The following is a 57,671-nucleotide window of genomic DNA, read 5'->3' on the forward strand; positions in this document are numbered from 1 at the left end:
CACGAAATCAGCAAACTGCATTTCAACAACTGCTTTCATACCTGCAATTGATAGCCCCATACCAGCTTCAACAATTGCCGATTCGCAGATGGGCGTATTTCGAACGCGATCACGACCAAATTGTTCGACAAAGCCTTCTGTTATTTTGAAAACACCACCATATTCGGCTATATCCTGTCCCATAATAACCAAATCAGGATGTTGCTCCATAGATTGTTTTAAACCTTCCGAAATAGCATCAATCAAACGAAGTTCTACCGTTTTAGAATCCGTATTAATATCCTGATATTGAAATGGTTTATAGACATCATGTAACTCATTACTTTCATTTGGAATAATGGGTTCTTCATCAAAAGCCATTTGAAGATGTTCATTAATTTCATGAACAATATCTTCTTTTAGAGCGACTTCAACAGGTTCGGTCAATATCCCTGAATCTCTTAAAAATGCTTGATAATTTTCAACAGGGTCTTTTTTTGCCCAAGCATCCATAAGTTCTTGTGGTACATATTTTGTACCACTAGCCTCTTCGTGACCTCGCATTCTAAATGTTTTGAATTCCAATAAAACAGGTCTCGGATTATTTCGGATACTTTCAGCAATTTCGTTTACTTTAGTGTATACTTCAACAATATTGTTGCCATCAATAATATGAGATTCCATACCATAGCCCAATCCTCTATCAGCAATATTTTCACAGCGATACTGCTCGGAAGTTGGTGTTGATAGTCCATAGCCATTGTTTTCAACACAAAACATAACAGGCAGCTCCCAAACTGATGCCACATTTAATGCCTCATGGAAATCCCCTTCGCTAGTACCTCCTTCACCTGTAAACACAGCAGTTACTTGATTTTTGTTCTTTAGCTTGCTAGCCAATGCAATACCATCGGCAACACCCATTTGAGGACCTAAATGGGAAATCATCCCCACGATTTTAAACTCCTGAGTGCCAAAATGAAATGACCTATCACGCCCTTTTGTAAATCCATTGGACTTACCCTGCCATTGACTAAACAAGCGATATAAAGGAATTTCACGTGTCGTGAATACGCCTAAATTTCTATGCATCGGTAAAATATACTCATCAGTGTGCATGGCCATAGTGACACCAACCGCAATGGCTTCTTGACCAATTCCAGAAAACCATTTCGAGATTTTACCTTGTCTAAGAAGAATTAACATCTTTTCTTCAATCAACCTGGGCTTCAACATATTTTTGTATAATTCCAGTAGTTTGTTGTTATCCAGGTTCGAAATTTGGTAATCCATATTGTTTAGTGTAGACACGTTTGAGATCATAAAATTTGTTTGTCAAATATAGTATAATTTGATATTTGGTATTAAAAATGAATGAATAATTAAGTGTTCTAAACTTTGTAATGTTTTCGTACATTTGTAATACATTCCTTTAAAATTTTATATAATGAATAGTATACCCAGTGTAAATTTGAACGATTTCATATCAGGTGATCCTGTTAGAAAACAAAAGTTTGTTGACGAAATTGGCAAGGCCTACGAAGAAATTGGTTTTGTTGCTCTCAAAGGGCATTTTTTAGACGATGCATTAGTCGACAAATTATATGATGAGGTCAAAAATTTCTTTGCTTTACCGTTGGAAACAAAGCAAAAATATGAGATTCCTGGTATTGGTGGTCAACGCGGTTACATTTCATTTGGAAAAGAAAGTGCCAAAGGTAAAAAGGAAGGCGATTTAAAAGAATTTTGGCATTTTGGACAATATGTTGAGGATAATCCTAAATTAGAAAAAGAATACCCGAAAAATGTTGAGGTTGAAGAGTTACCTGAATTCAATAGAATTGGTAAAGAAACCTATCGCATGTTGGAGAAAACAGCAAAATATGTTTTAAGGGCATTGGCATTGCACTTGGGACTGGAAGAAACTTATTTTGACAACTACATTCACAATGGTAATAGTATTTTAAGACCTATACACTATCCTCCTATTTTGGAAGAGCCTAAAAATGCGGTTCGTGCTGCTGCGCATGGCGATATTAACTTAATCACCTTGTTGATGGGCGCACAAGGTCGCGGACTTCAAGTACAAAACCATAACGGTGAATGGTTAGACGCCATTGCAGAGCCTGATGAGTTGATGATAAATGTTGGTGATATGTTATCACGCCACACTAATAATAAATTAAAATCCACCATTCACAGGGTTATCAATCCGCCAAGGGAACTTTGGGGGACATCTAGATATTCCATTCCATTTTTTATGCACCCAATTAGTGACATGAAATTAAATGTACTAGAAAGCTGTGTCGATGCGGACAACCCAAAACAATTTGAGGATATAACCGCAGGTGAATTCCTCAATGAGCGTCTGATTGAATTAGGCCTTATCAAAAAGTAAATTGATGGATTTACAAGATCAATTAAAAAATCTGTTTCCCGATCATGTATCTGAAAATGATGATTCCAATGATAAGGAAGGGTCTAATATTTGGCTACAGGACGATCCCATCATTTGTAAATATGAAAAGCGTAAGGGTAAACCCATAACCATATTAGAAGGTTATACGGGGGCTACTGAAGATTTTAAGCAATTGGCAAAAGAACTAAAAACAACCTTAAGTGTTGGTGGTAGCTTTAAGGACGATAAGATTATTATACAAGGTGATTATCGGGATAAAATTATGGAAATCTTAAAAGATAAAGGCTTTGCGGTCAAACGTGTAGGCGGCTAAATGGAAAATACCATACTCCATATTACCAATGGCGGAAGCCTAACGGACTATCTAAAAGAATTGGATTTTAAAGGTCATATTCTAACTTGGCATGAAATGCTCTGCGAAGGAAGTACTACATCACAAATAGATACAACAACTTTTCTAAACTTAAGAAAGGCTTTTTTGAGCACGTATTATGATATTGAAATTGATGAGTATCAATTTCACAATGAATTATCAGTTTTAGATGATGTATCTTCTTTTTCCAAAATTGTCCTCTGGTTTGAGTACGATTTATTCTGTCACATCAATCTTTTGGCCGTTATCAGTCTACTCAAAGAAAAAGCTATTTCATTACCAATATATTTAGTGTGCAGTGGCCATATTGAAGGCGAACGTAACTTAAAAGGATTAAGTGAATTGAATCAAAAGCAACTTTTTGACCACTTTGATTCCAAAATTCTTTTGACTGAAGAAGATATCGATTTAGCCATAACTATTTGGCGAATCTACTGTGGTAAAGACCATAATTTATTGAAACCTTATGTCACAAAAAAATCATCTTTCAAATACTTAAACAATTGTATTAAAGCTCATTTTGGAAGATTTCCGGATATTAAAAGTGGTTTATCAATTTTAGAAAAAAACATCTTAAGCATAATCAAGGATAACGACATTAATTCCAGACATCATTTATTAGGTTATATTTTAAACTATCAAGGTTATTACGGATATGGTGATACTCAAATTAATAGATTGATAGATAATTTAGTTATTTTCTTTAATGAAACTGAAACTGGGATTACCTTAAACAGAAAGGGTCACGAAGCACTTTTAAGTTCCCATAATTTTGCTCTAGAAATCAATAACAATATATCCTATGGAGGAATAAACCGATTGGATTACTATTATAGTGAAGAAAGAAAAATACTCGTAAAAAACCCAGTACCATGCCCATTAAAGAATCTGAACTTATACTAAATCCAGACGGTAGTGTTTACCACTTAAATTTAAAGCCTGAACACCTAGCAGATAAAATCATATTTGTTGGCGATCAGGATAGGGTTGAACGTATTACAAAACATTTTGATTCTATTGAATTCACCATTCAAAAACGGGAATTTAAAACCCAAACGGGATATTATAAAGGCAACCATATTACGGTTATATCAACTGGTATTGGCCCGGACAATATTGATATTGTTATGAATGAATTGGATGCTCTAGCCAACATTGATTTAAAAACACGTTTGCCAAAAGCTCAACATAAGTCCCTGCAGATAGTGAGAGTTGGAACTTCAGGATCCTTACAGAAGGATATTCCTATTGATTCATTTCTTTGTAGCTCACATGGTTTAGATTTAAATGGCATGCTCTATGCCTATAAACTGGATGGTATTGGAAATCCAAAAATGGAGGACGCCTTCATCGCACACACCAATTGGCACAGTCATAAATCCAGACCGCTTGTTATTGAAAACAGTAAACGATTGGAAGAGCAATTTAAAGGATCCAACATGCATTTAGGTATGACAGCAACAGCTGGTGGGTTTTACGGACCTCAAGGACGTGTTTTAAGACTCCAACTTCAAGATGACCAATTGAATTCTAAAATAGATTCTTTTGAATTTCAAGGCATTCGAGTTACCAATCTTGAAATGGAAACCTCGGCTATTTATGGTCTATCCAAGCTATTGGGGCATGAGGCTTTATCATTAAATGCCATAATTGCCAATAGAGCTACTGGGGAGTTTAGTGCCAATCCAAAGCAAATAGTTAATGAATTAATAATTTATGCTCTAGATAAAATTGCAGGCCGATGAAGACAGTTAAAATAGGTGGTGTTCCAGAACATTTTAATTTACCCTGGTATTTAACTTTAAAAAATGGTGAATATAAAGCCGAAGATATTAATCTTCGTTGGCATGACTATTATGATGGTACTGGTGCCATGTGTAAAGGTTTACGCAATGGAGATATTGATATAGCTGTCATTCTTACAGAAGGCATTATAAAAGATATCATTGAAGGGAACCCCTCAAAAATTGTTCAAACCTTTGTCCAATCGCCTTTAATCTGGGGGATTCATGTGGGACATGAATCAAAATACAACACAATAGATGACTTAAAAGGTACTAAAGCTGCTATTAGTCGTTATGGTTCTGGCTCCCATCTCATGGCTTATATTAATGCTGAAAACAATCAATGGGATTTAGAAAAAGACTTGCATTTTGAAGTCATCAAAAATTTAAATGGCGCTATTGAAGGTTTGACCAATGGTATTGCCGATTACTTCATGTGGGAAAAATTTACGACTAAGCCCATTGTTGATGAAGGCGTATTCAGACGTGTTGGGGAATGTCCATCACCCTGGCCCTGCTTTGTCATTGCAGTAAGTGATCAGTTTATTGAAAATAGTGAATCAGATTTGAAAACTATTTTGGATATCATCAATAATACCACCAAAGATTTTAAAGCAATTCCGAGTATTGATAAAACCATTGCCAACAGGTATGAACAACAATTAGAGGATGTCCAAGAATGGTTATCTATAACCGAATGGTCTCAAAAAGCACTATCTGAATCTATTGTCAGCAAGATTCAAAAAGAGTTACTGGCCTTGCAGATTATACCTAAAACAGTGGACTACCCATCTTTAGTTCACAGGGTATTATAAAACAGTATTTGGCACAAAAACACTTTGTATAAATTCTGAAAATGCTAATAATCATCATGTTAAATTCAACATATTGTATGAGAAATGTTAAAAATTATTTAATTTTTAACACAAAAAGTTTATATTTGTTTTTATAGAGTGTTTAACAAACCCAAATTGCTTATGCTATTAACAATATCTCTAGTACTTTCCGTTTTAATTGCCATCAACTTTTTATTACTTATATTTAGTTGTAACAAAACAACAAAACGTACTAAAGCTGTTGATAAAGCGCCAACTTTCATAGTTACCAAAAACACTACCAAGCCACAGACTTCAACCCAGCTTGCTCCAACAGGGAGTTAGTTTTACTAAAGTGTTTATTTCCAAACCAATATCCTCTATTCGCACTTAATGGTGATGGATGCCCTGATTGTAAAATGTGATGCTTACTGGCATCAATTAATTTAGATTTTCTTTTGGCATAACCTCCCCAAAGTAAAAACACGACATTACTTTTATGATCATTGATGGTTTTAATTACAGAATCGGTGAATGTTTCCCAACCTTTGTTTTGATGGCTACCCGCTTGATGGGCTCTGACCGTCAAGGTTGCATTTAACAATAAAACACCTTGATCGGCCCAACGCTCCAAATTGCCACTTTTGGGATAATTGATATGTAGGTCCTGTTCAATTTCTTTAAATATATTGATCAATGATGGTGGATGCGGAATACCATCGGCAACACTGAAACACAAACCATTGGCCTGGTTTGGACCATGATACGGGTCTTGACCAATGATGACAACTTTTAAATCATTAAAATGACAATGATTAAAGGCATTGAATATTTTTTTACCGGGAGGATAACAGGTGTGTTCGTGATATTCCTTTTTAACAAAATTTACCAAATCAAAAAAATAAGGTTTATCAAATTCTTTTTCCAGATAAGGCTTCCAGCTTGCGTGTATATCGACCTGCATTTTTTTTTAGCGATTGTTTAGAGACTTCTAAATTAATACTATCTTTAGTTTTATTAAAATGTACATCTTTGAAAAAATTAAAATTCCCTTCAGCTCAAACTATCTTATTAATAATTGCTGGACTTGTTGCCATTTTAACCTTTTTTGTGCCTGCAGGCAAATTTGATACACTACTCTACGACAGTGCCTCCAATACCTTTGTCAGGACTGGTGAAGGCTCCACAGAAAGTTTACCAGCAAACCAAGAAACCTTAGAAAGTCTAAATGTCATTATACCTATAGAGAAATTTACTAGCGGTGACATTTACAAAGCCATTAACATCCCGAATACCTATAAAACTTTGGAGGCAAAACCACAAGGCTTGGTTGCCTTTTTAAAATCACCCATTAAAGGGATAATTGATGCTGCTGATATTATATTTTTGGTTTTGATCATTGGAGGCCTTATAGGAATTATGAATCATTCTGGAGCCTTTGATGCTGGTATTGCTTGGTTGGCCAAAACACTTCACGGACGTGAATTCATACTCATTATTTTAGTGACTGTTTTGGTTGCGGCTGGGGGAACCACCTTTGGGTTTGCTGAAGAAACTATAGCCTTCTTCCCCATTTTAATCCCAGTGTTTTTAGCTGCTAAATACGATGCCTTGGTTGCCATTGCTTGTATTTTTATAGGGTCGTCTATTGGAACTATGTGCTCGACCATTAATCCGTTTAGCACTATTATTGCCTCTGATGCCGCAGGAATTAATTGGACAACAGGATTAACTGGACGCGCTGTTATGTTAGGAATGACATTACTAATCAGTATTATTTATTTGTTACGTTATGCTAATCAAGTTAAAAAAGACCCTTCAAAATCCATTGTTTTTAGTCAGAAATCAGAAATTGAAAGTTTGTTCCATCAGGAATCGGTTAAGGTTACGGGATTTAATTGGCGTTTACGTTTAGCTTTATTAGTATTTTCCGCTTGTTTTATTGTGATGATTATTGGTGTTTCACTTTTGGGCTGGTGGTTTTTAGAAATGACGACTACATTTTTAGTTGGTGCTATTATTATTGGATTCATAACTCAAATCCATGAAGCTAAATTCATTGAAATATTTGTTAAAGGCGCTGGTGACTTACTGGGAGTCGCACTAATTATTGGCATCGCGCGAGGCGTTACTGTAATCATGTCCGATGGACTCATTAGTGATACCATGCTATTTTATGCCAGCGATGTGACTTCAGGAATGAACAAAGGCTTATTTGCCAGTGTCATGACTGCCACCTATGCTGGTCTCTCCTTTTTCATACCTAGTTCATCCGGTATGGCTGTATTAACCATGCCTATTATGGCACCATTGGCCGATACCGTTGGTGTGGGTCGAGAAATTGTTGTTAATGCCTATCAATACGGTATGGGGCTGTTATATTTTATCAGTCCAACAGGATTGATATTACCATCTTTGGCTATCGCTAAAATTGGTTATGATAAATGGCTCAAGTTCGTTATGCCTTTGTTTGTCATTTTGGTTATTTTCACCCTGGCGGTTATGACCCTATCTGTTTATCTGTAAGCTATATTAAAATAAGGTTATTTGTCCTTTGTCATCCAATCCGGCAGGTGGCTCTTCGCTGTCATTTGATTCAGATTTAGTTGATGTTTCTGGTTTGGATTCCTCTGTAGTTTCATCTGAAACATCTGTTTCATCAACCACTTCAATCTCTTCCGCTGGCACTTCTTCTGGAGCCTCATAAGGTAATGGATCCAATAAACTGACTTGATTGATTTTATCTTTTGTCAATTGATTACCTAATGCGCCAATACCTTTTATAGCTATAAACTCTTCTAAATTCACCTCCATATTGTCCTTGCGGTCCTTGCCACGCTCTTTAGTGAACTCAACTTCTGCCATAGGTCGCCAATCGGTTGAAACAATCTCGAGTTGCGAATTGGGATGATCTGAAATAAAGCTTTCTTCCTTACTTTCGTTTTCTACCAAGAAACGTTTTACAAAATAACGTTCCTTTTCGCCATCATAGTAAATGGCAGAAATAGGCTTTTTAGGAATCCATTTTTCCATGACTATCATATCTTCATCAAAATGGGTTGTCACTTCTGGAATAATGGTTTTAACTAAACCAGACTGTCTGATAATTAAAATGCGGTCCTCACCTCTAAATTCACCAACCAGTTCCCCTCTACCATCTACATTCAAGCGTTGAACGGTATCATCAAACCAAATCTTTCTAGGTTTTAAGGTAGAAACGCCTTTTTCCTTTAATTCAATTTTCTTAACGGCATATTTAGTGACCAAATTACCTTTGGATGCTCGCCCTTTTATTAAGATTTCAGCAAAGTCAATATCCCATTTCAATTTTTTAATACTACCAACCTGTCTTAAGAAAATAGTCACCACTTCGGCTTCTCCATTTGGATTGGCAGAAAAATACCATACCACTGAATTCTTATTGCCATTGGTCAAGTCGTACTCACGGTCTCGTGTAATGGAAGTCACAGCAAAACGTTTCACATAGGTTGGACCACCTTTACCGTCACGATACATCATATTGTAAATGGTACGTTTGTCTTTTTTCTTGAAAACGGCTACATGAATAATATCCTTACCAATGAAGGTTTTACTATCTACTTTGGTTACCATCATGATACCTTCTCTCGTAAATACAATGATATCATCAATATCACTACAATCACAGACGTATTCATCCTTACGAAGCGAAGTACCCACAAAGCCCTCTTCCCTATTGACATAGAGCTTGGTGTTTCTAATAACCACTTTGGTAGCATCTACATCGTCAAAAGTGCGGATTTCGGTCTTACGTTCTTTGCCGGCACCATATTCTTTTTTAAGACGCTCAAAATAAGCAATAGCATAATCAATCAAATTGGCTAAATGATGTTTCACTTCCGCTATTTGATCTTCTAGAGCATCAATCTTTTGCTGGGCTTTATCTATATCAAACTTTGAAATACGCTTGATTCGGATTTCTGTTAAACGCACAATATCCTCTTCGGTTATGGCACGTTTTAAATGTTTGATATGTGGCTGCAATCCTTTATCGATAGCTTGGATAACACCTTCCCAAGTTTCTTCTTCTTCAATATCTCGGTAAATTCTATTTTCAATGAAAATGCGCTCTAAAGATGCAAAATGCCATTGTTCTTCAAACTCACCTAATTTAATCTCCAGCTCACTCTTTAAAAGCTGAACGGTATTATCAGTGGAGCGACGCAGCATTTCGGAAACACCAATAAATAATGGTTTGTTGTCTTCAATCACACAGCCCAATGGTGAAATGGATGTTTCACAATTGGTAAATGCATACAAAGCATCAATAGTCTTATCAGGAGAAATACCAGACGGTAAATGCACCAAAATCTCTACATCGGCAGCCGTGTTGTCTTCAATTTTCTTGATTTTTATTTTGCCCTTATCATTTGCTTTTAGAATCGAATCAATTAAAGACGACGTATTGGTAGCAAACGGAATTTCGGTAATGACTAATGTATTCTTATCGAGCTGTGAAATCTTGGCGCGAATGCGAACACGACCACCACGCATACCATCTTTATAATCTGTAAAATCAGCAATACCCGCAGTTGGAAAATCGGGAACCAGTTTAAATCGCTTGCCTTGTAAATGCTTAACTGAAGCGTCAATTAGTTCAATGAAGTTGTGTGGTAATATTTTAGTTGATAAACCTACTGCAATACCCTCACCTCCTTGTGCAAGGAGCAATGGAAACATGACAGGTAAATTTACGGGTTCTTTGCGTCTGCCGTCATAAGATGCTTGCCATTCGGTTATTTTCGGATTGTAAACAACGTCTAAAGCAAACTTGGATAGTCTGGCTTCAATATAACGCGAAGCAGCAGCACTATCACCTGTCAATATATTTCCCCAGTTACCTTGGGTATCAATCAGTAAATCTTTTTGGCCAATCTGAACCATGGCATCGGCAATACTGGCATCACCATGTGGATGGTATTGCATGGTATGACCCACAATGTTTGCCACCTTGTTGTAACGACCATCATCCAAGTCTTTCATAGAATGCATAATCCGGCGTTGGACGGGTTTAAATCCGTCTTCAATGGCAGGTACTGCACGTTCTAAAATAACATATGATGCATAATCTAGAAACCAATCTTTGTACATACCAGTAACTCTGGTAATGGTTTCGTTATTGTCTTCCTGTTCATTTAACAAATCGTCGTTCTCTTCGCTCATTAACTATTTGCTCTTTTATTTAATTTAACCATTTTGCTCAATGACTGCTTCATGTATTTACGCTTTTTCTTTGCCACCAAAGTGATGTTAAAGCGGTATCTCTTTATAGTTTCATGACCTTCCCATTTAATCAATAGTACCAACTCCTTATAGATGAAAAAGTTGTACATCTTAAAGCCAACTAACTCTGTTTTATCACATTCCAACTTATGCTCACGATAGTTGAATCGTTCTGATAACAATAAGCCTTTGTTGATGACAATCAATTTGGCACCATCACTATCATACTCAAAATATTTGGCAACCCGATGTACTATAAAAAATAACACGCCAAAAATACCAACAACTACCAAGAAGAGAATTAGTGGATTAACCTCCATTCCCGTGATGGCATTGAATACAAATATGGATGTGATAGCCAAGACTATCATAATAAAATATACGCCAATAATAACGCCTTTTACTTTTTCGTTATTGGTTCTCATGAAGCTTCGTCTACTAAATCCAGTTCAACTTTGAGGTTATTGATAATAAACTCTTGCCTGTCAGGCGTATTCTTACCCATGTAGAATTCCAAAAGCTCTTCAATAGACATATCATCATCCAACATCACAGGATCCAAGCGAATATCCTCGCCTATAAAATGCTTAAACTCATCGGGTGATATTTCACCCAATCCTTTAAATCGGGTGATTTCTGGTTTGGGTTTTAACTCTTCTATGGCATTGATACGCTCTTCATCCGAATAGCAGTAAATGGTTTTCTTTTTGTTTCGAACCCTGAATAAAGGCGTTTGCAAAATATACAAATGGCCTTCTTTTATGAGTTCTGGGAAAAATTGCAAGAAGAAGGTAATCAAAAGCAAACGAATGTGCATACCATCTACATCAGCATCTGTGGCGATTACCACATTGTTGTAGCGTAAATCTTCTAACGATTCCTCAATGTTTAATGCGGCCTGCAATAAATTGAACTCTTCATTTTCATACACAATTTTCTTGCTCAACCCGTAACAGTTTAAAGGCTTTCCTTTTAAACTAAATACCGCTTGTGTGTTCACATCACGAGACTTGGTGATACTACCAGAAGCCGAATCACCCTCGGTGATGAACAAGGTCGTTTCCAGATTGCGCTCGTTTTTGGTATCACCAAAATGTACCCGACAATCACGTAATTTTTTATTGTGAAGACTTGCCTTCTTGGCCCTGTCTTTTGCTAGCTTTCTAATACCTGATAACTCTTTACGCTCCCGTTCTGCCTGTAATATTTTTCGCTGAATCTTTTCAGCAGCATCTGGGTTTTTGTGTAGATAGTTATCGAGGTGTGTTTTTAAAAAATCATTCACATAAGTCCGTACGGTTGGCAAATCGCCACCCATGTCGGTGGAGCCTAACTTGGTTTTAGTCTGACTTTCAAAAACGGGTTCCATGACTTTAATGGAAACGGCTGCAACCACAGATTTACGAACATCAGATGCATCGTAATTCTTTCCGTAGAATTCTCGTATGGTTTTTACTAAAGCTTCACGAAAAGCAGCTAAATGCGTACCGCCTTGTGTGGTATTCTGACCGTTTACAAAGGAATGATACTCTTCAGAATACTGTGTTTTACTATGCGTAATGGCCACTTCAATATCATCTCCTTTTAAGTGAATAATCGGATACAGCAAATCAGAATCCTTGATGTTTTCACTCAATAAATCTTTTAGGCCGTTTTCACTGTAATACTTTTCACCATTGAACACGATGGTCAAACCCGGATTCAAATACACATAGTTCTTGAGCATTTTAACGACATACTCATTACGGTATTTGTAATTTTTAAAGATGGTATCGTCTGGTACGAAAGACACCTTGGTTCCCTTTCTACGTGAGGTATCATCCAACAACTCTTCATTGGTGAGGTTTCCTTGTTCAAATTCGGCTGAAGCTGATTTGTTGTCTCTTGTCGATTCTACTCGGAAATAACTAGATAAGGCATTCACCGCTTTGGTACCAACACCATTAAGTCCAACCGACTTTTTAAAAGCCTTACTGTCGTACTTACCACCGGTGTTCATTTTAGACACCACATCTACCACTTTTCCCAAAGGAATACCACGACCATAATCGCGAACGGTGACTTTGTTGCCATGTACCGAAATCTCAATGGTCTTCCCTGCTCCCATCACGTATTCGTCAATGGAGTTATCCAGAACCTCTTTTAGAAGTATGTAAATACCATCATCGGCCGAAGAACCATCACCCAGTTTCCCGATGTACATACCGGGACGCATGCGGATGTGTTCCTTCCAGTCGAGTGAGCGTATATTTTCTTCAGTATATTTGGTTTCTTGGGCCATTGTGATGCGGATTTTTTTGAGACGTTGCTAATATACATTTTCACATTAAAAAATGAAACCGCAATACCGTAAAGTAATTAACAAAAAAAAGCCAATATTGTTGAGAACATTGGCTTTTTGAGTCGTATTTTTTTGATTGTTACACGTTAAACAGAAAATGCATGACATCGCCATCTTTTACGATGTAATTTTTTCCTTCTACACGCATTTTACCAGCTTCTTTTACTTTGCTTTCGCTACCGTATTGCACGTAATCATTATAGGCAATAACTTCGGCACGGATAAAGCCTTTTTCAAAATCGGAGTGGATAACACCTGCAGCTTGTGGTGCCGTGGCTCCCACATCAACCGTCCAAGCACGAACTTCCTTCACACCTGCCGTAAAATAGGTTTGCTGATTCAATAGTTTATAGGCACCACGAATCAGTTTGGCTGAACCTGGTTCATCTAATCCAATATCCGCCAAAAACATCTGGCGCTCTTCGTAGTCGTCCAATTCATTAATATCGGCTTCGGTACCAACGGCCAACACCAATACTTCGGCTTGTTCGTCCTTAACGGCTTCGCGAACGGTTTCTACATAGCTGTTGCCAGACACTGCCGAACCTTCATCTACATTACACACATACATAACGGGCTTATCGGTAATGAACTGTGCTGGTTTTACAAAGTCTCTATCATCATCTTCTGAAAACTCCAACGAACGAACCGATTTCCCAGCTTCTAAACCGGCTTTTATTTGTAACAACAACGCTTCTTCCTTCTGGGCATCTTTATTACCTGTTTTGGCAGCGCGTTTTACCTTGTCTAATTTCTTGTCTACGGTTTCCAAATCCTTTAACTGGAGTTCCATGTCAATGGTTTCCTTGTCGCGTATGGGGTTTACGCTACCATCTACATGCACAATATTGTCGTTATCAAAGCAACGCAACACATGTAGAATGGCATCGGTTTCGCGGATGTTTGCCAAGAACTGATTGCCTAGCCCCTCGCCTTTACTGGCACCTTTTACCAAACCGGCAATATCAACAATCTCTACGGTTGCAGGGATTACACGCTCTGGTTTGACCAGTTCTTCCAGTTTTTGAAGTCTGGGGTCTGGCACGTTTACCACCCCAATATTGGGCTCAATGGTACAAAACGGAAAGTTGGCACTTTGCGCTTTAGCATTGCTTAAACAATTGAACAATGTGGACTTTCCCACGTTTGGTAACCCGACAATACCTGCTTTCATATCTATTTCCCGTGAAAACGGGAATCTTTTTAATTAAACATCATTTCCCGATAAATAACGGGAATTTTTAGAGACCTTTCGACTACCGCTCAAGGTGACAAGTAAACGACTATATCATGCGTTTAACAGGGTGCAAATATAATTATAGTTACCGTTAGTGGAAACAAAAAGTTTAGTTTTTAAGTGAAGACCGAAGAATGATGACGGATGACGGGAAACTGTTGATTTGGTTATTTTGAAATGTGTAAATTATTACTTGATTTTTTTTTAATTATATTTAATGTTAATTATCTAACCACCATTAATATTAAAAACATGAGCTACTTGAAAACATTACAAACGAAACCTTTACTGCTGACCCTAGTTTTATTTTTATCATTTGGATTTATGATTGAAGTAAATGCCCAAGACAAGGTAATCATGCTAAACGGCGAAGAAAAAATTGGTAAAATTTTAGGTCTAGACGATAGCACCATAAAATTTGTTCATAGTGGAGAAGATTTAGAATATACATTAAAGAAATCAGAGATTGAAAAAATAATCTTTTCTAGCGGCAGAACAGAGGTTGTTAATCAAAAGGTAGCACCAGTAGACCCTTTAAAGACAGCGGCAGATAAACGTAACAAAATTGCCGTGATGCCATTTACTGTAAACACCAATGATGCTGACGTGGATCCAACCAGTATGGGTAAACAAATGCAAAATGATTGTGTATTTATTTTAAGAGATGTAAAGGCTGGAATGTATACCATTCAAGACCCAATGACTACAGATGCGTTATTAAGTCAGCATGGCATTTCACTAGATCAAGTAAGAACTATTCCTCCTGCTGATATGGCAAACATGCTTGGTGTGGAATATGTGCTTTATGGCACTTGTGATTTACAAAATAAAGGCGCACATTCTTATGGAAGTAGTGTTAACTCTTACAATGAAAAGCAAAAACGTGATAATAGAGATAAAAAAACAAAAGGGACCGAGGTGACTTCAACCAGTTCCACCACTACTATAGAATATGATACACATATTACCTTAAGTGTCTTTAATGACCAAGGTAGTAACGTGTATTCAGAAAAAAGAAACCCTTTTGGAAGTGGCACTGATGCTTACTCTGTAGGAGTGAAATATTTATTGAAGCGCAGTCCGTTTGGAACAAAGCATTAACTGAATCATTTAATCACGTAAAGCATTTTGGGTGCGTCAATGTGGCGCTTCAGATATCAGACAGATGACGGGTGATTTATTGATTTGTTTATTTGTTGAAGACGGGAGACAGTTTGTTTACTTATCGAGTTAGAGATTGCTTCATTACATTCGCAATGACGTTTTAGAGCAGATGCTGAAATTGAATTAATTTTTGTTTGCCTGTTTTAGAATAAAATCTTTCATCAGTATCAAGACTTCTGGTGCAATGGTTACTTCTATATGTTCCGATTCCTCGGGTAATCCTGTTTTTGCTGGTTGTAGATTGTGGTTGATATTGGGAATGAGTTTAGAGGTAACCTGGGTATTTCCGGCATCTTTTAGAATTTGGTCTATGGCAGCCACATTAGGAGCGCCAGGAACATTTAGGTCTAGGCTACCGCCAATTGATAGTACTGGGCATGTAACTTGCTTTAGGTAATCTTCTGGCGTTGGTCCTTCCCAAAACTTTTTAAATGATGGCCTGCCGTAATATTCAATGTATTCAATCATTATTTCTTCGTCTAGGTTCTCCCCTTCCAGTCCGTTTAACCACGAGAGATCCTTACGGTTTCGGTAGGCCACATTATAAATGGAATCATCTAGGGCTTGTCCTAATTCCATATTCAAGGCCAAAGAAATTAACGTATCATTTACTTTAGCTTCCCGAATTATTTGCTTTTCGGAATATCCTCTTGCCTTTGCTATACTGCTAGAATACAAGCTATCAGCAACTGGATAGGGTAATCCTACTGCTGCAAGAAGAATTAGATAATCCAACTTGTATTTAGAAGCCATGATTGGTACTACGGACCCTCCCTCACTATGTCCTGCAGGTCCAATAATATTAAAATCAATGTCCTTCCTATTTTTTAGGTACTGGATTGCACTCCATCCGTCCGAAGCAAAATCATCATAAGTAGCTTCATCAAAATTGCCTCCAGACTCTGCGGAACCACGTTTATCATAGCGCAATACAGCAATGCCATGTCTACCAAAATAATCGGCCATGGCCAGAAATGATTTATGTCCGTAGGTAGTATTATCACGATCATGCCTTCCATATCCATGAATGAGCACAACAGCTGGATAAGATTTGGATTTGGTGTCTGGATATGTTAGTGTGCCTTTTAGTATGATACTATCTTCAACATTTTTAAATTCAATGTCTTCACTTTTATAGGGAATTGGTGACTTTAGCGGTGTATTTCGATAATAGGTGGCTGTATCAGGTATATCTTTTTTTGATTTATCGATACAACTTCCTAATAGCATTAAAGCCATTAGAAATAGTATATTTTTCATAGAGTATTGTTTTAGATGTATTGCATACACACCATATTGTTTATACCTCTAAAGTTAGTTAAAATATTGGAACCCAGTCTGATTTAGTGATTAAGGCAAGTGTTAGTTAATTTTGGTTAACATTCAGTTCTTTGTCGATTGACTTTATTAAATCATTAATCTTTTCTCTAATGTCATTCTGGCGTGCTTCTACATCCCAATAAAATTGGTTTTTAAGACTACGCAGAAAATACATAAACTCTTTATCGGTTTTAAGTTCATCATAGTTATTAGGGATCATTTCTAGCTTTAAATCGTCAAAATTTTTGGTAGTTCGATATTTTTCATAGTTTCCATTCCACAATGCATTGAATCGTGTATTAAAGATGGTTGAGTTCGCATCTTCAATTCTTTTAACGTAGATTCTGGTTGACTCGTCCAATACATTGCTGGACCAAGAATAATAGCTGATTAGTTTATCTCTCAATTCATCATTGGAAATGAGGTTTAAGTCGTTTGATTTTAAGGCTTCAAATACTTCTGTATTTATTTTAGGCGTCCAGGTTTGTGTAATTCTTCCAAAATGGTATTTCAAGGAATCTTGATAGGGTAAATCTTGTTCAATATGATTTATCAAAAAAGAAATGGATTCTTTAGTAAGCGCGTATTTATCAAACCTAAAATTATTAAAATCCATATCTGCCATTAGGCTCTGCTTGAAGTTTTTTAGAAACTTGACTTCTTCTACTTTTAGTTTTTCCTTTTCATTCCAATTATTAATCTGAAGTGCAATTAAAATCCCTATAACCACTAAAATGATTTCGCCAATGGCATATTTTAGGTACTTGCCTGTTTTGTTTTCTGAAAGTAAGTTTTGTCTAATATGTCTAAAGAATTTTATCATGGTTAGTGGTTGTGCTTTCGTTATTTTTTAGAGGTCAGACAGATACATAGTCAATAGTTTTAGTAATTCCGCATTTTTTTCTTGTAAAACTTTTAGTTCATTATTTACACCAAAGGCGTAATTAGCCATAACGCTATTCCTTAACTCATCATTTTTTAAAGCATTTACTATGTCTGGTTCAATTGCATTTTTTAATGACTCTTTATCAAATACATTGGGAATTTTGAATGCCAATTTTCTCAACTCGAACCTGTTACGTTCATAGTATGCTTGGTCACCATTTATAAACTCTTGGTAAGTATTATACAGTTCAATAATTTTCTTTCTAATATCTTGTTTTTCAATCAAACTAACTCCACCAGCACTCCTCATTTCGTCAATTGTGGCAGTATTTGGCACGAATCCAACAGGCATTCCCCATTGGATTGCAAAGAAGTAAGCAATAGAATCTTTGGAAAACTGATATCCATCAAAATACTCGTACAATTTTTCTTTTCTTCGAACTTGCTCATTTGACATTGTTTTGAGATCACTCACAGCGATAGAGTCTGATTTAAGATCATTTATAAGTCCTGCCAAATAGTGTTTTTCTAACTTTCTGTCATTTCTATCATTATTCCAGTTATTAATCTGTAGCGCAATTAGAATACCAATAACGACCAGAATGATTTCTCCAATGGCATATTTTAGGTATTTGCCTGTTTTGTTTTCTGAAAGTAAATTTTGTCTAATCTTTCTAAAGAATTTTATCATTTTGTTTGTCATTTCGACATGAGGAAACGAAGTGACGATTGAGAAATCTCATAATGAGATGTCTCGACTCCGCTCGACATGACAGTTTTTGTATTTTTAAAGAGTTTTATCATGTGTTAATTATGGTTAACTTTCAGTTCATCGTTAATTCTTTTAATGACTGCGTCTATTTTTTCAATGGTTTTTACCTCTTCATTCACTTTTAAGCTTCTGGTGAATAGTATGACTTGTAGGGTTTTCAGGAGGTCGTTGTCATTTAAAAACTGCTCATAGTTTTTTACTTTTAATTTGTAGACCATGATGGTGTCTGTATGCTTAAAGCCCAAGTGCATGGTGTCGGTAGTATCGGCAAATAGATATTTGTCCTGAAATGGATATAGGCTCTTTCTAAAATCGAAATTGGTATCTTTCATTTCTAGTTCATTTTCCAAGCGTTTGAGATCCAGTTGAAATAGATTGGTGATGGCAATGCGCAGACTATCATTTGACAAAGTGTTTAACCCCATGTTTTTAAGGTTTTCAAAAGCACTTGTTTTGGGGATGATTTGAAAGTCGTCACTGGATTCTGTAAATAGATTATATATAGTTTGAGAATATGGTTTTTTGTCGTGAATAGCAAATATCAATTCTTGATTGACTTTTATTACTTTTTTATGCTTTGCAATGGTTTCTTCAATATCACTTTTGGTTTGTAGTAAGTCGTTTTTAAGCTCGTTGTAAATTTGTGCTTCTCTGACTTTTACTTTTCGGTTTTCGTTCCAGTTGTTGATTTGTAGTGCAATTAAAATCCCTATAACAACAAGTACAATTTCGCCAATGGCATATTTTAGGTATTTACCCATTTGATTTTGGTTTATTAGTGAGCGACGTATATGACGGAAGAATTTTATCATGGGTTGGATGTGCTTTCGTTATTTCTTAATTCTTTCGTCTAGCATTGGAAGAATATGCTGAATCTGTTTTGCAGCATACTGTAATTGTTCTAATGTGCTTTCTTCGTTTTTGATATTTACTTTGAGCATAGTAAGAAAATATTGATCGGACTTGAGGTGTTCATAATCTGTGGGCACACCTTGTTTGCTCCAACTATAGTCGCGAAAATAGCTGCGAACATAGGGGAGGAATACCTTAATGAATTCAAAGTCGTCGTCTGCGGTATCATCAAGTATCTTTTTTATAGAATTGGTATAGTAGCTTATTAATGCATTTCGTAGTTTTTGATTTTTTAACCGCTCTAATCCGAATTTTTTCATCAATTGATAACCATTGTCAACAAGTACTATGCGTCTGGCTAGCATGACTCTTCCAAGGTGATAGTTAATGGAGTCATATGGAATATTATTATTTTCTAGTTCATGGATAACTCTATATTGGATATTGATATCCTCCACCTTTTTAATACGGGTTTCACGAATGCTTAAACTATCGCTAATTAGATTACTACGTATCTCTGCGAGTGTTTTCACTACTTCAAAGTCAACTTTCCTTTCTTCATTCCAGTTATTAATCTGGAGCGCAATCAAAATACCAATAACCACCAAAATGATTTCTCCAATGGCATATTTTAGGTATTTTCCTGTTTTGTTTTCACTCATAAGGTTGTAGCGTATGTGTCTGAAAAACTTAATCATATTAACAGTGTTTGTCAGGTCGAGCGGAGTCGAGACCTATTTTGCTATTTAAATTTTTAGAATGTGTTTCATTTCGGCATTGTGCTAATAATTGTAATAAATCGTACTCTTTATTTGCTAAAGCCAATTTCTTTTTTGCGCTCCATTTTTTAATTTTCTTTTCAAAAAAGATAGCCTGCTCAGCATCATTGAACTCTTGATTAAAAATGAGCTTTAAAGGCCTCCTTTTATATGTAAAGCATGTTTTGTTTAAGCCCTTGTTGTGTTCTTCCATTCGTCTTGATAAATTATTGGTGACTCCTGTGTATGTTAACCCATCAGAACAAAGCAGTATATAAACATAGTATAATTTCATTGTATAGTTTTTTTATTGAGGTCTCGACTCCGCTCGACCTGACATTCCCCGACTCCGATCGACCTGACAGTTTTTGTATTTCTAGAGAATTTTATCATGGGTTGGTTGGTTATAATAAGACACAGGATGTAGTGCTTTGGTTATTATTTATTTTAGATTTAATTCCTTCTTTATTTGTTGTTGTAATTCCATATTTTCATTTATCCCTATCTGGTACATCCTATTCATGTATTTATAAAATAATATTGCTTGAGTAAGCGCTTCATGAAAATAAACATTATTCTGTAAATCCTGTATGTTATGAGGCTCTCCAAAAAGTTGGCCATCTTTATAAGTTGTTTTAATATTCAAATAAACTTGACTTTCATGTAATTCTCTAATTATTTCATAATCTGTTCTCAAATCTTCAGTAACATAGTAATATTTAAAATCATACAATTCTGAAATAGCAATCCTAAGCGAGTCGTTTTTTATGATATCAACACCTCTTGTTTTTAGGTTTTCATAAGCAACAGTTATGGGTTCAAAATTTCCTCTACCGTTTAATGTTCCGTAAAATAATTTTAATGAATCTGTTATTGATGTTTTCTGCATTAAATGATCTATAACTTCTTTATTTGCTTTTTCCTTATTTAGGTTAAAACTAATTTTTGAATTTAGGTTTACGACATCCTTTTTAAGATTTACTAAAATTTCTTTAAGAATACTTGTTTCTAGCTTGCTCTCTATTCTTTGGTTATTCCAGTTGTTAATCTGGAGCGCAATTAGAATACCAATAACCACCAGAATGATTTCTCCAATGGCGTATTTAAAATATTTGCTGGTTTTATTTTCCATGAGGAGTGATTTACGTATGTGTCTGAAAAACTTAATCATTATTCAACTGGATGCATATTAGATATTTTCTCTTTCAATATTTGAGTAGCTTCAATTAACATCTTACATTTAAGTAAATTGATTTCTTGAGTGGTTTTCATTTCATTAAGGCCAACTTGAAAGTCTTGATATTTTTCCGAAGTGTTATCAAAATACCAAGGATAATTGTTGATATTAAAATTTATTGAGTCCATTTTATAATCTAGGCGTAATTTTAAAAACCCTTTTTCCATCCTGTATGAGGCTGCTTCTGAAACAGCTGCATTACCAGAATTATAATTATCTTCTCTTTCACATAGTTTATAATAGTCTATGATGGCGGTTATTAAACTATCTGAACCTAAAGAATATAACTTACCTGTATTTATTAGCTCTTCATAGGTACTATTGTTTAAAGATAATTTTGACCCGCCTGCATCAAGATTGGCAGATAAAATATAAGCCAAATGATCTTCTTTCAAACCTTTGTATGTTAATTTTAAAAGGGAGTCACAATTGGTAACAGCGGTTTCAAGACTTACCCAACCATTTGAGCCATTATTAATTAATAAATTTAACCGCTTGGTGTTTTGGTCTAACTCAATCATTAGTTTTTTTAGATAAACTTGATTGTCATTTTTTAGCTGATGTGCCTTATTCCAATTATTAATCTGTAATGCTATTAAAATTCCAATTACGACAAGAATAATTTCTCCGACGGCATATTTTAGGTATTTGCTGGTTTTATTCTCCATGAGGAGTGATTTACGGATGTTTCTAAAGAATTTAATCATATTTCACGCATTTTAATTTTGAGCTTTCCGCAAGTGGCTATCTTTAAATAAGTATAAGTTATCCGCTAACGCGGGTGCCTCCATCGAACGTCTACTAGACGCTCGGTTTTGCATGGCAAAACTACATTGCGGCAATATCATGGGTTGGTTGGTCTTACGTTATTGACAATTTTTGGCTTGTAACAATTTTAGAGGTTCTTGCATTTCAGTTTTTAAATTTGCTAAATGTTGTTTTTGCCTAACAAGCATGGCTACAAAAAAAACCAGATTGTCTTGAAACTTTAAAAATAATGGGTTATCAGGCTCATTGTTCCAGTTGTTTTTTGGCAATAGGTCTAAATGTTCTTTGTCAAGAGTTTTATTGAGATAATCTATATCTTGAAAGCCAAAATTTGTTGCTGAATCAAACTCACTCATTCTGCTAATAATTTCATTCCTGTTCTCTTGCAGTAGATTTAAAATATTATTCAAAAAGGTACTATGCCGAATCAGTCTGTTTTTTAGTTCTAAATCTGTTAACAGCTTTAATTGGCCAGAGGATGTAATCTCTTCAAAAGCAATATTGCTGGGTACAAAAACGTCTTGTCTTAAGGCCAAAACAAATTTATTGAGTATGTCACTCCTCTTGTTTGGTATGGTGTTTAAATCTAATAGCAGCTCTTTACATAGCTTTATTTTATGAGTTGTGAGCTCCGTGGTTTCATCAATTAATTTTTCATTGAGTTCAAAATCGTCTAAAATTCTACAGTAATAGTCTGCTTCTGTAATCCTATTTTTTCGGTTTTCGTTCCAGTTGTTTATTTGTAATGCAATTAGAATTCCTATAACGACTAATAGAATCTCGCCTATAGCGTATTTAAAGTATTTGCCCATTTGGTTTTGGTTAATTAGTGATCGACGTATATGACGGAAGAATTTTATCATGGGATGGTTGTTTATGTTTTGGTTATTCTTCTAATTGGCCTTCTATCATTATTTTTAATTCTGACAAAGTAGTTTTGATTTGTTTTAATCGGGAATTAAACTCCTGATACTTTTGACGTTCTAAATCAAAAACCCATAGAAAATCTTGATTATTCAGGATATCGTCGACTTTTAAATCAAAATGTATATGTTTTCTTCCATCTTCATGGACCACTCGTTTTAATTTCAAAAATTTATGTTGCAATTCAGAAATTTCAGATTTGTTTTGATTGTAAAAATCATTTGAAAAAAACGTGTAGATTGGTAATTCAGCAGTGTAAGCGTTATTAATTGCTGTTCGTAAAGAATCGTTACTAATTATATCTAAACCATTTGATTTTAGAGCTTCAAAGGGTCCGCTATCAAATCTCATAAAAACGTCTTGTCCTAATTTTGTATAAAAATCTAGAAAAAGAGAATCTGGAATTATTCCTTTATCAAAAATATAATTCTGTAAGCTATCTAATCCACTTTTTTTTCTTTCAAGTCTTGGAATTAGAAAATCTTCATATGCCTTAAGATCACTATTAATTGAATTACGAAGCTCTTTTAAAATCAATTGCTCTTTTTTATTTGCTTTTCTACCCTCATTCCAATTATTTATTTGTAAAGCAATCAAAATCCCTATAACAACAAGCACAATTTCGCCAATGGCATACTTTAGATATTTGCCTGTTTTGCCTTCTGATAGTAAATTTTGTCTAATCTTTCTAAAGAATTTTATCATAGGTTGGTTGGTTATGCTTTTTAATTTTGACTTTCATTTAGTTCAGTCTTTATCAATTGAATAATAGATACTATTTCGTTGTGAAGATTTTTTCTATACCCTAATGCTTCATTCGTCAGAACAGCTTTAATTCCCATTAAGTTACGTACTTTTGGTTGTGCCATAATTTGGATATAGTCATTTTGGGTACCTAATGAAATATTATAATCAGGCATTTTAAATTTTAAAAGTTGAAGGAAATTAACATTTTCCACGCATATTTCATCAATCCTGATTTGATGAACATTCATCCTATCTTGTATTAGCTTATCTAAATTATAAATATTAGCCTCTAAAATGCTTAATCGGTCTCGAATAGAATCGTTTTGAACAATGGCTATTTTTCCTGCATTTTTTAAATCGGAATACGTATTAATTACAGGGATTTTTATTTCAAAGTCCCAAAACGCCTTGTTAAAATATTCTATCGTTCTACCATTATTATTTAAGATTGTTTTTATGGAATCATTATGTAATACCGTTTGGATAACATCAAGATAATTTTGCTCACTATTAATGTATTGAGATGAATACGCTTTTGCAGAATTTAAATCTTCAAGTAATACATTCAGAATTTCTTTTTCAACTTTTTTAGTTTGTCTAGTCTCATTCCAATTATTAATCTGAAGGGCAATGAGAATACCGATAACCACCAGAATAATCTCACCAATAGCGTATTTTAGGTACTTGCCTGTTTTACCCTCTGATAGTAAATTTTGTCTAATCTTTCTAAAGAATTTTATCATAGGTTGGTTGGTTAACTGTTAATGGTGTGGATTTGTTTATTTGTTCATAATGAGATTGTTGTCAAGGTGAGATATGATTTGTTTGAAACTGAATAGCCTTTATAAAATTATATTTTAAAATGGAAGACCAGTTATTTCAAGATTTAAATCTCTTGATAATTTTTCACGCAAGTGCCTATCTAACCTATGATCTTCTTTAATGATAGAGGCAATTTTTGTATAATTTGAAAATATCTTGTAATAGTTAAAACGCTCAATTTGAAGAGCATCATTAATTTTAGAAACACCTTTTCTAAACTCAAATTCTTTATCATCTATTTTTGACCATGCCACATCAAATTCTACATTTTCAAGAGACAAAACAAAATCTGGATTTAATATAGTGTCCATACAATATTTAACGAATTCTTCCAATTCTAATTCTTTAATATCAAAATTATTCTTAAAACTAATATTATCAATAAACTGATCTGCGAAAAACTCAACTAAAATTTCATTCTGCTTAAATATAACATCCTCAAAACTATTATCTTGAATTACATTTTTACCAACAGCTACTAGCATTTCATTCATTCTCTTTGATATATTTTTTAATTCAGATACTGAATCCAATAGCTTTTCATCCTCTTTTAAATCTTGTAAATTTTTAAGATACAGATACAACATGCCCGCTATTTGATTACCTAAATACCCCTCGATATCCTCTACTTTTTCAAAGGTTTTGATAGCCATTCCTTTTATTGAGCTTATAAACCTAAAAACATTAATATCATCAACATGTGCGAATTTAAAGTTATGCTCATTATCAAAAAATCCTTTGTTTTTATTATAAGTATGAAATTCAGCGTAAACATTTTTTTCAATAAAAATAAAAACAGGAATATTTAGCTTTTGAGCCGTTTCAAATTCTTTTCTGGTAATTGATATATACTCTTTATTATATGCTTCCTTTTTTTCTTCAATATTATCTCCGGATATTATTGAGCCATATCTTCCACCAATTATTAAAACCATCATATGACACAATTTAACCTCATTATAACATGATATATCTAAAGGTTTATTGTGTTCAAATACAACATTGTCACTTTCAAATAATACTGGTTCGAAATAGTAATTTTCAATAAATCTTTCTAATCTTTCTCTTACGTGTTTCAAGTCAAAATATGTTGAACTTAAAAATATTCTTGGTTTCATTAATTTTTGTATTTAAAATTAACTTAAGTTAAACTTAATTAACTAGACTAAAATACTCTAAATCAATTATAAATAGAGACAAAGTTATAAACACTTGTAAACAAAAAACCTCAAGCTTACACTTGAGGTCATTATTAATTATTCATTATTAATTTTTCATTAAGAATCAGGATGCATAAAGCGTTGTTTGCCCAATAGGGTTTCTTCACTTTCTACATGGTCGTCGTCTGGTACACAGCAGTCTACTGGGCACACAGCAGCACATTGTGGTTCTTCGTGGAATCCTTTACACTCGGTACACTTATCTGGGACAATGTAGTAAATCTCATCACTAATAGGCTCCTGGGCTTCGTCGGCATCTACCGCCTTGCCATTTGGCAATACCACACTTCCTATTAGACTGGTGCCATCTTTATAACGCCAATCGTCTGCACCTTCATAAATAGCCGTGTTTGGGCATTCCGGCTCACATGCGCCACAGTTAATACATTCGTCTGTTATTATAATTGCCATAGTAATTTTTCGTTTTAGTTTGCGTACTTTTGCGAGTGCAAAAATAAAGCCAAAACCATTCATAACCAAATGAACTATGGATTTACCAAAAAGAATTGATGCATTCGTAAAATTAGGTGATTTTTTAGGGCAATTTAGTAATCCTAATTTCACCAAAAATGAGGATGTGTTATATAATGATCTCTTTTTTGATGGCTTTAAACACCAAATAAAACTGGCTGAAGAACACAACGGCTGGTTTAATACGAACAACATCGCATTTGCGTTTAACAGTTGGGCCAATGCGCTGACTGAAAGCAATCTAAACCAATGGCTTTCAAAGTATGACTTGAATACTGTGGAGCCAAAAATTGTCGCTATAATTATGGCTGGAAATATTCCGTTGGTTGGTTTCCACGATTTTTTATCGGTGTTGATTTCGGGCCATCAGGTGTTGGTAAAGCAATCGTCTAACGATCAGCAGCTTCTACCCTTTTTGGCCAAATATCTGGAATATGTAGAACCCGAATTTAAAGGTCGTATTCAATTTACTAAAGACAAATTGGAAAACTTTGATGCCGTAATTGCTACTGGCAGTGATAACACGGCACGCTATTTTGAATACTACTTTAGAGGGAAACCATCCATTATTAGAAAAAATCGAAATTCGGTTGCCATTCTAACGGGTAATGAGACTACTGAAGATTTTGAGAAACTATCTGAAGACATATTTCGATATTATGGTTTGGGTTGTCGAAACGTGTCCAAATTATTTGTTCCCAAAGATTATAATTTTGATGGCTTTTTTCAAGGTATGTACAAATGGCACCCTATAATCGAGCAAACCAAGTACGCCAACAATTACGACTATAATAAAGCCGTGTATTTAATGAGCGAGTTTGATATGCTGGAAAATGGCTTTTTGATGATTAAGGAAGATGTCAGCTACGCCTCGCCTATAGCCACGGTTTTCTACGAATACTACGACGGTATAGACCAGTTACAACAAAAACTGAAAGCTGATTCACACCACATTCAATGTGTGGTTGCCAAAGATGTTTTGCCAACCGAAATACCTTTTGGGGAAACCCAAAATCCGCAGCTATGGGATTATGCGGATGGTGTGGATACTATTGCATTTTTGTTAAAAATATAGTTGATAAATTATCAATTTATTAACGCCTATTTTATAAGAATTTAGCACCTTTGTGCATATTAAAAAACTCACCATGAAAAGACATAATTTTAGTGCAGGACCATGCATTTTACCTAAAGAAGTGATGTTAAAAGCTTCGGAAGCCATATTGGATTTTGACAACGGACTATCCTTGATAGAAATCTCACACAGAAGTAAACCTTTTGTGGATGTTATGGAAAATGCACGAGCCTTGGCACTGGAATTATTAGGATTGGAAGGAAAAGGCTATAAGGCCTTGTTTTTACAAGGTGGTGCCAGCACCCAGTTTTTAATGGTAGCCTTAAATATGTTGGAAAAACGAGCAGGTTATCTAAATACAGGAACTTGGAGTGATAAAGCCATTAAGGAAGCGCGTATTTATGATGATATTTATGAGGTAGCGTCTTCTAAAGATGCTAATTACAATTATATCCCGAAAGGATATGATATTCCTACAGATTACGATTATTTTCACTGTACCTCAAACAACACCATTTTTGGAACACAAATGAAGAGTTTTCCAGAGTGTGAAATTCCGATGGTATGCGATATGAGTAGCGATATTTTTTCTCGTGAATTGGACTTCACCAAATTTGACATTATTTATGCTGGTGCCCAAAAAAATATGGGTCCTGCAGGAACAACCTTGGTAGTGGTTCGTGAAGATGTATTAGGGAAAGTTTCCCGAAAGATTCCATCGATGATGGATTACAAGGTTCACATTAGCAAGAGCAGTATGTTCAATACACCACCTGTATTTGCGGTTTATGTATCGATGTTGACCTTGGAATGGCTTAAAAATTTAGGTGGTATTGCAGCCATTGAAAAAGAGAATGATAAAAAAGCCCAATTGATTTATTCTGAAATTGATTTAAACCCATTATTTAAAGGCTTTGCAACCAAGGAAGATCGTTCAACCATGAACGCCACTTTTACGTTAGCAAATGAAGATTTAAAAGAAACCTTTGAAACCATGTTGAAAGAAGCAGGTATTAATGGCTTAAATGGTCACCGCAGTGTAGGTGGTTATAGAGCATCTATGTACAATGCCTTGCCATTGGAAAGTGTGGGTGTATTGGTAGATGTGATGAGTGAATTGGAGCGTAAAGCATAACAAAACGATAATTTATAAAAATCAAGTTTTAATGAAAGTATTAGCAAACGACGGCATTTCAAAAAGTGGTATTGAAGCATTAGAAGCAGGCGGATTTGAAGTATTAACCACTACGGTTGCACAAGAACAATTAATCAACTTTATCAATGAGAATAGAATCTCCGTATTATTGGTGCGTAGTGCTACCAAAGTACGTCAAGATATCATAGATAACTGCGACTCTTTAAAAATCATTGGCCGTGGTGGTGTTGGCATGGACAATATTGATGTTGAATATGCTCGCAGTAAAGGCATACATGTTATTAACACACCAGCAGCTTCATCACAATCGGTTGCCGAGTTAGTTTTTGCTCACTTGTTCGGTGGCGCACGCTTTTTGCACGATTCCAACAGAAACATGCCTTTAGATGGTGATACCCAGTTCAAATCCCTGAAAAAGAACTATGCTAAAGGCGTAGAACTTCGTGGCAAAACATTAGGTATCATTGGTTTTGGTCGAATTGGTCGTGAAGTAGCCAAAATAGCATTAGGTATTGGTATGAAAGTGATTGCTACCGATAAATTTGTTGGCAAAGCCGATATTAAAGTGGAATTCTACAATGGTCAATATATCAATGTGGAAATTGAAACCGAACCCATGAAAGAGGTTATCAAGCATTCGGATTTTATCACGTTGCATGTTCCAGCTCAAGAAGATTATGTTATTGGTGAAAAGCAATTTAGTATGATGAAAGATGGCGTAGGTATCATTAATGCCGCACGTGGTGGTGTCATAGATGAAGTGGCCTTAATAAAAGCTATAGAATCAGGCAAAGTATCGTTTGCAGGCTTGGATACTTTTGAAGAAGAGCCCAAACCAGCCATTCAAGTATTAATGAACGGACGTATTTCCTTAACACCTCATATTGGAGCTGCCACCAATGAAGCCCAAGATCGCATTGGTACTGAGTTGGCTTCACAAATTATTAGCCTGTTAAAAGTTCAAGAAGCTTAATAAACTTGTTGCTATTGAAAATTATAATGTTAGTGACTTTTTTTATTAACTTGTGTCTTATTGAATAGTTACAAACCGTAGCAACTTAACTGTAAAAATTATATCATGTCAGGAATTTTAGATTTATTAAATAGTGACCTTGGAAAAACCATCATTAGCGGTGTTTCGGGTCAAACCAATCAGCCTACCAACAAAACTGCTGATGTATTGACTATGGCCTTGCCAGTATTAATGGCCGCCATGAAACGTAACGCCTCTACCCCTCAAGGTGCTGAAGGTTTAATGGGTGCATTAAACAATAAGCATGATGGTAGTATTTTGGACAATCTGGGAGGTTTGTTCAGTGGCGGTGTTGATGACTCTGTCATGACAGATGGTGATAAAATATTAGGGCATGTTTTAGGTTCTAAAAAACAAGGCGTTGAAAAAATAATTGGTGATAAAGCTGGTGTTGATACTAGTTCCGTAGCTCAAATACTGCAAGTAGCTGCGCCTATTCTAATGGGTGTTTTAGGAAAGCAAAGTCGTCAAAACAACGTAAGTTCAGCCAATGATTTATCAGGTCTTTTAGGTGGATTATTAGGTGGTAATGATGCCAGACAAGAACAGAGTTTTTTGGAACAAATATTGGACGCAGATGGTGATGGTAGTATTGTGGATGATGTTGCTGGCATGGTGTTAGGTGGTGCCAAAAAGAAAGGTGGACTAGGAGGCCTTTTGGGAGGTCTTTTCGGAAAATAAGCATTTGATGTTTTTTATCATAGAGCCAAACCGTTTCTGGTTTGGCTTTTTTGTTAAATATATTTTATCATATTCAGAAAATGAGATTTTTTCGTAACTTGAGTAAAAGTTGCGTTATGAAAAATCTCATTATTATTTTCTGCATAATTATTGCCATTGCAAGTTGCAAAAGCAAAGATGTATCTATAAATGCCCAAGAGGATATTTCACATGCTTCCGAAAAACAAGATACCATTCGCATTGCCAATGATTCGATTGAATATGAGGTAATTATTATAGAAGCTGGTTTTGATTCTTGGATGCTACGTCGAGCCAGACCGAGATCATATTACTCTAAAACGTTTTTAGAGGCCAGAAACATTCAGTATGTTACCGAGTGGAATAGACGCGTTGTATCCTCTGGTTTCGATAGAAATTTGTATCTCATGCAAATTAATTATGAGCAAGGTATTGACTATGGCTTTGAAGTAAATTACATACTTTATCATTATTTTGTATTCTTTGAAGAAAAGTATAAACAAAATTTAACAGTCCATAATCCTAGATTTTAGGTTATCTTTGCATGCAAAATTGAACGATGGAGAAATTCAAAGCGCGTTGGCAAATAACCAAGAATTGGCAACTACTCTTTCCGCTTTTAGGTATTTTAATTTTAGCTTATAGTTCCTATAAAATAGCTTTAGCGTTTACGAAAGAATGGCATTTAGTCATAACCATTGGGCTTTCCATTATTGTTTATTTTTTATTGTTACGATTAACCCTTTTCATTTTTAAAAAGTTGGAACACAAATGGGTGGTAGCTAATCGTTGGGAAATGATACGCATATTTATTGTTTTTGCTTTTACTGGAACATCTTCATTGTATGTTGGCAGACCCATTATGACGATGATTGGAATTACTAAAGAAAACTTAAATCCTTTTATTTACTGGGTTTTATTTATTATTATTGGGCTCATTTTCTACCAAATCCTACTGGTATTTTTTGGTTGGGTATTTGGACAGTTTCAGTTTTTTTGGGAATTTGAAAAGAAGATGTTACGAAGAATGGGATTTAAACGCTTTTTAGATTAATGCTCAAGGACAAGCCGCATAAAATCATTATCACACTATCACTTCTATTGGTTGTGAGTCTGCTAGTGCCTTCCGCTGTCAAATTTGCTCATGCCTTTGAAAACCATAAGCATGAAGTGTGTACCAATAAATCATCGGTTCACATTCATACATTAGATCTGGACTGTGAATTTTATAAGTTTAAGATTGCCAATCAATTCGTACACAAATTTAAAAATGTTGATTTCATCAATATTGAAGATAATCATGGTATTACGGAATCTCAGTACCAATTTATCAGTGAATATCAACGCTTACAATTTTCCCTTCGCGGCCCACCATTTAATAGTTAAACACAAGTTTAGATTACATTTTTAACTATTAATCATTTTACATGAAAACCATATTATATTTATGTTTTTTGTCCAGTGTTGGTATGGCATTTGGGCAAAACACTATTCAAGGCACCGTAACAGACGCCGAAACCGGAGACAGTTTGTCTTACGTGAACCTATACATACCACACTTAGAAAAAGGAACTACCACCAATGATTCGGGTAATTTTACTCTTGAAGGCATACCTTCAGGTTCTCATACCCTAGTTTGTTCATTTATTGGTTATGAAACAAAATCCATTAATGTCAATATACCGATCACGGAATCGTTAAGTATTGCTTTAACACCCTCTGCTATTGAAATGGAAGCCGTAATAATATCAACCCCGTTTCACAAGCTTCAAAGCGATAACGTTATGAAAGTAGAGCACAAAACGATTAGTGAATTACGTTCATCCGGATCTGTAACCCTTGCCGATGGTATTACTAATATTGCTGGTGTGAATGCTGTGAGTACTGGTTTGAGTATTAGTAAGCCTGTGATACGAGGTTTAAGCTCGAACAGAGTATTGGTTTATACGCAAGGTGTTCGTTTAGAAAATCAACAATTTGGCAGCGAGCATGGTTTGGGTTTGAGCGATGCTGGTGTTGAAAGCGTCGAAGTTATTAAAGGGCCTGCTTCGCTGCTTTACGGTAGTGATGCTCTTGGCGGTGTATTATACATCAATCCAGAACGATTTGCGGATGCCAATGACCAATCTGGTAGTGTCAACCTCAATTACTTCTCGAACACAGAAGGTTACAATACCAGTTTAGGTTATAAATCATCAGGTAATGCCTTCAAATTTTTATTCCGTGGGAGTTTAGCAGCTCATTCAGATTATAATACCGCTGATTATCGTGTAACCAACACACGTTTCCAAGAGCAGGATTTTAAAGCAGGATTGGGCTATCAATCGACCAAGTTCAAAACTGAATTCCGCTATAATGTCAACCATTCGAAATTGGGAATTCCAGAAGAAATTGGTTTGCAATCAACTGATAAAAGCCCTCTGCTACCCTATCAAGATATTACAAACCATGTTTTCAGTTCCAAATCCAAAGTGTTTTTTAACAACTCAAAACTTGAAATAAATTTAGGATACATTTATAACAGCAGACAAGAATTTGAGGATGAGCACGAACACGAAGCGCATGATGAACATGAAGGTGAAGAAGAAGCGGATCATCATGAGGAGCACGAAGAACATGTAGCTGAAGAAGCTGCCTTGAACATGAAACTCAAAACGGCCAATTATGATGTTAAGTATCACTTACCTATTATGGGGAAATTTGAGACTATTGTGGGCGTGCAAGGTATGCACCAAACTAACACCAACTATGGTGAAGAGGAACTAATACCTAATGCTACAACTAACGATTTAGGCATCTTTGCCATGTCGCATATTCATTTTGAAAATTTTGATGTGCAATTGGGTGCACGTTATGATAACAGATGGTTAAACATCGATGGTGGAGAAAATTTGAATTTTAATAGTTTCAATGGGGCTTTAGGATTTAAAACAAGCTTGTTTGATCATATTATAGCGCGATTAAACCTTGCTTCAGGGTTTAGAGCACCTAATTTAGCTGAACTGACTTCGGATGGTGTGCATCATGGTACCAATCGCTATGAAATTGGTAATAGTAATTTGACCTATGAACAAAACTATCAAACCGACTTGGCTTTAGAATATAAAAGTGAACATATTGAATTCTTTGTCAATGGATTCTATAATCTGGTCAATGATTATATCTATTTAGAGCCAGACGGAACTGAAATAGATGGTGAAGCTGTATTTAATTATGTACAAAATGACGCCTATCTTTATGGTGGTGAAATTGGATTCCACTTACATCCACACCCTTTAGATTGGTTACATTTTGAAAGTAGTTTTGAATCGGTTACCGGGAAACTTAAAGCTGGTAATTATCTTCCGCTTATTCCTGCCAATAGTATTAATAATACGATTCGAGTAGAATTTGATTCTAAAAAATTAAAGCAAACGTATGCTTTTGTGAAGTTACAATCGACTTTTAGTCAAAATAATGTGGGCACATTTGAAACAGCTACAGGAAGTTACAATTTATTGAGTGCTGGATTTGGAAGCACCGTAAGTTTATTCAAAAATGATTTATCAATTTCCATAGCTGGTACGAATTTAACCGATAAGAATTATATCAGTCATCTATCAAGATTAAAACCTGATGGTATCTTCAACATGGGTAGAAATATCAGTATTGGATTTACTTATAATCTCTAATAAAAAATCCCTTTCAAACTGAAAGGGATTTTTTTTAATCGTTTATTTCAACTGGAATAACTTTCTTTTCTTTACTGAAAACGTAGGTATACAACCACATGATGGTAAATGTTGGAACAATATCTAGACCAGGAATAATTTCTTCAATAAAAGATATGGCTCCAGCCACTTTACCTCTATTTCCTGAATACATTTTGGCCATGAGATAAGCCGACAAGGGTGCCCAAATAATATCTATAATGGTTATAAAACCAATAGCATCAAATAAAATACTCAATGCTAGTTTTTTGTTTTTGCTTAAGTTATCTAAATCCATTGTCGTGTTTTTGATTAATTAGCAGCAAGAAACATACCAAAGATAAAATCACGAAAATTTGTCGCTTATCAACTTCAAGAATTCATTGCGGGTTTCTATTTTCTCAAACTGTCCTCTAAAACCCGATGTAGTTGTTACCGAGTTTTGTTTTTGCACGCCTCGCATCATCATACACATGTGGGCAGCTTCAATAACTACGGCCACACCTTGTGGCTTTAGAGTATCATTGATGCAATCCAAAATTTGCTCTGTCAATCGCTCCTGAACCTGTAATCGTCTTGCAAAAATATCTACAACTCTGGGGATTTTACTCAATCCAACAATGTGTCCATTGGGTATATAGGCTATGTGTGCCTTCCCAAAAAATGGCAGAATATGATGTTCGCATAAGGAATATAATTCTATATCCTTAACAATTACCATTTCGTTATACGATTCTTTAAACATGGCACTCTTTAAAATAGCAGCCGCATCTTGATGGTAACCTTGAGTTAAAAATTGCATGGCTTTAGATGCGCGTTCGGGTGTTTTTAAAAGCCCATCTCGTGTGACATCTTCACCTAAATCCTCGATAATCTTTTTGTAACGATTTTTAACATCATCTGTTACCTGCATATTGTATTCTTCAAATTTCCTGTATGGCATATTTGGCATTTTTGCTAAATGTAGTAAAATTATTGGTCATTTATTTTATAAAAACCTTAACAAAATTAACCTGTTTTTAACTTTTAGTTGGGAAATTAAACTGCTAAAGCCTACTAGATTTGTTGCGTATTCTGTAACAATAGGATTTTTCTGTTGTCTTTATACCATCAATCAAGAACGAGACCAATCATTTTATGAAAAAAACAGTATTCCTTCTAGTGGCTATGTTGTGCGTTTTCACAATGTTTTCACAAGAAAAGAAAAGCTTAAATATTAAGCGCATAAGCGACCCGCCCAAAATAGATGGCGTTTTAGATGATGCTGCATGGCAAGGTGTTGAAGAAGCCAAAGACTTTGTGCAATTTCGCCCGGAAATGGGTATAAAGGAAACACCAGAAACACGTACCGTTGTAAAGATTACCTATGATGATGATGCCATTTACGTTGGCGCCTATTTGTATGATGACCCTTCGAAAATCATGCGACAATTTACCAGTCGCGATAATTTTGGCCAATCTGATTTCTTTGGTTTTATTTTAAACCCTAACAATGATGGTCAAAACAATACCGAGTTTTTTGTTTTTAGTTCTGGAACACAAGCCGATGCCTTGGAGTCGCCTAGTATTGGTGAGGATTTTGGATGGAATGCCGTTTGGGATAGTGCCGTAAAAATAGTAGATGATGGTTGGATTGTTGAAATGAAGTTACCATATAGAACATTGCGCTTTTCCAATCAGGAAGTGCAAACTTGGGGTATGAATATCCATAGGCATTTTAGGCGAGACCGTTCGCAATATACCTGGAGTCCTGTGGATGTTTCCAAAGGAAATATAGGTATTTATAATGGTGAGTTAAACGGAATTGAAAATATTAATCCACCTACCCGATTAACATTTTATCCTTTTGTTTCAGGTATCGTGAACTCGTATGATGGCGAAACCGAAACCCAATTTAATGCGGGAATGGATGTGAAATATGGCATCACCGAAAACTTTACATTAGATGCTACCTTAATCCCTGATTTTAGTCAGGCTGGCTTTGACAACGTTGTTTTGAATTTAGGTCCTTTTGAGCAAACGTTTTCGGAGCAACGACAATTTTTTACAGAAGGGGTTGACTTGTTTACCAAAGGAAATTTATTTTTTTCAAGACGTGTTGGAAGTAGCCCAACAGGCGATGGTGATATAACAAGTGACGAAGAGTTTTTGGAATATCCTGATGCTGTGAAGGTTTTAAATGCCATAAAGGTATCCGGAAGAACTAAAAAAGGATTTGGTGCTGGTATTTTTAATGCCATTACCGAAAAAACAAGTACCAAGATTAGAAACACGAATACCGGAGAAATACGTAGTGCTGTTGTTGAACCTTTTACTAATTACAATATTTTGGTTGTCGATCAACAGTTTAACCAAAATTCCTCTGTAGGTATTATCAATACTAATGTTACCAGAAATGGTCATTTTAGAGATGCTAACGTTACTGGTGTTTTGGCTGATTTAACAACCAAAAAGAACACTTATAGTTTAGGTATTGAAGCTAAAATGAGTAATGTCAATAAAGAAACAGGCACTGAAACAGGCTATAGCTACGAAATAGAGTTTAGCAAGGTATATGGCAATTTACAATACTGGATTGGCCATGAATATGCTGATGACACCTATGATATCAATGATTTAGGACTGTTATTCCGAAATAATTTTAGCAATTTTGGAGGTAATATTAGATATCGAACTTTTGAACCTACTGGAAAATTTAACAATTATACCGTTGAGGCTTGGTACGAATATAGACGTTTAGCGAATCCGAGCACCTACACTGGCAATAGTTTTGGCTTTGGTGCTTGGGGAAATTTAAAATCTTTACACAGTTTTGGTGGTAATGTTAATTTTCAACCTGGCAAACAATACGATTATTTTGAACCACGTGTAGATGGACGTTATTTTATTTTTGAAAATAGATTCAATGGAAACTTTTGGATTTCTTCAAATTATAATAAAAAATTTGCCATTGATGCCAATATTGGTGGAGCAACCTTCTTTGAAGATAACCGAAACACCGATAATATTTGGTATAGTGTGAGTCCAAGATTTCGATTTAATGATAAAATATTAATCGTTTACTCTTTCAGTGTCGATGATATTAGAAAAGATAGAGGTTATGCCAATATGATGGGTGATGATATTGTTTTTGGACAACGTGATCGGTACACTATGGTCAACACCTTATCAGGTAGCTATAGTTTTAATCCATTTCATACTGTGGGTTTAACATTTAGGAATTATTGGAGTACGGTAGATTACGAAGATCATATTTTTCTGCTTCAAGAGAATGGTCGTTTGTTGGAAACGCAAACGAGTTTTGAGGACGCAGGTTTATCAGACCCAAATATTAATTTTAGTACTTGGAATCTAGATTTAAGCTATTCATGGCAATTTGCTCCTGGAAGTTTTGTAACAGCACTATACAGAAATCAATTATTCAATAATGATAATGAATCGCAAGCGAGTTACATAGATAGTTTAGATCGATTATTCAAACAACCCATCTCAAATACCTTTTCATTGAAAGTGCAGTATTTTATTGACTATAACAATGTTAAAAAAATCTTCCGTAAGAAATCAGATTCCTAATTGTAAGACCAATTATAAAGTATTACATTGCTTGTTTATTATTTGAGAATGATAACAGCAAGAAATATACATAAGTACTATTCCGATTTACACGTTTTAAAGGGTGTTGATTTAGATATTAAGGCAGGTGAAATTGTATCGATTGTTGGGGCTTCAGGTGCCGGAAAAACCACGTTATTACAAATTTTGGGGACACTGGATAAACCTGAATATGATAACCAAACAACGTTTTCTTTAAACAATGTTGATATCAGATCCTTAAATGAAAAAGCGTTGGCCAAATTCCGAAATGAACAAATAGGTTTTATATTCCAATTTCATCAATTATTACCTGAATTTACGGCTTTAGAAAATGTCTGTATTCCAGCTTTTATCAAAAAAACCAGAAAAGAAGCGGCTGAAAAACGCGCTAAAGAACTCTTGGATTTTCTGGGATTAAAAGACCGATACGAGCATAAACCTAATGAGCTTTCAGGTGGCGAGCAACAACGAGTAGCTGTTGCTAGAGCGTTGATTAATAATCCAAAAATCATTTTTGCCGATGAACCTTCAGGAAATTTAGATAGTGAGTCAGCTGAAAATCTCCACAATCTCTTTTTTAAACTTCGTGATGAATACGGTCAAACATTCGTAATTGTCACACATAATGAAGATTTAGCCAATATGGCTGATAGAAAATTGACTATGGTCGATGGTAAGATTCTAAATTAAATAGTACATTTAGTTCATGCTATTTATTTTACTTTCCTGGATTTATATACTAGCCATTTCTATCATTGTTGGTGTTAGTACAGCAAAAGCTTTTGGTATAACAAAATCGCATCCTGTTGTTACTATTATTTCAGGCTTTTTTACGATTACTTTAATCACATCAATTTGGGCAATTGGTTGGTCTGTCAATTGGCAATTTCATATTTTTTTATTTCTTATTTGTATCGCATTATTTTTTGCAAACAAATCATTTATAGTTGATTACATTAAAATATCTACAATTCAGTTTAAGTCCCTTAAAATGTTTAGCAAAGTGTTTTTCGGGATTATTTCCTTGCTTATTTTAGCACAATGTGCCTCTCCTCCTTTTATTATTGACAACGAATCTTACTATATCCAAACCATTAAATGGCTCAACGAATATGGCTTTGTAAAAGGATTGGTCAATCTACACTTATTTTTAGGGCAAACATCTGGGTGGCATATCCTTCAAAGTGCTTTTAATTTTAGTTTTTTATATGATCGTTTCAATGATTTGAGTGGCCTGATACTATTATTGGGTAATTACTATGCTATTACGCATTTGAATGACTTTTCGTTTAAAAACAAACTAAAGATAGTCGATGGTATCGTTGCCTTATTTCCTGTGTTGAACGTGTTCTTTTTTCAATTTATCAGTGCGCCTTCGCCTGATATGGCAATCTATGTATTGACACTGGTTATCACGCATCAATTTTTAAAATGTTATGTTGAATTTAATAGGAATATATTTCTTTCTATTGTTGTAATGACACTCTTTGCTATTTTCATAAAACCTTCCGTCCTACTTTTTGTTTTGCTCCCTGTGTTGCTTTACAAACGTTACTATATTTATACACGAAACCAAACAAAATTGGTACTAGGAATTTCGACTTTGTTGATTTTGGTGATAGTGATTAAAAATTCCATCATTACGGGGAATCCCCTGTTCCCGTTAACTATTCCGAGTCTGTTTGATTTTTCTTGGCAATTACCAAATGATATTGCATCATATTTTTCTATTTACGGTAAGGCTTATGGCTATCATATGTCTCCAGAAGCATTTGAAGCAGCTTCATGGGGCCTCAAACTTAAAAACTGGTTGCTTGCTCCAGGATTACATGGTATTTTTAATTCAGGCATGATATTACTTTTTATCATGATGCCTTTTGTAATTTACAAGTTTTATAACAAAAAAGCCTATTGGATTTTCTATGTTATAGGAATGCTACAGATGCTATTATTATTTGTGATATCGCCACAGTATCGCTTCTTCTTTCCATTTATGATGATTTTTGGTTTCATGATTTTAAAACTTTTGATAGTCAACGATAAAATCTTGAAAGTCATTTTGGTATTTACCACTATTGTGGCTGCCATACCGTTATTTTTTTCCATTAATAACCAGCAGCTGACTAATAATAAACATCATGTTGTCAACAGTCAATTTTCAACTCAATATCTAATTCAACCGTATGGGTTGAGTAAATATCCAAGAGATTATAATATCATCCAGGAAGGTAATACCCAATTCCATACACCATCACAAATGAATTTCTTTTGGGGAACTGGCAACATGCCTCTACCTGCTATTAACCAAGAGCAGTTGGATTATTTTAAAAACTATTTTGACGTTATTCCGCAGCAATTCTCGGAAAATCTGAAAAATGGGTTTTATTCTGAACGTATTTTTGAAAAATAGTGGCCCTTTTCACGCAACCTTTTCTGTTTTTTAGCATCTATAGAATAAAATCTCATTATGATTAAGAGAGTTGTTAAAGTATTTTCCTTTTTTGCCCTATTTCAACTAGTGATTTATTCTTGCTGCGAACAAGTATATAACGTTTATTATGAGCAAACGACTTTGACCGCAATAGATTCAAATGATTTTGATGCGTCGAGCGTCACAACAGAAAATTTATTGCTAAATCTCAACTTTGAATATAAGTATATTCAAATTGCCGATATGTTAGATTTGAATCACATGGTGGATAATACCTATGCGACCACCTGTGCCGAAGACTATTTTTTTAGAGATTCTGTTATCAATATAACAATAACTGCCAATGAGAATGTTCTTGATATTGAATCAGGCAACCCAATTAATGATAAATTATTCTTTATAAACCCAAACACTCTGGAAAGTCAGTCTTTAAATGAACTCGTTAACTATCTAAATAATCATTTCGATGGTTATTATTATCAAACAATCGATTTGGCCTTCAATGAATCCCTACCAAGTGAGCTGTCTTTGGAATTTCACATTAAAATTGATTTAGAAGGTGGCAGAAGCTTGGAAAGTACTACTGAAATCATTACTATTGAGTAATTAACTCATTCTATCTTGCATCATTCAATAAAGCGTAAAGAACTTAAAGATTTCCTGGACTCTAAAGTCCTACAATACAATAATCCCAAGTTCCTTGATTCCGATCCAATACAAGTGCCGCATCAATTTTCAAAAAAAGAGGATATTGAAATAGCCGCTTTTTTAACAGCGACCATAGCCTGGGGCAATCGCAAAAGCATTATCAACAATGCACATCGCATGATGGATTTATTGGAGCAATCACCTTATGATTTTGTAATAAATCATCAAGAATCCGACTTACAGAAATTGGAAGGTTTTGTACATCGTACTTTTAATGGTTTGGACCTCATGACATTCATTACAGCATTGCAAAACATCTATAAAAATCATGATGGTCTGGAGCGAGTTTTCGAGAAGCACGCCGAATCTGATAGTTTGCAAAATGCCATTCACCATTTTAAACAAGTGTTTTTTGACATCGATCATTTACCAAGAACCCAAAAACATATTTCAGATCCTTTAAAAAATTCAGCTGCTAAACGTATCAATATGTTTTTACGTTGGATGGTGAGACCTGATAATACTGGTGTAGACTTTGGTATTTGGAAGAGCCTTTCGCCTTCCCAACTATCGTGTCCATTGGATGTGCATTCCGGGAATGTAGCTCGGAAATTAGGTCTTTTAACGCGTAAACAAAATGATGCCAAAGCCTTACAGGAATTGGACACCAATTTGCGTAATCTAGATCCAAACGATCCGGTGAAATATGATTTTGCATTATTTGGTTTGGGTGTTTTTAAGAAGTTCTAAAAAAGTATTGTAACTTTATTTTCTAATCTAAACGATCAAAATTATGAGTCGCTTACTATGTGCAATGTGCTGTCTGTTATTTTCAATTGCTTTTTCCCAAAACCGTGAAATAGTTGTAGATACTACCATAACTTCCAATCATTCGGTAACTGTAAATGGAAAAAGTATTCCATATCAAGCAACTGCTGGAACCCAACCTGTTTGGAATGATAAAGGCGAACCGATAGCAACTTTATTTTATACCTATTATAAGAAATCCAATAGTCAGGCGAAAGATAGACCGATTGTATTTTCTTTTAATGGCGGACCTGGCTCGGCCTCTGTATGGATGCATATAGCCTATACTGGTCCTGTGCTTTTAAATATTGATGATGAGGGTTACCCTGTTCAACCCTATGGTATCAAGGACAATCCTTATTCTATAATTGACGTAGCCGATATTGTATTTGTGGATCCAGTTAATACAGGCTATTCGCGCATGTTACCAGATAAAGAAGGAAAAATGCCTGAAAAAGATGTATTCTATGGTATTAATGCCGACATTAAATATCTCGCCGAATGGATGAACACTTTTGTTTCGAGAAACAACCGCTGGGAATCACCCAAATACATTATTGGCGAAAGTTATGGAGGTACGCGCGTTATGGGCTTGGCCAATGAATTGCAGAACACCCAATTTATGTATTTAAATGGGGTAATCATGGTATCACCTGCCGATTACAAGGTTTTGTATAGTGGTAATCCTATTTCAGAAGCACTACACCTACCCTATTATACTGCGACTGCATGGCATCATAAACAATTGTCATCCGAACTTCAGAATAAAGATTTATTGGATATTCTACCAGAAGTTGAAAACTATGCCATCAATACCTTATTACCTGTCATTTCCAAAGGCGGATTTGCAACAGCTGAAGAAAAACAAGCTGTTGCTAAAAAAATGGCCTATTATTCAGGCTTGAGCGAAACAGTGATTTTAAGAAGCAATTTAAGGGTTCCAACCAATTTCTTTTGGAAAGAATTATTACGTGACCAAGGTTATACTGTTGGAAGATTGGATTCCCGCTATTTAGGACTTGATAAAGATGATGCAAGTGATAGTCCAGACTTTAATGCTGAATTATCGTCTTGGTTGCACAGCTTCACACCTCCAATCAACTATTACATCAGAGAGCATTTACAATTTAAAACAGATGTCACCTATAATATGCTGGCCGATGTAAGTCCTTGGGACAGGCGAAACGATAATACCAGGGAAGGTTTACGATTGGCAATGGCACAAAATCCATATTTAAAAGTGTTGTTTCAATCGGGTTACTATGATGGTGCCACTACTTACTTTAATGCCAAATATACCATGTGGCAGATAGATCCTAGTGGTAAAATGAAAGATCGTTTTACTTTTAAAGGCTATAAAAGTGGACACATGATGTATTTACGGAATGAAGACCTTATTCAAGCTAATAATGATTTGCGGGAGTTTATCAAAAATTCCATGGCAAATGGCAAAGCAGCGAAGTATTAAAACAAAAAAAAGCCTGACTATTAAGTCAGGCTTTTAACTTTTATATCTTGAATTTTTAGCCTTTTAACCATGCTTTACGCAAAGCTATTTGTTCTGGTGTAGCATCAGCTTTTGGCATGAGACCCTTACCATTAGTATAAGCTTGGGTCAGTTTTGTTTTAATAACAATTTCTTCTCCGTCTCTATCTAATACGACTTCTATGTCGGTTCCAGGCTGCCATGCAAATACTTTTTGAAACACCTGATTGGCTGTTTGCATAGTTACTTCAGTGCCATCAATAGATTTTACGACATCCTTTGGTTTTACACCTTGCTCATTCCAGAAACTATTCCCAGTTACAGCATCATTAAAGTATATAACTCCACGTTCTTGATCTGGAGCTACAATTAGACCACCACCTGCTTGAATATAATTAGTGGTAACTTTACCTTCTGAAATTTCAAGCCCTACTTTATTGAAAAACTCGTTATAATCAATTGGAGTATCACCAATAACATGCGTATCAAAGAAACCTCTTAATGACGGATAGGTCATAGCAACAATTTCATCAATGATTTTGTCATCTTCAAAAGGTTTATTCTTACCATACTTCATCGATAATTCTTTCATTAGTGAAAGAATACCTCTATTTCCATTACTACCTTCGCGAATTAAAATATCCACGCACATACCAATGAGCGCACCCTTTTGGTAAACATTGTAATATTGACTGGCATATGGTTCATCTAATACATTTTCACTCATTTCAGTGAAACTCATGGCATCGTTCATACCTGAAGCTGTTTTTATTTTACCCATAATAGTATTGTAAAACTCATCTTCAGTGACCAAACCTTGATCTACTTGGAATAAGGTTGCAAAATATTCGGTAACCCCTTCATACATCCATAAATGCTTTGAGAATGTTGGCGCATTATAATCAAAATAATGAACGTCTTCAGAATGTACACTCAATGGTGTTACAATATGGAAAAACTCGTGTGAAACCACGTCAACCATACTTTTATCCAATGCAGCAGCAGGCATTGCCTCTGGCATTACAACAACTGTAGATGTATGGTGCTCTAATGCTCCAAATCCTTTTGGAGATTCTGCAGTGCCTTCAGATAGATACACATAAATATCATAACGTGGGGTACTATTAATATCACCTAAATAGGTCTTTTGGGCTTGCATCATGGTTTCCATGGCATTTCGCATGGAAGTTGCCGAATGTGTTCCATTAGGAGAATACACACTCAATACAATTTTAATATCACCAACCTGAAACTCTTCAACATCCAAATTTCCGTACATCATGGGGTTATCGGTAATGTCAAAATAACGTGGTGCAAAATAACTGGTAGTCATTGACTTTCCGTCAGCACTGGTTGTAGAATTTACTTGTTCTAATGCAGAAGTGCGCTTGAAAGTTGCATCGGCAGTTACATCCAATTTATATTGGCTGTTCTTTAAGGAATCAAAATAACCAATGAACCCATGTAAATTCAATACGTAGTTATCAGGCTCGATGTTTGTTCCTGCTGGTGAAAAAGGTTGCTCGCCTCCTATACCTCCTGTTGACTCAATGTCAAACGTATCATTGACATAATAAGTAATATAAGAAAGCTTGGTAGCATTACTAATAGTCCAAGTGTTAATGTCTACCTTGTTTACTGGCAATTCGTTTCCATCATAATCAATGGCTTTGAAATCATCTACATATTTTCCAAAATCACTTACGGAGTAGGTTCCTTGAACAACTTTAGGAAGTCTGTACGTCACAGTTTCTTCAGTAAATCTACCTGGATTAATAATTACTGGAGCTTTATCATCAGTAACTTTTGTTAAATCAATAGAAGTCTCTATTGGGTTGCTGGTTGCTAAATCATTTTTTGTTGCGGTCTTCGATGACGACCCACAAGCAACAAGCAGGGCACTAAAACCAAGAATGGCTACTAATTTTTTCATTATTTAAGATATTAAGTTTTTAAGTTGACGCCCAAAATTACAATGTGTTACAGATATAAACCTTAACTTTTTGTTAAAATGAGTTATTCCTATATTCGTGACATGCAAAATGAACTGATTAGCATTTTAACACCTTTTAAAAATACGGCTGAATTTCTGCAAGCTTGTTTAGACTCTATTATTAATCAAACATATGAAAACTGGGAATTGCTAATCGTTAACGACCATTCTACGGATGAAAGTAATCAAATAGTACTTAATTATGCTAAATCAGATTCTCGAATTAAGTTATTCCAAAATAATGGTACAGGTATTATTGAATCGCTCCGATTAGCTTTTAAAAATAGTCAGGGAACTTACATCACTAGAATGGACAGCGATGATATCATGACTCCAAACAAACTAGAGATTCTTATTGGAAATTTGAAAAAATATGGACAAGGTCATGTGGCCGTTGGTAAAGTTAAATATTTTAGTGACGTTGGTATTAGTGATGGTTATTCAAAGTATGAGAAATGGATTAATGGATTAACTGAAAAAGGCATTAATTATTCAGAAATTTATAAAGAATGCGTTATTCCCTCACCATGTTGGATGATTCATCGAAATGATTTGATTTTATGTAATGCCTTTAACCCCAATTTTTATCCAGAAGATTACGATCTCACCTTTCGGTTTTATAAGTATGATATGATTTGTATTCCGTGTCACAACATTCTTCACCATTGGCGAGATTATAGTACGCGTACATCACGAACCCATGAACATTATGCCCAAAATTATTTTTTGGAAATCAAATTAAAATATTTTTTGGAGTTAGACTATGATTCCAACAGATCATTGGTAATTTGGGGAGCAGGTTTTAAAGGAAAAACCATTGCCAAATTACTGGTTGACAATAACGTGCCTTTCCACTGGATATGTGATAATCCCAAGAAAATAGGTAAACATATTTATAATCAGGAAATGCTGCCCTTTTCAGTTTTAAAAACCATTAAAAATCCTCAAAGTATCATAACGGTTGCCAATGAACAAGCTCAAAAGGAAATCAGAAAATATTTTGAGTCATTGAATTTACACCCGGTAAAAGACTATTTCTTTTTCTGCTAATTTTGTAATTTGTTGTTAAAAGGTTTCCTATTTTCGCGTAAACACTATTTTTGTAAGAAACAATTTAAAAGGAATGCAGTTTAAACATCCCGAAATTCTTTACGCCTTATTTCTGCTTATCATTCCTATTATTGTTCATTTATTCCAGTTGCGTCGTTTCCAAAAAGAGGCATTCACGAATGTGGCATTTTTGAAACAAGTAATCATTCAAACTCGAAAAAGCTCGCAATTAAAAAAATGGCTGACACTTATTACAAGAATGCTGTTGTTAGCCTGCATCATTATCGCATTCGCTCAACCATTCACCTCCAACAACACAACCTTTAACACCAAACCAGAAACGGTTATTTATCTGGATAATTCCTTTAGTTTACAAGCCAAAGGCGAACAGGGCGAGTTATTAAAACGAGCTATTCAGGAGATCATAGATGAAGTTAATCCTGACGAGAAATTATCGATTTTAACCAATGATGCTGTTTTTAAAAATACGACCATAAAAACTATACAGAACGATTTATTGCAACTGGATTATTCTGCCAATCAATTGCCTTACGATGCAGCTATCTTAAAAAGCAAAAACTTGTTTCAAAAAGATTCCAATCTTAAAAATGTGGTTTTTATTTCTGATTTCCAGCAAAAAGAGGAACCGTTTACTTTGGAAGCAGATTCTAGCTATCAATTTAATTTGGTAGCATTAAAGCCTGTCAGCCTCACCAACATTAGTATTGATAGTGCCTATATTGAAAAGCCTACGGCCAGCACGACCCTGTTAAAAGTTCGTTTATCAAATAGTGGAAACCCTATTGATAATATTTCTGTGTCACTTTATGATGGTGAAAAATTATTGGCAAAAACAGCGACAGCAATCAGTGGTGAAGCCATAACCGAATTCAGTTTGTCTGACCAAGAAATATCTAATGGCAAAATTATTATTGATGATACCAGTCTGCAATTTGATAACATCTTATATTTCAATCTAAATAAGCCTCCAAAAACAAATGTATTAACTGTTGGAGAAAATGATAATTATCTGAACCGCTTGTATGCATCAAATGAATTTAATTATGTCAGTTCAACACTCTCGCAACTCAATTACAGTATTATTGATAATCAAAATGTTATCATATTGAATGAAATCGAACGTTTTCCCAGTTCTTTGGTTAATTCTCTCAATAACTTTATTTCAAATGGTGGCTATGTGATCGTCATACCTTCTGAAAATTCAGATTTGAGCACTTACAACGATTTTTTAACAAGCTATTCCTTGACTTTTAACCCTAAAATAGACTCGGAAAAACGAGTAACTCAAATTCAGTATGCTCATCCAATCTATCTAAATGTTTTTGATAGACAGGTTTCCAATTTTCAATATCCAAAGGTATCTGCATACTACCCTATAGCTTCTATTGGTAATTCTAAACCCTTACAGTTTGAGGATTCTAAACCCTTTCTAATCCAGAACAAACAATTATTTGTGTTTACAGCACCGCTTAACACCAATAATTCGAGTTTTTCCAACTCACCATTAATTGTACCCACATTTTATAATATAGCTAGACAAAGTTTAAAAACACCTGAATTATACTATACTATTGGGAGAGAAAACACCTTTGACATTACTGTGAATATGCAACAGGATGATATTTTGAGCATTCAAAATAACCAAGCCAGCATTATTCCCAAACAACAATATTTTAACAACAAAGTAACAGTAACAACTGATGAATCGCCTGATATGGCTGGTAATTTTGATATTCTAAAAAAATCGGAATCCATATCGAAAGTAAGCTTTAACTATAATAGAGATGAAAGCAGTATGGCCTACCAAGATCTTTCCAATCTACAAAATATAACCATCAGCAATTCAGCTGCCGATATGATAAAAACGCTAAAAAGTAACTCAAAAGTTAATGAGCTATGGAAATGGTTTATTATTTTTGCACTGGCTTTCTTGCTTATTGAAATGCTCATCTTAAAATATTTTAAATGAATGTACTTCTGAAATCTGTCACCATAATTGATTCCAAAAGCGATTTTCATAATCAAACAGTAGATATTTTAATTGAAAAGGGCATTATTTCCAACATCTCAAAGCGCATTACCAATCCTAATGATTATAAAGAGGTCCGCATTGAAAATCTACATGTTTCTCAAGGTTGGTTTGACAGTAGTGTTAGTTTTGGGGAACCTGGTTTTGAAGAACGCGAAACCATTCTGAATGGTTTAAAAACAGCTGCTTCATCCGGATTTACAGCTGTAGCACTTAATGCCAATAGCAATCCAATAATTGATAGTTTTGCCGATATTTCATTAGTGTTGTCCAAAGGACAAAATCAAGTAACCACTTTAGTTCCATTAGGGTCATTAACCCAAGGAGCTAAAGGTGAACAATTAGCCGAACTGTTCGATATGAAAAATGCAGGCGCTTTAGGATTTTATGATTACCAAAGACCTATTGAAGATCCCAACCTTATGAAGATTGCGTTGCAATATGCCAGTAACTTTAATGGTTTGGTTTTCTCTTTCCCTCAAGAACCAAAAATTTCAGGTTCCGGTGTGATGAATGAAAATCACACAAGTACTTTATTAGGATTAAAAGGAAATCCAAATCTTTCTGAAGAATTACAGATTTCCAGAGACTTATTCTTATTAGAATATACTGAAGGAAAACTACATATTCCAACGATATCAACAGCTAAATCGGTTGAACTGATTAGACAGGCCAAAAATAAAAAATTGGATGTAAGCTGTAGTGTGGCCATTCACAATCTATTCTTCACTGATGAAGTACTTGAATCTTTTGATACGCGATTTAAAGTGAATCCACCTTTGAGGACACGAGAAGATATTGATGCTTTAATTTCTGGGCTTAAAGACGGTACCATAGATATGGTGACTTCTGATCATAACCCTATAGATATTGAACATAAGAAAGTGGAATTTGACTATGCGGCATACGGAACTATTGGATTGGAGTCAGCTTTTGGCGCATTAAACACGTTATTCTCAACTAAAAAGACGATTGATTTATTAACCAAAGGACGTGATCGGTTCGGCTTAGATTCCAAACCAGTTGCCATTGGTCATAAAGCTGATTTAAGTCTATTTACTCCTGATAGTACCTATGAATTTGGTTTAAACAACATCAAATCTACTTCCAAAAATGCTATTTTTATGAAAGCCATACTTAAGGGTAAGGTATGTGGTGCCATTGCAAACAATAAAATTGTTTTAAACTAATTTATGGAAGAACACGTCAAACAAGAAGGTAAAACCATGGCTATTGTAGCTTATTTAACCTTTATTGGGTTAATAATTTCAATCATCATGAATTTGGAGAAAAAAAATCCGTTTACCACCTTTCACATTAGACAAATGTTGGGATTGATCATAATGCTCATTTTTTCAAATCTTGTGGAAGCTTATGTGAATTCATGGCTTGGTACCATATTCTGGACCATAACATTTGTTTCATGGTTATTCGGCTTATATCATGCAGTAAAACTTGAAGCCAAGCCAATTCCTGTTCTAGGCGAAAAGTTTCAAGAGTGGTTTCAAAACATCAATTAATTTCAATAGAATTGGACTTACACTATATTACAAAACCGTCTTCATTATCTGAAAACGCTCCATTACTCATTATGTGTCATGGCTATGGCAGTGATGAAAATGATTTGTTTTCATTTGCTTCAGAATTACCTGATGAATTATTTATTATTTCCTTGAGGGCTCCCCATAGATTACAGCCGTTTGGAAATGCTTGGTATGCCATAAACTTTGATGCAGATCAAGGTAAATGGAGTGACGATGAGCAAGCTAAAGAATCACGCGATAAAATTGCCGAGTTTATTGATTATGCATGTAGTAAATATCCTGTAAATAGTAATAATGTAACTTTATTAGGATTCAGTCAAGGTACTATTTTAAGTTATGCTGTAGCACTTACCTTTCCAGAAAAAGTGAATAACATTATCGCATTGAGTGGTTATATAAATCCAAACATTATCCCAGATGACGTAGCGACCAAAAATTATACAAATCTGCATTTTTATTGTTCACATGGAAGTGCAGATCAAGTAATACCTGTTGAATGGGCTCGAAAAGCACCACAATTCTTGGAAGCTTTAAGTATTGATTACACTTATTCGGAATTTCCTGTGGGACATGGTGTTGCGCCTCAAAACTTCTATGAATTCAAAACATGGTTAATCAACCATTTGACCAATTAGTAAACCGGATAAATAAAGGATTCGACACGAGTAAATGTCACTTTTTTATCATCGCCTATTTCGTACTTCAAAAATAACTCACCCCAATATTTCCCATCAGAAAAATTGGTTATAACCCATTTATGATTTAAAATTCTGATAGAATCAATGAGCATTTTTCCTCCGCTTAATGACGGATAGGGTATTAAAGGATGCTCGTCAGCCTTAACGGAATTCAATTCATAAAGCTCTTCCTTTATCATTGGAATTAAATCGTCAACACGATAACCTAATGCCTCAAAATAAGACAATGCTGGTTCACTTTCTTCTATGGAGAATTCCGATAGTGCAAGCACACGATCTCGAAGATTGTTAATAGTATCCGCATATTTTTCGAATTTAGCTTCTTTTTTATCAAGCTTCATTTTATAATCTTCCAGTATATTTTTAGAGTTAACATATTGAAACACTACCAGAAGTAGTGCAAAAATGAACAAGTACATAAAAATTCGATTCTTCATTATATAGTGATTTGTAAGTTATCGTAGGCTAAATAAACGTTTTTGGGTAAATTTTGTTGAACTTCATCATGAAAGCCCAAATGATGACTAATGTGTGTTAAGTAAGCGCGTTTTGGTTTCAATTCATCAATAATATCCAAGGCTTCATCAAGATTAAAATGCGATGGATGTGATGTTACTCGTAACGCATTTATCACCAAAACATCCAGATTTTGCAATTTGGACATTTCTTCATCAGCTATAGAATTCATGTCCGTTAAATAGGCAAAATCTTGAAATCTGTATCCAAAAACCTGAAGATTATAATGTATTCCATTTACTGGTTGAACCAACATCTCTCCTATTTCGAAGGGATTATTGGTAATGCGGTTTTTTATTACACTTGGCGCTCCTGGATATCTGTTTTCGGTTTCAAATATATAATCAAAACGCTTTTCCAATTCGCCAATCACCCGTTCATGTGCATAAATGGGTATATCCCCTTGCCTATGGACAAATGGTCTAATATCATCCAATCCTGCTGTATGGTCTGCATGCTCATGCGTAAAAATAATGCCATCTATTTTTGTACAATTGGCTCGTAGCATTTGTTGCCTAAAATCAGGTCCACAGTCTATCACAAAAGTGTAGCTTTTCCATTCAATCATAACCGAAACCCGTAAGCGTTTATCTTTTGGATTGGTGCTCAAGCAAACAGGATGAGAACTCCCTATCACAGGAATACCTTGAGAAGTGCCAGTGCCTAAAAATGTTACTTTCAATGCTTAAAGTTTAAAAACAAAAATAGGGTTATTTTTTTGTTTGACATGGTAATTTAATACCTTTGTAATTAAGAATAAATCCCAATTTACAATGGAAATTAGCTTAAAGGGTGATAAAGAGTTTGATGAAATTCCTTCATTAAAAACCAAAGCTCTTCGCATCAATCTAAACGAAAACATCTATGGTACGTTTGCTGAAATTGGTGCAGGTCAAGAAACAGTTAGACAATTTTTTAGAGCAGGTGGTGCGTCTGGAACAATAGCCAAAGCCATGTCTGCCTATGATAAAGACTTCAGTGATGCCATCTATGGTATTGAAGATGACGGTCGTTATGTCACAGAAGCCCGATTGCGTAAAATGTTAGATCATGAAATTCATCTTATTGAACAACGTTTAATTCGTGAAAAACACCCTCATAAGTTATTCTTTTCCTATGCCAACACCGTTGCCACCATTGATTTTGCTAAAAAATATAAAGGTCATGGTTGGGTAGGAATTCGCTATCAAATTGAAGCCGATCAGGATTACAATGAGATTATTTTGCACTTACGTTTCAAGGAAAATGATGCGCGCTTGCAACAAGAAACTTTGGGTATTCTTGGAACCAATCTGATTTATGGCGCTTTCTATAAATATAATGAACCCAAGAAGCTGTTACGTTATCTTTATGACCATTTAGACAAAGATCAATTGGAAATAGATACTATCAACTTTTCAGGACCTGCTTTTGAATCTGTTGATAATAGATTAATGAGCTTACAGTTGGTAAAGAATGGCATGACAGACGCTGTTATGTTCTCGCCAGATGGTAATAATGTCTTGCCAGCCAGAGTATTATATAAGAAAAATATATTGGCACTTCGTGGTAGTTTTAGACCTGTTACCAAAGTGAATATGGATATGTTTCATAAGTCTTATGAAATGTTTATCAAAGAGAATAAAGTTGAAGCTGATAAAACACAGGTGGTTTTTGAAATTACACTTTCTAACCTTAGAGCGGAGGGTGAAATTGATGAACAAGATTTTATGGATCGTGCCCGATTGTTATGCTCATTAGGTCAAACGGTATTGATTTCTAATTTTCAAGAGTATTATAAATTAGTTGAATATTTTTCTCAATATACCAAAAGTCGTATGGGACTTGCCATGGGTGTTAATAATTTAGTCGATATTTTTGATGAAAAATATTATAGACACTTAAGTGGTGGTATTCTAGAAGCATTTGGAAAATTATTCTTTAAAGATTTAAGAGTCTACTTATATCCAATGAAAAATGATGATGGATCTTTAACGACGAGTGAGAACTTAAAAGTGCATCCAAGAATGAAAGAACTATACAAATTCTTTAAATATAACGGAAAAGTGGTTGATATTACCGACTATGATGCTTCTAACCTAACTGTTTTCTCTAGAAAAGTATTGAAAATGATAAATGATGGAAAAGATGGCTGGGAAGCTATGTTACCAGAAGGTGTAGCCAATCTTATCAAAGAGAAAAGTCTTTTTGGTTTTGAAACCGAGGAAATTATGCACCCTGACGATTTATAAATAAGAATTACTAATATCAAAAAAGCGACCTAAATAGGTCGCTTTTTTATTTTAACCTAATATCTGATTGGTGTGGTCTTTAGTCTTAACCTTGGTTATAACATCCTCAATAATTCCTTTTTCGTTGATTACAAAAGTTGTTCTATGAATTCCATCAAACTCTCTACCCATAAATTTTTTAGGTCCCCAAACTCCATAAGCTTCAATGACTGCTTTATCTTCATCAGCTAAAAGAGAATATGGAAAGTTAAATTTATTTTTAAAATTGGACTGCTTTTTTTGGCTATCGGCACTCACACCTAAAATATCATAACCTTTAGACTTAAACTGCTCATAATTATCACTTAAGTTACAGGCTTCAGCGGTACAGCCTGGCGTGTTGGCTTTTGGATAAAAAAACAACACCAGTTTCTTGCCTTTGTAATCGGATAATGAAATGGTGTTCCCTTGTTCGTCATTTGCTTTAAAATCTGGTGCTTTGTCACCTGGTTTCAATTGTGTCATAATGTGTAACTTTGTTTTTATCAAAAATACAATTTATGACCAAGACAGAAAAGGTAGATTTCGTTATAAAAACGTTAAACCACCTCTATCCCAATATTCCTATTCCACTAGAACATAAAGACCCTTACACCTTGCTGATAGCTGTACTAATGTCAGCACAAAGCACAGATGTTCGTGTAAACCAAATTACCCCTTTATTATTTCAAAAAGCAGACAACCCTTACGATATGGTTAAATTGACGGTTGATGAAATTAGAGATATTATAAAACCTGTTGGCCTATCTCCAATGAAAAGTAAAGGTATTCATGGACTCTCTGAAATACTTATCGAAAAATATCAGGGTGAGGTCCCACAAACCTATGAAGCATTAGAGGCTTTACCAGCAGTTGGACATAAAACGGCAGCTGTTGTGCTTTCACAAGCATTTGGTATTCCGGCTTTTCCAGTAGATACGCATATACATCGTCTGATGTATCGTTGGGGTTTGAGTAATGGCAAAAATGTTGTACAAACAGAAAAGGATGCCAAACGACTGTTTCCAAAAGATTTATGGAATGACCTTCATTTACAGATTATATGGTATGGTCGTGAGTATTCACCAGCCAGAGGCTGGGATTTGGAAAAAGATGTCATAACAAAAACAATTGGAAGAAAATCAGTCTTGAAAGATTATTATTCAAAAAAGAGATAAAAAAAAGTCCTGAGACTAATCAGGACTTTTTCAAAGTTTAGTTGAGAAGTGCTTCAAACTTCATCTTATTACAATTTATAACACTTAAAGCCTTCGAATAATTAAGAAGAAAATTTACGGTTTCTTCTTTTGGGTTCAGATTAAGTTGCTTTTGAGGATTTTTTTTAGAGTAAAGTTTCGCCATTTAAGTCATTTTTTTGGTTCTTATACTTTACCTAACGTTCTTATTTTTTATTTATTGTATTAATTTGTTAAAACTATATTATGTTTATCAATTATCTTTCGCATATTGATGAGCGCATAACGCATTCTACCTAATGCTGTGTTGATGCTAACGCCTGTTTTTTCAGATATTTCCTTAAAGCTCATATCGTTGTACATACGCATAATCAATACTTCTTTTTGGTCATCTGGTAATTCTTCAATAACACGACGAACATCATGTTCCACCTGATCCTTAATAATACTTTTTTCAGCATCTAAAGATGAATCGCTCAAAACAGAGAAAATATTGAAATCTCCAGTATTACTAAATTTAGGCATCCGATTATTTTTTCGAAAGTGATCAATAACCAAATTATGAGAAATACGCATGACCCAAGGCAGAAATTTGCCTTCCTCATTATATTTACCAAGTTTGAGGGTTCTGATTACTTTAATAAAAGTATCTTGAAAAATGTCTTCTGCCACATCACGGTCAAATACTTTTGAATAAATGAAACTGTAAACACGTTGTTTATGCCTATTGATTAATAGTTCAATGGCGCGTTCATCTCCTCTAATGTAATTTGAAACTAAAGTAGCATCTGTGATAAGTTCGTGTTGCATAATCATTACTTTTTACCAGAAAACTTTCTGGGTTGGGGTTAAAAATTTTAAAAAGTAATGTTTTGCTTATAGGCTACTATCGTGATTTTTAGTATTATACGTTTCAAATATAACAACAATATTTTCTAAAAAACAAAAAAAATCACAATTTTATTGTTAAATATCGCCCTAAAATCCTTTTTATAGGATGAATAACTTATAGTATCTTTGCAGAATTATTGCTCTAATATACCCTATGATTCCTAATATTTCAGACGTAAACCCTAAAGAAAATATCATTATTAAAGGTGCCAAACTGCACAATTTAAAGAATATTGATGTTGTAATCCCTCGAAATAAATTAGTGGTTATTACAGGTTTATCTGGTTCTGGGAAGTCTAGTTTAGCATTTGATACCCTTTATGCAGAAGGCCAGAGACGTTACGTAGAGAGTCTTTCAAGTTATGCCAGACAATTTTTAGGACGTTTGAATAAACCAAAGGTTGATTACATAAAGGGCATTGCTCCTGCTATTGCCATTGAGCAAAAGGTCAATTCTACCAATCCGCGTTCTACCGTAGGTACAACAACGGAGATTTATGATTATTTAAAGTTGCTGTTTGCAAGAATTGGCAGAACCTATTCGCCGAAATCTGGTAATGAAGTCAAAAAACATACCGTGAGAGATGTTTTAAATTACATCAAAGACTTCCCCGAGGGTGAAAAATTATTGTTGCTGGCTCCTATACATCTCGAAAATGGACGAAAATTAGAGGATAAGTTAAAGGTGCTAAACCAACAAGGATATGCCAGAATTAAAGTTAAGGATACTGTATTTCGGATAGATGAGATAGATGTTAAAAAAGATATTACGGATGATATCTATTTAGTTATCGATAGAATTATTAAAAAAGATGAGGACGATTTTTACAATCGATTGGCTGATGCGGTGCAAATAGCCTTTTTTGAAGGCAAGGGGTCTTGCTTTATAGAAACATTGTCCAATAATACATTACACCCATTCAGTAATAACTTTTCATTGGATGGTATGGATTTCTTGGAACCTAATATCCATTTATTTAGTTTCAATAATCCTTATGGCGCCTGCCCAAAATGTGAAGGATATGGAGATGTCATTGGCATTGACGAAGATTTGGTCATTCCAAATACTGGGTTATCAGTTTATGAAAATGCTATTTTCCCTTGGCGCGGTGACAGTATGAGCTGGTATCGGGATCAATTGGTCAACAATTCACACAAATTCGATTTCCCAATACATAAACCTTACTTTGAATTAAGTGAAGCACACAAGCAACTCATTTGGAATGGTAACGACTATTTTGAAGGGTTGAATGATTTTTTTGCAGAATTGGAATCCAAAGCCTATAAAATTCAAAACCGTGTGATGTTATCCCGTTATCGCGGTAAAACAAAATGTAAAGTTTGTGGTGGAAAGCGCTTAAGGCCCGAAGCCAATTACGTAAAAATTGGCGGTGCTACCATTACTGATTTGGTAGATATGCCTATTGATGAGTTAACGTTATTCTTCAAGCAATTAGAACTTTCTGATTATGAAATGGGTGTGGCACAGCGACTATTAAAAGAAATTGAAAACCGATTGAGCTACTTAACTAATGTGGGATTAAATTACCTGACACTTAACAGAAAATCCAATACGTTATCAGGAGGAGAAAGTCAGCGCATTAATCTGGCCACATCATTGGGCAGTAGTTTGGTTGGATCTATGTATATTTTGGATGAGCCGAGTATTGGCTTGCATCCAAAGGATACTGAACGTTTAATTGGTGTGCTGAAATCTTTACGAGATTTAGGCAATACGGTCATTGTCGTTGAGCATGATGAAGATATTATGCAAGCTGCTGACGAAATTATCGATATTGGTCCCGAAGCGGGAACCTTTGGAGGTCAAGTGGTTGCCGCTGGAACGTATCAAAATGTTTTAAGTTCAGAATCACTAACTGCCCAATATCTTAATGGACGTATTGAAATTGAAGTTCCTAAAACAAGGCGATCATCAAAATATGCCCTTGAAATTATTGGAGCCAAAGAAAACAACCTTAAGAATATTGATGTGACTTTGCCTTTGGGTATGTTAACTGTAGTCACAGGTGTTTCCGGTAGTGGTAAAAGTACCTTAATCAAGAAAATAGTATATCCTGCGCTGCAGAAAAAATTAACTGATTTTGGTGATAAACCTGGGCAATTCTCAGATTTGAAAGGAAATTTCAGCAATGTGAGTCAAATCGAATTTGTGGACCAAAACCCTATTGGTCGTTCCTCGCGCTCCAATCCTGTAACGTATATCAAAGCCTATGATGATATCAGAGCACTATTTGCCAATCAGAAGTTGAGTAAAATTCGAAATTACCAAGCCAAACACTTTAGTTTTAATGTCGATGGCGGCCGTTGCGAAACTTGTAAAGGCGAAGGGGAAGTGACCATTGAAATGCAATTTATGGCAGATGTGCATTTGACCTGTGAAACCTGTAATGGTAAGCGATTTAAGAAAGAAGTGTTGGAAGTTACTTTTGAAGATAAAAGTATTGATGACATTTTGAACATGACCATTGATGATGCCATAGCATTCTTTGAAAAGCATAAACAAACCAAAATAGAAAACAAACTACAACCACTACAAGATGTTGGTTTGGGTTATGTAACATTAGGTCAAAGCTCTTCTACCCTTTCGGGTGGTGAAGCCCAACGTATTAAACTAGCGTCATTTTTAGGCAAAGGTTCTAAAGGTGCCAATACCTTGTTTATTTTCGATGAGCCTACAACGGGCTTACATTTCCAT

At 35.0% G+C, this 57,671-nt stretch carries 55 protein-coding genes (2 of these 55 only partly in view); 29 read left to right on the top strand and 26 right to left on the bottom strand.

The window, feature by feature from the left end; translation table 11 throughout:
* A protein-coding gene (locus C1T31_RS08935) for an alpha-ketoacid dehydrogenase subunit alpha/beta (RefSeq protein WP_243398918.1) crosses the window boundary here: on the bottom strand, window positions 1-1,272 show its 5' portion. 705 nt of this gene lie to the left of the window's left edge; the window shows 1,272 of its 1,977 coding nt (coding positions 1-1,272); its start codon is at window positions 1,270-1,272; its stop codon lies off the left edge, out of view.
* Between the two features lie 154 nt (window positions 1,273-1,426).
* On the opposite strand from C1T31_RS08935, the gene C1T31_RS08940 reads away from it, so the two are divergent.
* From C1T31_RS08940 to C1T31_RS08960, 5 genes are read left to right on the top strand one after another with little or no spacing between them, the layout of a single operon-like run.
* Entirely contained in the window at window positions 1,427-2,377 is a 951-nt protein-coding gene (locus C1T31_RS08940) for an isopenicillin N synthase family dioxygenase (RefSeq protein ID WP_103052145.1), read from the top strand.
* A gap of 4 nt (window positions 2,378-2,381) precedes the next feature.
* Window positions 2,382-2,711, top strand: a complete 330-nt coding sequence (locus tag C1T31_RS08945; protein WP_103052146.1) for a translation initiation factor — start codon at window positions 2,382-2,384, stop codon at window positions 2,709-2,711.
* Entirely contained in the window at window positions 2,712-3,674 is a 963-nt protein-coding gene (locus C1T31_RS08950; RefSeq protein WP_103052147.1) for a DUF1835 domain-containing protein, read from the top strand.
* Window positions 3,644-4,516, top strand: a complete 873-nt coding sequence (locus tag C1T31_RS08955; protein WP_103052148.1) for a nucleoside phosphorylase — start codon at window positions 3,644-3,646, stop codon at window positions 4,514-4,516. Before C1T31_RS08950 ends, C1T31_RS08955 begins: the two co-directional genes overlap by 31 nt.
* Window positions 4,513-5,370, top strand: a complete 858-nt coding sequence (locus tag C1T31_RS08960) for a substrate-binding domain-containing protein (protein ID WP_103052149.1) — start codon at window positions 4,513-4,515, stop codon at window positions 5,368-5,370. The genes C1T31_RS08955 and C1T31_RS08960 overlap by 4 nt, the downstream gene beginning before the upstream one ends.
* A 298-nt stretch (window positions 5,371-5,668) precedes the next feature.
* On the opposite strand, the gene ung is transcribed toward C1T31_RS08960, so the two are convergent.
* A complete protein-coding gene (ung, locus tag C1T31_RS08965; RefSeq protein WP_103052150.1) occupies window positions 5,669-6,334 on the bottom strand; it encodes a uracil-DNA glycosylase in 666 nt (221 codons plus the stop codon).
* A 68-nt stretch (window positions 6,335-6,402) separates the two neighbouring features.
* On the opposite strand from ung, the gene C1T31_RS08970 reads away from it, so the two are divergent.
* Window positions 6,403-7,896, top strand: coding sequence for a YfcC family protein (locus tag C1T31_RS08970; RefSeq protein ID WP_103052151.1), 1,494 nt, complete (start codon window positions 6,403-6,405; stop codon window positions 7,894-7,896).
* A 6-nt stretch (window positions 7,897-7,902) separates the two neighbouring features.
* On the opposite strand, the gene C1T31_RS08975 is transcribed toward C1T31_RS08970, so the two are convergent.
* From C1T31_RS08975 to ychF, 4 genes are all read right to left on the bottom strand, one after another.
* Window positions 7,903-10,572 (bottom strand): DNA gyrase/topoisomerase IV subunit A, encoded by a 2,670-nt coding sequence (locus C1T31_RS08975; RefSeq protein WP_103052152.1) that lies wholly within the window; start codon window positions 10,570-10,572, stop codon window positions 7,903-7,905.
* On the bottom strand, window positions 10,572-11,057 hold the full coding sequence (locus C1T31_RS08980; RefSeq protein ID WP_103052153.1) for a hypothetical protein: 486 nt from the start codon (window positions 11,055-11,057) through the stop codon (window positions 10,572-10,574). Before C1T31_RS08980 ends, C1T31_RS08975 begins: the two co-directional genes overlap by 1 nt.
* The gene (locus C1T31_RS08985) at window positions 11,054-12,913 is read right to left on the bottom strand and encodes a DNA topoisomerase IV subunit B (RefSeq protein ID WP_103052154.1); all 1,860 of its coding nucleotides are present in this window, start codon (window positions 12,911-12,913) and stop codon (window positions 11,054-11,056) included. The genes C1T31_RS08980 and C1T31_RS08985 overlap by 4 nt, the downstream gene beginning before the upstream one ends.
* A 139-nt stretch (window positions 12,914-13,052) precedes the next feature.
* On the bottom strand, window positions 13,053-14,147 hold the full coding sequence (ychF, locus tag C1T31_RS08990; RefSeq protein WP_103052155.1) for a redox-regulated ATPase YchF: 1,095 nt from the start codon (window positions 14,145-14,147) through the stop codon (window positions 13,053-13,055).
* Between the two features lie 324 nt (window positions 14,148-14,471).
* Here ychF and C1T31_RS08995 point away from each other — a divergent pair, with 324 nt between their 5' ends.
* The gene (locus C1T31_RS08995; protein WP_207764271.1) at window positions 14,472-15,311 is read left to right on the top strand and encodes a hypothetical protein; all 840 of its coding nucleotides are present in this window, start codon (window positions 14,472-14,474) and stop codon (window positions 15,309-15,311) included.
* Window positions 15,312-15,497: 186 nt separating this feature from the next.
* Here C1T31_RS08995 and C1T31_RS09000 read toward each other — a convergent pair whose 3' ends face one another.
* From C1T31_RS09000 to C1T31_RS09060, 13 genes are all read right to left on the bottom strand, one after another.
* Window positions 15,498-16,634: an alpha/beta hydrolase family protein gene (locus C1T31_RS09000; protein ID WP_103052157.1), complete on the bottom strand. Its 1,137-nt coding sequence runs from the start codon at window positions 16,632-16,634 to the stop codon at window positions 15,498-15,500.
* 106 nt (window positions 16,635-16,740) lie between these two features.
* Window positions 16,741-17,517 carry a DUF6090 family protein gene (locus C1T31_RS09005; RefSeq protein WP_103052158.1) on the bottom strand — a complete coding sequence of 259 codons (777 nt, stop codon included), beginning with the start codon at window positions 17,515-17,517 and terminating at the stop codon, window positions 16,741-16,743.
* Window positions 17,518-17,544: 27 nt separating this feature from the next.
* Entirely contained in the window at window positions 17,545-18,270 is a 726-nt protein-coding gene (locus C1T31_RS09010) for a DUF6090 family protein (protein WP_103052159.1), read from the bottom strand.
* Window positions 18,271-18,386: 116 nt separating this feature from the next.
* Window positions 18,387-19,112 (bottom strand): DUF6090 family protein, encoded by a 726-nt coding sequence (locus C1T31_RS09015; RefSeq protein ID WP_165780090.1) that lies wholly within the window; start codon window positions 19,110-19,112, stop codon window positions 18,387-18,389.
* Between the two features lie 69 nt (window positions 19,113-19,181).
* Window positions 19,182-19,901 (bottom strand): DUF6090 family protein, encoded by a 720-nt coding sequence (locus C1T31_RS14140; RefSeq protein ID WP_207764272.1) that lies wholly within the window; start codon window positions 19,899-19,901, stop codon window positions 19,182-19,184.
* Between the two features lies 1 nt (window position 19,902).
* Entirely contained in the window at window positions 19,903-20,256 is a 354-nt protein-coding gene (locus C1T31_RS09025) for a GIY-YIG nuclease family protein (protein ID WP_103052161.1), read from the bottom strand.
* Between the two features lie 147 nt (window positions 20,257-20,403).
* Window positions 20,404-21,093 carry a DUF6090 family protein gene (locus tag C1T31_RS09030; RefSeq protein WP_103052162.1) on the bottom strand — a complete coding sequence of 230 codons (690 nt, stop codon included), beginning with the start codon at window positions 21,091-21,093 and terminating at the stop codon, window positions 20,404-20,406.
* 38 nt (window positions 21,094-21,131) lie between these two features.
* A complete protein-coding gene (locus tag C1T31_RS09035) occupies window positions 21,132-21,866 on the bottom strand; it encodes a DUF6090 family protein (RefSeq protein ID WP_103052163.1) in 735 nt (244 codons plus the stop codon).
* A 198-nt stretch (window positions 21,867-22,064) separates the two neighbouring features.
* Window positions 22,065-22,778: a DUF6090 family protein gene (locus tag C1T31_RS09040; RefSeq protein ID WP_207764274.1), complete on the bottom strand. Its 714-nt coding sequence runs from the start codon at window positions 22,776-22,778 to the stop codon at window positions 22,065-22,067.
* Between the two features lie 73 nt (window positions 22,779-22,851).
* The gene (locus tag C1T31_RS14145; RefSeq protein ID WP_207764273.1) at window positions 22,852-23,595 is read right to left on the bottom strand and encodes a DUF6090 family protein; all 744 of its coding nucleotides are present in this window, start codon (window positions 23,593-23,595) and stop codon (window positions 22,852-22,854) included.
* A gap of 20 nt (window positions 23,596-23,615) precedes the next feature.
* The gene (locus tag C1T31_RS09050; protein WP_103052165.1) at window positions 23,616-24,380 is read right to left on the bottom strand and encodes a DUF6090 family protein; all 765 of its coding nucleotides are present in this window, start codon (window positions 24,378-24,380) and stop codon (window positions 23,616-23,618) included.
* A gap of 114 nt (window positions 24,381-24,494) precedes the next feature.
* The gene (locus C1T31_RS09055; RefSeq protein WP_103052166.1) at window positions 24,495-25,577 is read right to left on the bottom strand and encodes a DUF4062 domain-containing protein; all 1,083 of its coding nucleotides are present in this window, start codon (window positions 25,575-25,577) and stop codon (window positions 24,495-24,497) included.
* A gap of 159 nt (window positions 25,578-25,736) precedes the next feature.
* A complete protein-coding gene (locus C1T31_RS09060) occupies window positions 25,737-26,090 on the bottom strand; it encodes a 4Fe-4S dicluster domain-containing protein (RefSeq protein WP_103052212.1) in 354 nt (117 codons plus the stop codon).
* A gap of 76 nt (window positions 26,091-26,166) precedes the next feature.
* Between C1T31_RS09060 and C1T31_RS09065 the strand changes: the two genes are divergently transcribed.
* The 8 genes from C1T31_RS09065 to C1T31_RS09100 all read left to right on the top strand — a co-directional run bounded on the left by C1T31_RS09065 (window position 26,167) and on the right by C1T31_RS09100 (window position 33,784).
* Window positions 26,167-27,225, top strand: coding sequence for an acyl-CoA reductase (locus tag C1T31_RS09065; protein WP_103052167.1), 1,059 nt, complete (start codon window positions 26,167-26,169; stop codon window positions 27,223-27,225).
* Window positions 27,226-27,298: 73 nt separating this feature from the next.
* Window positions 27,299-28,360: a 3-phosphoserine/phosphohydroxythreonine transaminase gene (gene serC, locus C1T31_RS09070; protein ID WP_103052168.1), complete on the top strand. Its 1,062-nt coding sequence runs from the start codon at window positions 27,299-27,301 to the stop codon at window positions 28,358-28,360.
* 31 nt (window positions 28,361-28,391) lie between these two features.
* The gene (locus C1T31_RS09075; protein WP_103052169.1) at window positions 28,392-29,354 is read left to right on the top strand and encodes a D-2-hydroxyacid dehydrogenase; all 963 of its coding nucleotides are present in this window, start codon (window positions 28,392-28,394) and stop codon (window positions 29,352-29,354) included.
* 105 nt (window positions 29,355-29,459) lie between these two features.
* The gene (locus C1T31_RS09080) at window positions 29,460-30,095 is read left to right on the top strand and encodes a DUF937 domain-containing protein (RefSeq protein WP_103052170.1); all 636 of its coding nucleotides are present in this window, start codon (window positions 29,460-29,462) and stop codon (window positions 30,093-30,095) included.
* A 116-nt stretch (window positions 30,096-30,211) separates the two neighbouring features.
* Window positions 30,212-30,646 carry a DUF6146 family protein gene (locus tag C1T31_RS09085; protein ID WP_103052171.1) on the top strand — a complete coding sequence of 145 codons (435 nt, stop codon included), beginning with the start codon at window positions 30,212-30,214 and terminating at the stop codon, window positions 30,644-30,646.
* A 26-nt stretch (window positions 30,647-30,672) separates the two neighbouring features.
* Window positions 30,673-31,167: a DUF6787 family protein gene (locus C1T31_RS09090; RefSeq protein WP_103052172.1), complete on the top strand. Its 495-nt coding sequence runs from the start codon at window positions 30,673-30,675 to the stop codon at window positions 31,165-31,167.
* Window positions 31,167-31,499, top strand: coding sequence for a hypothetical protein (locus tag C1T31_RS09095; protein ID WP_103052173.1), 333 nt, complete (start codon window positions 31,167-31,169; stop codon window positions 31,497-31,499). The genes C1T31_RS09090 and C1T31_RS09095 overlap by 1 nt, the downstream gene beginning before the upstream one ends.
* 41 nt (window positions 31,500-31,540) lie before the next feature.
* Window positions 31,541-33,784, top strand: coding sequence for a TonB-dependent receptor (locus C1T31_RS09100; protein ID WP_103052174.1), 2,244 nt, complete (start codon window positions 31,541-31,543; stop codon window positions 33,782-33,784).
* A 34-nt stretch (window positions 33,785-33,818) separates the two neighbouring features.
* On the opposite strand, the gene C1T31_RS09105 is transcribed toward C1T31_RS09100, so the two are convergent.
* Together C1T31_RS09105 and folE are read right to left on the bottom strand one after the other, a co-directional pair.
* Window positions 33,819-34,100, bottom strand: coding sequence for a hypothetical protein (locus tag C1T31_RS09105; protein WP_103052175.1), 282 nt, complete (start codon window positions 34,098-34,100; stop codon window positions 33,819-33,821).
* A gap of 48 nt (window positions 34,101-34,148) precedes the next feature.
* The gene (gene folE, locus C1T31_RS09110) at window positions 34,149-34,745 is read right to left on the bottom strand and encodes a GTP cyclohydrolase I FolE (protein WP_103052213.1); all 597 of its coding nucleotides are present in this window, start codon (window positions 34,743-34,745) and stop codon (window positions 34,149-34,151) included.
* A 194-nt stretch (window positions 34,746-34,939) separates the two neighbouring features.
* On the opposite strand from folE, the gene C1T31_RS09115 reads away from it, so the two are divergent.
* The 6 genes from C1T31_RS09115 to C1T31_RS09140 are packed head-to-tail and all read left to right on the top strand — an operon-like array spanning window position 34,940 to window position 42,750.
* Window positions 34,940-37,375, top strand: a complete 2,436-nt coding sequence (locus C1T31_RS09115) for a DUF5916 domain-containing protein (RefSeq protein WP_103052176.1) — start codon at window positions 34,940-34,942, stop codon at window positions 37,373-37,375.
* A 48-nt stretch (window positions 37,376-37,423) separates the two neighbouring features.
* Window positions 37,424-38,086: an ABC transporter ATP-binding protein gene (locus tag C1T31_RS09120; protein WP_103052177.1), complete on the top strand. Its 663-nt coding sequence runs from the start codon at window positions 37,424-37,426 to the stop codon at window positions 38,084-38,086.
* Window positions 38,087-38,102: 16 nt separating this feature from the next.
* Entirely contained in the window at window positions 38,103-39,806 is a 1,704-nt protein-coding gene (locus C1T31_RS09125; RefSeq protein ID WP_103052178.1) for an LIC_10190 family membrane protein, read from the top strand.
* Window positions 39,807-39,863: 57 nt separating this feature from the next.
* Complete coding sequence (locus tag C1T31_RS09130; protein ID WP_103052179.1) at window positions 39,864-40,433, top strand: hypothetical protein; 570 nt, start codon at window positions 39,864-39,866, stop codon at window positions 40,431-40,433.
* A 27-nt stretch (window positions 40,434-40,460) separates the two neighbouring features.
* The gene (locus tag C1T31_RS09135) at window positions 40,461-41,225 is read left to right on the top strand and encodes a TIGR02757 family protein (RefSeq protein ID WP_103052214.1); all 765 of its coding nucleotides are present in this window, start codon (window positions 40,461-40,463) and stop codon (window positions 41,223-41,225) included.
* A 43-nt stretch (window positions 41,226-41,268) separates the two neighbouring features.
* Window positions 41,269-42,750, top strand: a complete 1,482-nt coding sequence (locus tag C1T31_RS09140; RefSeq protein WP_103052180.1) for a S10 family peptidase — start codon at window positions 41,269-41,271, stop codon at window positions 42,748-42,750.
* Between the two features lie 55 nt (window positions 42,751-42,805).
* On the opposite strand, the gene C1T31_RS09145 is transcribed toward C1T31_RS09140, so the two are convergent.
* Window positions 42,806-44,701 (bottom strand): M61 family metallopeptidase, encoded by a 1,896-nt coding sequence (locus tag C1T31_RS09145; RefSeq protein WP_103052181.1) that lies wholly within the window; start codon window positions 44,699-44,701, stop codon window positions 42,806-42,808.
* A 102-nt stretch (window positions 44,702-44,803) separates the two neighbouring features.
* Between C1T31_RS09145 and C1T31_RS09150 the strand changes: the two genes are divergently transcribed.
* The 5 genes from C1T31_RS09150 (at window position 44,804) to C1T31_RS09170 (ending at window position 50,040) form a co-directional block, all read left to right on the top strand.
* Window positions 44,804-45,811, top strand: a complete 1,008-nt coding sequence (locus C1T31_RS09150; protein ID WP_103052215.1) for a glycosyltransferase family 2 protein — start codon at window positions 44,804-44,806, stop codon at window positions 45,809-45,811.
* A gap of 73 nt (window positions 45,812-45,884) precedes the next feature.
* The gene (locus tag C1T31_RS09155; protein ID WP_103052182.1) at window positions 45,885-47,801 is read left to right on the top strand and encodes a BatA domain-containing protein; all 1,917 of its coding nucleotides are present in this window, start codon (window positions 45,885-45,887) and stop codon (window positions 47,799-47,801) included.
* A complete protein-coding gene (locus tag C1T31_RS09160; protein ID WP_103052183.1) occupies window positions 47,798-49,051 on the top strand; it encodes a dihydroorotase in 1,254 nt (417 codons plus the stop codon). Before C1T31_RS09155 ends, C1T31_RS09160 begins: the two co-directional genes overlap by 4 nt.
* Window positions 49,052-49,054: 3 nt before the next feature.
* Window positions 49,055-49,381 carry a DUF4870 domain-containing protein gene (locus C1T31_RS09165; RefSeq protein WP_103052184.1) on the top strand — a complete coding sequence of 109 codons (327 nt, stop codon included), beginning with the start codon at window positions 49,055-49,057 and terminating at the stop codon, window positions 49,379-49,381.
* Window positions 49,360-50,040, top strand: coding sequence for an alpha/beta hydrolase (locus C1T31_RS09170; RefSeq protein WP_262496213.1), 681 nt, complete (start codon window positions 49,360-49,362; stop codon window positions 50,038-50,040). The genes C1T31_RS09165 and C1T31_RS09170 overlap by 22 nt, the downstream gene beginning before the upstream one ends.
* On the opposite strand, the gene C1T31_RS09175 is transcribed toward C1T31_RS09170, so the two are convergent.
* Complete coding sequence (locus tag C1T31_RS09175) at window positions 50,037-50,540, bottom strand: hydrolase (protein ID WP_243398919.1); 504 nt, start codon at window positions 50,538-50,540, stop codon at window positions 50,037-50,039. The genes C1T31_RS09170 and C1T31_RS09175 overlap by 4 nt on opposite strands.
* On the bottom strand, window positions 50,540-51,301 hold the full coding sequence (locus C1T31_RS09180) for an MBL fold metallo-hydrolase (protein ID WP_103052185.1): 762 nt from the start codon (window positions 51,299-51,301) through the stop codon (window positions 50,540-50,542). The genes C1T31_RS09175 and C1T31_RS09180 overlap by 1 nt, the downstream gene beginning before the upstream one ends.
* Window positions 51,302-51,392: 91 nt before the next feature.
* Between C1T31_RS09180 and C1T31_RS09185 the strand changes: the two genes are divergently transcribed.
* On the top strand, window positions 51,393-52,850 hold the full coding sequence (locus C1T31_RS09185; protein ID WP_103052186.1) for a nicotinate-nucleotide adenylyltransferase: 1,458 nt from the start codon (window positions 51,393-51,395) through the stop codon (window positions 52,848-52,850).
* A 51-nt stretch (window positions 52,851-52,901) separates the two neighbouring features.
* On the opposite strand, the gene bcp is transcribed toward C1T31_RS09185, so the two are convergent.
* A complete protein-coding gene (bcp, locus tag C1T31_RS09190; RefSeq protein ID WP_103052187.1) occupies window positions 52,902-53,354 on the bottom strand; it encodes a thioredoxin-dependent thiol peroxidase in 453 nt (150 codons plus the stop codon).
* Window positions 53,355-53,389: 35 nt separating this feature from the next.
* Between bcp and C1T31_RS09195 the strand changes: the two genes are divergently transcribed.
* Window positions 53,390-54,046, top strand: coding sequence for an endonuclease III domain-containing protein (locus C1T31_RS09195; protein ID WP_103052188.1), 657 nt, complete (start codon window positions 53,390-53,392; stop codon window positions 54,044-54,046).
* Between the two features lie 243 nt (window positions 54,047-54,289).
* On the opposite strand, the gene C1T31_RS09200 is transcribed toward C1T31_RS09195, so the two are convergent.
* Window positions 54,290-54,874: an RNA polymerase sigma factor gene (locus C1T31_RS09200; protein WP_103052218.1), complete on the bottom strand. Its 585-nt coding sequence runs from the start codon at window positions 54,872-54,874 to the stop codon at window positions 54,290-54,292.
* A 235-nt stretch (window positions 54,875-55,109) separates the two neighbouring features.
* On the opposite strand from C1T31_RS09200, the gene uvrA reads away from it, so the two are divergent.
* Window positions 55,110-57,671: the 5' portion of an excinuclease ABC subunit UvrA gene (uvrA, locus tag C1T31_RS09205; RefSeq protein WP_103052189.1), read on the top strand. It continues 225 nt past the right edge of the window; the window shows 2,562 of its 2,787 coding nt (coding positions 1-2,562); it begins with the start codon at window positions 55,110-55,112; its stop codon lies beyond the right edge, outside the window.

This window comes from Hanstruepera neustonica (assembly GCF_002895005.1).
GTDB classification, from domain to species: Bacteria; Bacteroidota; Bacteroidia; order Flavobacteriales; family Flavobacteriaceae; genus Hanstruepera; species Hanstruepera neustonica.

What these genes read in the sequence shown, in the direction of transcription:
- C1T31_RS09100 (WP_103052174.1), top strand. Translation starts at nt 31,541, where the DNA reads ATGAAAACCATATTATATTTATGTTTTTTGTCCAGTGTTGGTATGGCA.
- ung (WP_103052150.1), bottom strand. Translation starts at nt 6,334, where the DNA reads ATGCAGGTCGATATACACGCAAGCTGGAAGCCTTATCTGGAAAAAGAA.
- C1T31_RS09160 (WP_103052183.1), top strand. Translation starts at nt 47,798, where the DNA reads ATGAATGTACTTCTGAAATCTGTCACCATAATTGATTCCAAAAGCGAT.
- ychF (WP_103052155.1), bottom strand. Translation starts at nt 14,147, where the DNA reads ATGAAAGCAGGTATTGTCGGGTTACCAAACGTGGGAAAGTCCACATTG.
- C1T31_RS09105 (WP_103052175.1), bottom strand. Translation starts at nt 34,100, where the DNA reads ATGGATTTAGATAACTTAAGCAAAAACAAAAAACTAGCATTGAGTATT.
- C1T31_RS09130 (WP_103052179.1), top strand. Translation starts at nt 39,864, where the DNA reads ATGATTAAGAGAGTTGTTAAAGTATTTTCCTTTTTTGCCCTATTTCAA.
- C1T31_RS08950 (WP_103052147.1), top strand. Translation starts at nt 2,712, where the DNA reads ATGGAAAATACCATACTCCATATTACCAATGGCGGAAGCCTAACGGAC.
- C1T31_RS09030 (WP_103052162.1), bottom strand. Translation starts at nt 21,093, where the DNA reads ATGGAAAATAAAACCAGCAAATATTTTAAATACGCCATTGGAGAAATC.
- C1T31_RS08985 (WP_103052154.1), bottom strand. Translation starts at nt 12,913, where the DNA reads ATGGCCCAAGAAACCAAATATACTGAAGAAAATATACGCTCACTCGAC.
- C1T31_RS09015 (WP_165780090.1), bottom strand. Translation starts at nt 19,112, where the DNA reads ATGGGTAAATACCTAAAATATGCCATTGGCGAAATTGTACTTGTTGTT.
- C1T31_RS08975 (WP_103052152.1), bottom strand. Translation starts at nt 10,572, where the DNA reads ATGAGCGAAGAGAACGACGATTTGTTAAATGAACAGGAAGACAATAAC.
- C1T31_RS14140 (WP_207764272.1), bottom strand. Translation starts at nt 19,901, where the DNA reads ATGATTAAGTTTTTCAGACACATACGCTACAACCTTATGAGTGAAAAC.
- C1T31_RS09155 (WP_103052182.1), top strand. Translation starts at nt 45,885, where the DNA reads ATGCAGTTTAAACATCCCGAAATTCTTTACGCCTTATTTCTGCTTATC.
- C1T31_RS08960 (WP_103052149.1), top strand. Translation starts at nt 4,513, where the DNA reads ATGAAGACAGTTAAAATAGGTGGTGTTCCAGAACATTTTAATTTACCC.
- C1T31_RS09175 (WP_243398919.1), bottom strand. Translation starts at nt 50,540, where the DNA reads ATGAAGAATCGAATTTTTATGTACTTGTTCATTTTTGCACTACTTCTG.
- C1T31_RS09125 (WP_103052178.1), top strand. Translation starts at nt 38,103, where the DNA reads ATGCTATTTATTTTACTTTCCTGGATTTATATACTAGCCATTTCTATC.
- C1T31_RS09035 (WP_103052163.1), bottom strand. Translation starts at nt 21,866, where the DNA reads ATGGAGAATAAAACCAGCAAATACCTAAAATATGCCGTCGGAGAAATT.
- C1T31_RS09060 (WP_103052212.1), bottom strand. Translation starts at nt 26,090, where the DNA reads ATGGCAATTATAATAACAGACGAATGTATTAACTGTGGCGCATGTGAG.
- C1T31_RS08955 (WP_103052148.1), top strand. Translation starts at nt 3,644, where the DNA reads ATGCCCATTAAAGAATCTGAACTTATACTAAATCCAGACGGTAGTGTT.
- C1T31_RS09085 (WP_103052171.1), top strand. Translation starts at nt 30,212, where the DNA reads ATGAAAAATCTCATTATTATTTTCTGCATAATTATTGCCATTGCAAGT.
- C1T31_RS09165 (WP_103052184.1), top strand. Translation starts at nt 49,055, where the DNA reads ATGGAAGAACACGTCAAACAAGAAGGTAAAACCATGGCTATTGTAGCT.
- C1T31_RS09025 (WP_103052161.1), bottom strand. Translation starts at nt 20,256, where the DNA reads ATGAAATTATACTATGTTTATATACTGCTTTGTTCTGATGGGTTAACA.
- C1T31_RS09065 (WP_103052167.1), top strand. Translation starts at nt 26,167, where the DNA reads ATGGATTTACCAAAAAGAATTGATGCATTCGTAAAATTAGGTGATTTT.
- bcp (WP_103052187.1), bottom strand. Translation starts at nt 53,354, where the DNA reads ATGACACAATTGAAACCAGGTGACAAAGCACCAGATTTTAAAGCAAAT.
- C1T31_RS09075 (WP_103052169.1), top strand. Translation starts at nt 28,392, where the DNA reads ATGAAAGTATTAGCAAACGACGGCATTTCAAAAAGTGGTATTGAAGCA.
- C1T31_RS09195 (WP_103052188.1), top strand. Translation starts at nt 53,390, where the DNA reads ATGACCAAGACAGAAAAGGTAGATTTCGTTATAAAAACGTTAAACCAC.
- serC (WP_103052168.1), top strand. Translation starts at nt 27,299, where the DNA reads ATGAAAAGACATAATTTTAGTGCAGGACCATGCATTTTACCTAAAGAA.
- C1T31_RS09090 (WP_103052172.1), top strand. Translation starts at nt 30,673, where the DNA reads ATGGAGAAATTCAAAGCGCGTTGGCAAATAACCAAGAATTGGCAACTA.
- C1T31_RS09120 (WP_103052177.1), top strand. Translation starts at nt 37,424, where the DNA reads ATGATAACAGCAAGAAATATACATAAGTACTATTCCGATTTACACGTT.
- C1T31_RS09055 (WP_103052166.1), bottom strand. Translation starts at nt 25,577, where the DNA reads ATGAAACCAAGAATATTTTTAAGTTCAACATATTTTGACTTGAAACAC.
- C1T31_RS09140 (WP_103052180.1), top strand. Translation starts at nt 41,269, where the DNA reads ATGAGTCGCTTACTATGTGCAATGTGCTGTCTGTTATTTTCAATTGCT.
- C1T31_RS09000 (WP_103052157.1), bottom strand. Translation starts at nt 16,634, where the DNA reads ATGAAAAATATACTATTTCTAATGGCTTTAATGCTATTAGGAAGTTGT.
- C1T31_RS09010 (WP_103052159.1), bottom strand. Translation starts at nt 18,270, where the DNA reads ATGATAAAATTCTTTAGAAAGATTAGACAAAATTTACTTTCAGAAAAC.
- C1T31_RS09185 (WP_103052186.1), top strand. Translation starts at nt 51,393, where the DNA reads ATGGAAATTAGCTTAAAGGGTGATAAAGAGTTTGATGAAATTCCTTCA.
- C1T31_RS09095 (WP_103052173.1), top strand. Translation starts at nt 31,167, where the DNA reads ATGCTCAAGGACAAGCCGCATAAAATCATTATCACACTATCACTTCTA.
- C1T31_RS09040 (WP_207764274.1), bottom strand. Translation starts at nt 22,778, where the DNA reads ATGGGCAAATACTTTAAATACGCTATAGGCGAGATTCTATTAGTCGTT.
- C1T31_RS09200 (WP_103052218.1), bottom strand. Translation starts at nt 54,874, where the DNA reads ATGCAACACGAACTTATCACAGATGCTACTTTAGTTTCAAATTACATT.
- folE (WP_103052213.1), bottom strand. Translation starts at nt 34,745, where the DNA reads ATGCCATACAGGAAATTTGAAGAATACAATATGCAGGTAACAGATGAT.
- C1T31_RS08940 (WP_103052145.1), top strand. Translation starts at nt 1,427, where the DNA reads ATGAATAGTATACCCAGTGTAAATTTGAACGATTTCATATCAGGTGAT.
- C1T31_RS08980 (WP_103052153.1), bottom strand. Translation starts at nt 11,057, where the DNA reads ATGAGAACCAATAACGAAAAAGTAAAAGGCGTTATTATTGGCGTATAT.
- C1T31_RS09145 (WP_103052181.1), bottom strand. Translation starts at nt 44,701, where the DNA reads ATGAAAAAATTAGTAGCCATTCTTGGTTTTAGTGCCCTGCTTGTTGCT.
- C1T31_RS09005 (WP_103052158.1), bottom strand. Translation starts at nt 17,517, where the DNA reads ATGATAAAATTCTTTAGACATATTAGACAAAACTTACTTTCAGAAAAC.
- C1T31_RS09050 (WP_103052165.1), bottom strand. Translation starts at nt 24,380, where the DNA reads ATGATAAAATTCTTTAGAAAGATTAGACAAAATTTACTATCAGAGGGT.
- C1T31_RS09150 (WP_103052215.1), top strand. Translation starts at nt 44,804, where the DNA reads ATGCAAAATGAACTGATTAGCATTTTAACACCTTTTAAAAATACGGCT.
- C1T31_RS14145 (WP_207764273.1), bottom strand. Translation starts at nt 23,595, where the DNA reads ATGATAAAATTCTTTAGAAAGATTAGACAAAATTTACTATCAGAAGGC.
- C1T31_RS09115 (WP_103052176.1), top strand. Translation starts at nt 34,940, where the DNA reads ATGAAAAAAACAGTATTCCTTCTAGTGGCTATGTTGTGCGTTTTCACA.
- C1T31_RS09080 (WP_103052170.1), top strand. Translation starts at nt 29,460, where the DNA reads ATGTCAGGAATTTTAGATTTATTAAATAGTGACCTTGGAAAAACCATC.
- C1T31_RS08945 (WP_103052146.1), top strand. Translation starts at nt 2,382, where the DNA reads ATGGATTTACAAGATCAATTAAAAAATCTGTTTCCCGATCATGTATCT.